The sequence below is a fragment of the Maccoyibacter intestinihominis genome, from assembly GCF_040096355.1.
Taxonomy (GTDB): Bacteria; Bacillota; Clostridia; order Lachnospirales; family Lachnospiraceae; genus Maccoyibacter; species Maccoyibacter intestinihominis.
The window spans coordinates 115,343-173,013 of record NZ_JBBMEX010000005.1; the positions used below are offsets into that span (position 1 = coordinate 115,343).

General features: G+C 40.7%; 56 protein-coding genes and 1 pseudogene (2 of these 57 running past the window's edge). 55 read left to right on the forward strand and 2 right to left on the reverse strand.

All coding sequences use genetic code 11. The features are described from left to right. From WMO43_RS06410 to WMO43_RS06655, 49 genes and pseudogenes are all read left to right on the forward strand, one after another. Positions 1-1,084, forward strand: partial view of an AAA family ATPase gene (locus WMO43_RS06410; protein ID WP_353530652.1) — the 3' portion only. 200 nt of this gene lie to the left of the window's left edge; only the last 1,084 of its 1,284 coding nucleotides appear in the window; the start codon falls outside the window, past its left edge; it ends in the stop codon at positions 1,082-1,084. Positions 1,085-1,105: 21 nt separating this feature from the next. Then, positions 1,106-1,738 (forward strand): hypothetical protein, encoded by a 633-nt coding sequence (locus WMO43_RS06415; RefSeq protein ID WP_353530653.1) that lies wholly within the window; start codon positions 1,106-1,108, stop codon positions 1,736-1,738. 369 nt (positions 1,739-2,107) lie between these two features. Continuing rightward, on the forward strand, positions 2,108-2,614 hold the full coding sequence (locus WMO43_RS06420) for a VanZ family protein (RefSeq protein ID WP_353530654.1): 507 nt from the start codon (positions 2,108-2,110) through the stop codon (positions 2,612-2,614). 112 nt (positions 2,615-2,726) lie between these two features. Further along, positions 2,727-3,419: a LytR/AlgR family response regulator transcription factor gene (locus tag WMO43_RS06425; protein WP_353530655.1), complete on the forward strand. Its 693-nt coding sequence runs from the start codon at positions 2,727-2,729 to the stop codon at positions 3,417-3,419. A 2-nt stretch (positions 3,420-3,421) separates the two neighbouring features. After that, entirely contained in the window at positions 3,422-4,792 is a 1,371-nt protein-coding gene (locus WMO43_RS06430) for an ATP-binding protein (protein WP_353530656.1), read from the forward strand. 188 nt (positions 4,793-4,980) lie between these two features. Further along, positions 4,981-5,823, forward strand: a complete 843-nt coding sequence (locus WMO43_RS06435) for a FlxA-like family protein (RefSeq protein ID WP_353530657.1) — start codon at positions 4,981-4,983, stop codon at positions 5,821-5,823. 79 nt (positions 5,824-5,902) lie between these two features. Continuing rightward, complete coding sequence (locus tag WMO43_RS06440; RefSeq protein WP_177963203.1) at positions 5,903-6,166, forward strand: prevent-host-death protein; 264 nt, start codon at positions 5,903-5,905, stop codon at positions 6,164-6,166. Continuing rightward, the gene (locus tag WMO43_RS06445) at positions 6,159-6,461 is read left to right on the forward strand and encodes a type II toxin-antitoxin system RelE/ParE family toxin (RefSeq protein WP_353530658.1); all 303 of its coding nucleotides are present in this window, start codon (positions 6,159-6,161) and stop codon (positions 6,459-6,461) included. Before WMO43_RS06440 ends, WMO43_RS06445 begins: the two co-directional genes overlap by 8 nt. A gap of 128 nt (positions 6,462-6,589) precedes the next feature. After that, positions 6,590-7,228 (forward strand): response regulator transcription factor, encoded by a 639-nt coding sequence (locus WMO43_RS06450; RefSeq protein ID WP_353530659.1) that lies wholly within the window; start codon positions 6,590-6,592, stop codon positions 7,226-7,228. Beyond that, positions 7,201-7,614 (forward strand): annotated as a pseudogene (locus WMO43_RS06455) (ATP-binding cassette domain-containing protein); the annotation flags it as partial. The gene WMO43_RS06450 and the pseudogene WMO43_RS06455, both read left to right, overlap by 28 nt. Positions 7,615-7,677: 63 nt before the next feature. Next, positions 7,678-7,914, forward strand: coding sequence for a histidine kinase dimerization/phospho-acceptor domain-containing protein (locus tag WMO43_RS14200; RefSeq protein WP_434784173.1), 237 nt, complete (start codon positions 7,678-7,680; stop codon positions 7,912-7,914). Between the two features lie 161 nt (positions 7,915-8,075). Next, the gene (locus WMO43_RS06465; RefSeq protein WP_353530660.1) at positions 8,076-8,261 is read left to right on the forward strand and encodes a hypothetical protein; all 186 of its coding nucleotides are present in this window, start codon (positions 8,076-8,078) and stop codon (positions 8,259-8,261) included. A gap of 17 nt (positions 8,262-8,278) precedes the next feature. After that, entirely contained in the window at positions 8,279-8,497 is a 219-nt protein-coding gene (locus tag WMO43_RS06470; RefSeq protein WP_353530661.1) for a hypothetical protein, read from the forward strand. A gap of 14 nt (positions 8,498-8,511) precedes the next feature. Next, positions 8,512-8,736 (forward strand): hypothetical protein, encoded by a 225-nt coding sequence (locus WMO43_RS06475; RefSeq protein ID WP_353530662.1) that lies wholly within the window; start codon positions 8,512-8,514, stop codon positions 8,734-8,736. A gap of 133 nt (positions 8,737-8,869) precedes the next feature. Then, on the forward strand, positions 8,870-8,989 hold the full coding sequence (locus tag WMO43_RS06480; protein ID WP_353530663.1) for a helix-turn-helix transcriptional regulator: 120 nt from the start codon (positions 8,870-8,872) through the stop codon (positions 8,987-8,989). 527 nt (positions 8,990-9,516) lie between these two features. Next, positions 9,517-10,437 carry a ParM/StbA family protein gene (locus WMO43_RS06485; protein ID WP_349172316.1) on the forward strand — a complete coding sequence of 307 codons (921 nt, stop codon included), beginning with the start codon at positions 9,517-9,519 and terminating at the stop codon, positions 10,435-10,437. 11 nt (positions 10,438-10,448) lie between these two features. Continuing rightward, on the forward strand, positions 10,449-10,895 hold the full coding sequence (locus WMO43_RS06490) for an ATP-binding protein (RefSeq protein ID WP_227733088.1): 447 nt from the start codon (positions 10,449-10,451) through the stop codon (positions 10,893-10,895). A 5-nt stretch (positions 10,896-10,900) separates the two neighbouring features. Continuing rightward, positions 10,901-11,074 (forward strand): hypothetical protein, encoded by a 174-nt coding sequence (locus tag WMO43_RS06495; protein WP_349172317.1) that lies wholly within the window; start codon positions 10,901-10,903, stop codon positions 11,072-11,074. A 237-nt stretch (positions 11,075-11,311) separates the two neighbouring features. Then, positions 11,312-11,815: a hypothetical protein gene (locus WMO43_RS06500; RefSeq protein WP_349172319.1), complete on the forward strand. Its 504-nt coding sequence runs from the start codon at positions 11,312-11,314 to the stop codon at positions 11,813-11,815. 98 nt (positions 11,816-11,913) lie between these two features. Next, entirely contained in the window at positions 11,914-13,356 is a 1,443-nt protein-coding gene (locus WMO43_RS06505; protein WP_349172320.1) for an IS110 family RNA-guided transposase, read from the forward strand. A gap of 547 nt (positions 13,357-13,903) precedes the next feature. After that, positions 13,904-14,203 carry a hypothetical protein gene (locus WMO43_RS06510; RefSeq protein WP_349172321.1) on the forward strand — a complete coding sequence of 100 codons (300 nt, stop codon included), beginning with the start codon at positions 13,904-13,906 and terminating at the stop codon, positions 14,201-14,203. A gap of 233 nt (positions 14,204-14,436) precedes the next feature. Continuing rightward, complete coding sequence (locus tag WMO43_RS06515; protein ID WP_349172323.1) at positions 14,437-19,815, forward strand: SpaA isopeptide-forming pilin-related protein; 5,379 nt, start codon at positions 14,437-14,439, stop codon at positions 19,813-19,815. Positions 19,816-19,888: 73 nt separating this feature from the next. Then, positions 19,889-20,884, forward strand: coding sequence for a DUF5688 family protein (locus WMO43_RS06520; RefSeq protein WP_195523148.1), 996 nt, complete (start codon positions 19,889-19,891; stop codon positions 20,882-20,884). A gap of 109 nt (positions 20,885-20,993) precedes the next feature. Further along, positions 20,994-21,533 (forward strand): JAB domain-containing protein, encoded by a 540-nt coding sequence (locus WMO43_RS06525; RefSeq protein WP_004611525.1) that lies wholly within the window; start codon positions 20,994-20,996, stop codon positions 21,531-21,533. 4 nt (positions 21,534-21,537) lie between these two features. Beyond that, positions 21,538-22,515 (forward strand): DUF3991 and TOPRIM domain-containing protein, encoded by a 978-nt coding sequence (locus tag WMO43_RS06530; RefSeq protein WP_008117417.1) that lies wholly within the window; start codon positions 21,538-21,540, stop codon positions 22,513-22,515. Between the two features lie 391 nt (positions 22,516-22,906). Then, a complete protein-coding gene (locus WMO43_RS06535) occupies positions 22,907-23,431 on the forward strand; it encodes a multidrug transporter (RefSeq protein ID WP_195287322.1) in 525 nt (174 codons plus the stop codon). A gap of 4 nt (positions 23,432-23,435) precedes the next feature. Continuing rightward, the gene (locus WMO43_RS06540) at positions 23,436-23,768 is read left to right on the forward strand and encodes a plasmid mobilization protein (RefSeq protein ID WP_005340557.1); all 333 of its coding nucleotides are present in this window, start codon (positions 23,436-23,438) and stop codon (positions 23,766-23,768) included. A gap of 10 nt (positions 23,769-23,778) precedes the next feature. Beyond that, positions 23,779-25,203, forward strand: a complete 1,425-nt coding sequence (locus WMO43_RS06545; protein ID WP_195287360.1) for a relaxase/mobilization nuclease domain-containing protein — start codon at positions 23,779-23,781, stop codon at positions 25,201-25,203. A 29-nt stretch (positions 25,204-25,232) separates the two neighbouring features. Beyond that, positions 25,233-26,417, forward strand: a complete 1,185-nt coding sequence (locus WMO43_RS06550; protein ID WP_195287321.1) for a hypothetical protein — start codon at positions 25,233-25,235, stop codon at positions 26,415-26,417. A 9-nt stretch (positions 26,418-26,426) separates the two neighbouring features. Beyond that, positions 26,427-26,831 carry a hypothetical protein gene (locus WMO43_RS06555; protein WP_195287320.1) on the forward strand — a complete coding sequence of 135 codons (405 nt, stop codon included), beginning with the start codon at positions 26,427-26,429 and terminating at the stop codon, positions 26,829-26,831. Continuing rightward, a complete protein-coding gene (locus tag WMO43_RS06560; RefSeq protein ID WP_195287319.1) occupies positions 26,831-27,949 on the forward strand; it encodes a PcfB family protein in 1,119 nt (372 codons plus the stop codon). Before WMO43_RS06555 ends, WMO43_RS06560 begins: the two co-directional genes overlap by 1 nt. Before the next feature lie 6 nt (positions 27,950-27,955). Next, positions 27,956-30,148: a VirD4-like conjugal transfer protein, CD1115 family gene (locus tag WMO43_RS06565; protein WP_195287318.1), complete on the forward strand. Its 2,193-nt coding sequence runs from the start codon at positions 27,956-27,958 to the stop codon at positions 30,146-30,148. 69 nt (positions 30,149-30,217) lie between these two features. Beyond that, positions 30,218-30,997 (forward strand): hypothetical protein, encoded by a 780-nt coding sequence (locus WMO43_RS06570; protein WP_006858868.1) that lies wholly within the window; start codon positions 30,218-30,220, stop codon positions 30,995-30,997. 199 nt (positions 30,998-31,196) lie between these two features. Further along, positions 31,197-31,574: a hypothetical protein gene (locus tag WMO43_RS06575; protein ID WP_006858869.1), complete on the forward strand. Its 378-nt coding sequence runs from the start codon at positions 31,197-31,199 to the stop codon at positions 31,572-31,574. 54 nt (positions 31,575-31,628) lie between these two features. Continuing rightward, the gene (locus WMO43_RS06580) at positions 31,629-32,471 is read left to right on the forward strand and encodes a hypothetical protein (RefSeq protein WP_006858870.1); all 843 of its coding nucleotides are present in this window, start codon (positions 31,629-31,631) and stop codon (positions 32,469-32,471) included. A 12-nt stretch (positions 32,472-32,483) separates the two neighbouring features. Beyond that, the gene (locus WMO43_RS06585) at positions 32,484-32,894 is read left to right on the forward strand and encodes a DUF4313 domain-containing protein (protein WP_006858871.1); all 411 of its coding nucleotides are present in this window, start codon (positions 32,484-32,486) and stop codon (positions 32,892-32,894) included. Positions 32,895-32,906: 12 nt separating this feature from the next. Then, a complete protein-coding gene (locus WMO43_RS06590) occupies positions 32,907-33,407 on the forward strand; it encodes a PrgI family protein (protein WP_195287317.1) in 501 nt (166 codons plus the stop codon). A 90-nt stretch (positions 33,408-33,497) separates the two neighbouring features. Further along, the gene (locus tag WMO43_RS06595) at positions 33,498-35,870 is read left to right on the forward strand and encodes a VirB4-like conjugal transfer ATPase, CD1110 family (protein WP_349172325.1); all 2,373 of its coding nucleotides are present in this window, start codon (positions 33,498-33,500) and stop codon (positions 35,868-35,870) included. A 252-nt stretch (positions 35,871-36,122) separates the two neighbouring features. After that, positions 36,123-36,692: a PBECR4 domain-containing protein gene (locus WMO43_RS06600; protein WP_006859616.1), complete on the forward strand. Its 570-nt coding sequence runs from the start codon at positions 36,123-36,125 to the stop codon at positions 36,690-36,692. A gap of 119 nt (positions 36,693-36,811) precedes the next feature. Beyond that, positions 36,812-38,749: an NlpC/P60 family protein gene (locus tag WMO43_RS06605; RefSeq protein ID WP_195287359.1), complete on the forward strand. Its 1,938-nt coding sequence runs from the start codon at positions 36,812-36,814 to the stop codon at positions 38,747-38,749. 50 nt (positions 38,750-38,799) lie between these two features. Further along, positions 38,800-39,696 carry a hypothetical protein gene (locus WMO43_RS06610; protein WP_195287315.1) on the forward strand — a complete coding sequence of 299 codons (897 nt, stop codon included), beginning with the start codon at positions 38,800-38,802 and terminating at the stop codon, positions 39,694-39,696. A 27-nt stretch (positions 39,697-39,723) separates the two neighbouring features. Beyond that, on the forward strand, positions 39,724-39,942 hold the full coding sequence (locus tag WMO43_RS06615; RefSeq protein ID WP_117715684.1) for a DpnD/PcfM family protein: 219 nt from the start codon (positions 39,724-39,726) through the stop codon (positions 39,940-39,942). Then, positions 39,939-40,307: a hypothetical protein gene (locus WMO43_RS06620; RefSeq protein WP_195287314.1), complete on the forward strand. Its 369-nt coding sequence runs from the start codon at positions 39,939-39,941 to the stop codon at positions 40,305-40,307. Before WMO43_RS06615 ends, WMO43_RS06620 begins: the two co-directional genes overlap by 4 nt. A 14-nt stretch (positions 40,308-40,321) precedes the next feature. After that, positions 40,322-47,959, forward strand: a complete 7,638-nt coding sequence (locus WMO43_RS14205) for a helicase-like domain-containing protein (protein ID WP_432711532.1) — start codon at positions 40,322-40,324, stop codon at positions 47,957-47,959. A gap of 13 nt (positions 47,960-47,972) precedes the next feature. Continuing rightward, on the forward strand, positions 47,973-48,590 hold the full coding sequence (locus tag WMO43_RS06635; protein WP_349172326.1) for a class D sortase: 618 nt from the start codon (positions 47,973-47,975) through the stop codon (positions 48,588-48,590). Further along, on the forward strand, positions 48,583-48,981 hold the full coding sequence (locus tag WMO43_RS06640) for a hypothetical protein (protein WP_008395321.1): 399 nt from the start codon (positions 48,583-48,585) through the stop codon (positions 48,979-48,981). The genes WMO43_RS06635 and WMO43_RS06640 overlap by 8 nt, the downstream gene beginning before the upstream one ends. A gap of 3 nt (positions 48,982-48,984) precedes the next feature. Next, positions 48,985-49,674: a SpoVG family protein gene (locus tag WMO43_RS06645; RefSeq protein ID WP_008395320.1), complete on the forward strand. Its 690-nt coding sequence runs from the start codon at positions 48,985-48,987 to the stop codon at positions 49,672-49,674. Positions 49,675-49,734: 60 nt separating this feature from the next. Beyond that, complete coding sequence (locus tag WMO43_RS06650; protein ID WP_117690986.1) at positions 49,735-50,658, forward strand: DUF6674 family protein; 924 nt, start codon at positions 49,735-49,737, stop codon at positions 50,656-50,658. Between the two features lie 155 nt (positions 50,659-50,813). Then, positions 50,814-51,071: a site-specific integrase gene (locus WMO43_RS06655; RefSeq protein ID WP_117690987.1), complete on the forward strand. Its 258-nt coding sequence runs from the start codon at positions 50,814-50,816 to the stop codon at positions 51,069-51,071. Between the two features lie 38 nt (positions 51,072-51,109). On the opposite strand, the gene WMO43_RS06660 is transcribed toward WMO43_RS06655, so the two are convergent. Continuing rightward, a complete protein-coding gene (locus WMO43_RS06660; protein WP_416386090.1) occupies positions 51,110-51,364 on the reverse strand; it encodes a tyrosine-type recombinase/integrase in 255 nt (84 codons plus the stop codon). A gap of 362 nt (positions 51,365-51,726) precedes the next feature. Here WMO43_RS06660 and WMO43_RS06665 point away from each other — a divergent pair, with 362 nt between their 5' ends. From WMO43_RS06665 to WMO43_RS06675, 3 genes are all read left to right on the forward strand, one after another. Then, positions 51,727-52,578 carry a hypothetical protein gene (locus WMO43_RS06665; protein ID WP_022155156.1) on the forward strand — a complete coding sequence of 284 codons (852 nt, stop codon included), beginning with the start codon at positions 51,727-51,729 and terminating at the stop codon, positions 52,576-52,578. 19 nt (positions 52,579-52,597) lie between these two features. Continuing rightward, entirely contained in the window at positions 52,598-53,470 is an 873-nt protein-coding gene (locus tag WMO43_RS06670) for a hypothetical protein (protein WP_118504585.1), read from the forward strand. Between the two features lie 219 nt (positions 53,471-53,689). Continuing rightward, complete coding sequence (locus WMO43_RS06675) at positions 53,690-53,923, forward strand: helix-turn-helix domain-containing protein (RefSeq protein WP_118548248.1); 234 nt, start codon at positions 53,690-53,692, stop codon at positions 53,921-53,923. Between the two features lie 75 nt (positions 53,924-53,998). Here the strand turns inward: WMO43_RS06675 and WMO43_RS06680 are convergent, their stop codons facing one another. Beyond that, on the reverse strand, positions 53,999-54,754 hold the full coding sequence (locus WMO43_RS06680) for a DNA-directed RNA polymerase subunit alpha C-terminal domain-containing protein (RefSeq protein ID WP_022155153.1): 756 nt from the start codon (positions 54,752-54,754) through the stop codon (positions 53,999-54,001). A 162-nt stretch (positions 54,755-54,916) separates the two neighbouring features. Between WMO43_RS06680 and WMO43_RS06685 the strand changes: the two genes are divergently transcribed. From WMO43_RS06685 to WMO43_RS06695, 3 genes are all read left to right on the forward strand, one after another. Next, positions 54,917-55,057, forward strand: a complete 141-nt coding sequence (locus WMO43_RS06685; protein WP_157579697.1) for a hypothetical protein — start codon at positions 54,917-54,919, stop codon at positions 55,055-55,057. Further along, complete coding sequence (locus WMO43_RS06690; protein ID WP_069432380.1) at positions 55,035-56,339, forward strand: IS30 family transposase; 1,305 nt, start codon at positions 55,035-55,037, stop codon at positions 56,337-56,339. Before WMO43_RS06685 ends, WMO43_RS06690 begins: the two co-directional genes overlap by 23 nt. A gap of 444 nt (positions 56,340-56,783) precedes the next feature. Further along, positions 56,784-57,671, forward strand: partial view of a S8 family serine peptidase gene (locus tag WMO43_RS06695; RefSeq protein WP_330616537.1) — the 5' portion only. The gene runs 546 nt beyond the window's last position; only the first 888 of its 1,434 coding nucleotides appear in the window; it begins with the start codon at positions 56,784-56,786; the stop codon falls past the right edge of the window.

Consider the following 57,671-nt stretch of genomic DNA (forward strand, 5'->3'; position numbering starts at 1 on the left):
AACATTACAGGGAAAGATTTCTCATAACGTAATAAATGCATCGTTACGAAGAAGAAATATTAATACAGTTACAAGGGTGTTGTCAGAGACTATTATGGATTATTGGAATAGCGAGACAAAACAAAAATCGGAGGAGCTTATAAGGGAACAAATAGAAAAAAATTCTTTATTTGATAATCAACAGGATATGGAGGAATTTGTCTATGAGTGTGCAGAAAAGTTAGAAGAGTTGTTTACTATTTCTGATAAAAAAGTGATGACAGAAGTGATTACTAGGTGGTTTAATAGAGTCTTTGAAGATCAAATATCTCCGTTGAAGGATGAAAAAATGGAGTCGGAAGTAGAATTGATTATTAAAGATAAAAAGGTTTTATTTACGTTTAGTGAGAATGTATGTACAGATTGGGATTCTGAAATTAATATTTTACATCAGGCATTTTATATAGATAATCCATTTGTGTTGGATTATCTTACAAGTTATTTAGGTACGCCTAGGATTACAGAAGCACATCTTATAAAATACCTTATAAATGAGCAAGAAGACATTTACGATAATATTTTTGATGCTGTTGTAGCGAAGGATAAATTAAATGAAATATATAAAATTCTAGAAGAAGTAATAGAGGGAGATATTGAAACGAATCAGAATGGCGAGTATTATTTTAAGTCAAATAAAGATATAAAACCATTAAACATAGTTAATTTGTCGACGGGATTAAAGTCATTTGCATTAATAAAACGTTTGCTCGAAGTTGGAGCTATAAAGGAAAAAGATGTATTGATATTAGATGAACCAGAAGTGCATTTGCATCCAGAATGGCAATTACTATATGCAAAATTGATAGTATTACTTCAGCGGGAATTTGATTTATCTATGATTATTACAACACATAGTCCATATTTTTTGGATGCTATTGATGTTTTTTCAACAAAATATAACGGGTCTATTAAACCTCATTATTATTTGGCAGAAAATGTGGGGAATACTTCTTTATTACACGATGTATCAGATAATATCGATGCTATTTATAAAAAATTGTCGGATCCGATGCAGATGCTGGAAAATCTAAGATACAATAGTTAATAGGAATATGAGGTGTGGAACGTGCATAAGATTGATGAAGTACAAGGGAGTTTGGAAAAGGCATCGGAGGATAAAGATAATAAGGTATATATGGTTCATAGTCAGCTTCAAGTGTGCTGGTTTGACAAGGTAAAGGAATGGTATGTAAGTGAAAAGATTCCGCTGGCCAATCCTACGCCTAAATCTAATGATGCCTTGTATTTTGATAAAGATGAATGTTTTTTTATAGAATTTAAAAATGGAAGAATTACAAATGAAGTGAATTATGAAGTTAATAAAAAAATATATGATAGTTTGTTCATTCTATTTGATTTGCAATATGTAGATTGTAAAGGGAATGTCGTGAATTCTATTTCTTATACTAGAAAGAATATGATATATATATTAGTTTATAATAAAGAAAACTATAGGAAGTTTGGACAAACAAGGCAGACTAAAGATGGGATAGACCGACAAAAGGCACGATTGCAAGATTCAAATGGAGGAATATCACAATCATATTATAGAGATCAATTATACAAAACTACAAGAAGACTAGCAAAAGAGGAATTTATTTTATTTGGTCTTGATCAATTTAAAAATTATCTTTTCAAAAATGTATATACATTTACAGAAGAAGAATTTCAGCAAAATTTTATTAATGCAAGAGAGTAAGAAGAAGGAATATAGTGGAGGAATGTATTCTTTTTTCTGCTATTATAAGTTTTTTGAAGAAGAATGCTATGATGCTTGGCACTTTATTGGAGAAGGGTGCTAGAATATTAAACATTTTAGTAACAAGACCAATATAGAAAAAATGTATGTTATGAAACAATTGAAAGTGAGAATTGCTGAACAGTAGAATAATCTTTATGTATATATTACGATGTTAAAAATGGAACACACTGTGTTCCATTTTTGAAATGTAGTATTAGTACATTTCAGAAATCTTAATAAAATCTTATAGAAACAGCAAAGAATAAAGAAGCTGCATTTGTTATACTTAATCAAAAATAAGATAACAGAAAAGTGAGGAATTTACATATGAAAAGAAAGTCAAACCACTTCACACAGCTTCTTTTTTTCGTTTATTTGCTGCTTTTGATCTGGATCATACTTTTTAAATTACAGTTTTCCATGGAGGCTTTGGACAGAGGAAGAGCCTTAAATCTCATACCATTTCATTATGGCAAGGGCATTGGAGGAGCATACCATTTCAAAGAGATGCTTGACAATGTCTTAATTTTCATGCCGATGGGAATCTATCTTCAAATGCTTCTTCCTAAGTCAAAATTTTACACAAAAGTACTGGTGATCGCCGGAACAAGTTTGTGCTTAGAAATTGCCCAATATGTTTTGGCGGTTGGACGGACTGACATCACGGATCTGATCACAAATACAGCGGGCGGTTTTTTGGGACTTGCCCTCTATGGTATCGTGAATCGACTATTAAAAGACAGGGCGAAAACGGATAAGTTGTTTTTTGTGATAGCGGTCGTTGTAAGTGTCCTGTTTGTCGGATTGCTGGCGGTGCTTCTTTTGGCAAATTAGTGAGAAGAGAATCTTATTTTAGAATTCACAACATAAAGCAATCCATTCACAACATATGCCTGTCGTAAAAGGAGAATTTTACGATATAATTGTGGGGAAAAGGAGTGGCAAAATGAAGATTGCAATATGTGATGATGAGGCTGCGATCACAGAATGGATGGCGGAAAAAATTAAAACAATATATAAGAATGCAGAGATATGCTGCTATTTATCGGGTGAAGAGTTGCTGGATTCCCAAGAAAAGATAGACATACTGTTTCTGGATATTCAGATGGATGGCAAAGACGGAATGGACACGGCAAGGCAGTTGCGAAAAAACGGTGCAGATACCATGATCATTTTTGTGACAGCATTAGAAGAGTATGTGTTTCAGGCATTTGATGTAGGAGCATTTCATTATCTTGTAAAACCGTTTTCAGAAGAAAAATTTTTTGAAGTGTTACAAAAAGCAGTGGCACAACGAAAGGAACAAAAGAACGAGAAAGAAACGATCATCATATCGTCGAATGGGAAACATATCCAGATGATTCCTGAAGATATTGTGTATGCGGAAGTTTTTAACAGGAAAGTAGTCATACATACCATCCATCAGACCGTTGAGTATTATGGAAAACTGAAAGAGTTAGAAGAAAAATTAGGAGATGATTTTTATCGTCCTCATAGAGCATACCTTGTGAATTTTAAATATGTCAGAAAATATGATGCCTCTAATATCTATTTAGAACAGGGGCAGGTATTGATGGCAAAACGGAATTATCCGAATTTTGTAAAACAATATATGCAATATAACCAAAGGAGAATATGAGGATGGAGTTCTATTGGAAAATTGCAGCAGTGACAGAAATCGTGCTTGAAATGTTTTTGATGGGATATTTTCTGTATCGTTTTACAAAACCGTTTTTAAAGCAGAAAAAATATGCATGGGGAATTGGAGTCATCTATCCGGTTACCATGCTTACTTTATATTTCATGCCGGCACAGATCAGTAATTTCGCAGCATACAGCATTGGCATTTGGCTTGCGTTTGTTGTTATGTGCATGATAGATCGAAGAAATTATAAACAGAAAATCTTTATTACCGTCACATTTTATGCGATACGCTGGCTGTCAGTTTATCTGGCACAGACACTTTGTGACGTGTTATATCAAAACATTGTATACACAACATATATGCGGGGACATGAAAATATGCAGCTCGCGCTATTTGTAGCAGTCAATCTGCTGGGGGTGGTATGCATTGCCGTGATTGTTGGACTAAGCTGTTATTTCATGGTAAATGCCTATGTTTACAAGGATGAAGAGATGACAGTAAAAGAACTGTTCATGCTGAGCACTCCGTCTGTAACGGGGATGACCGGGTATGCCATTATGCAGTATTACCAGACTTATTACGAAAGTCATGCGGGAAACAGGGCAGAAAATATGTATAGCATACTTGCTATTGCACATTATACGATCTTTTTGATCCTGATCGTTGTTGTGATCATTTTATTTCAGAGTATTAAGGCAGGACAGGAAGAAAAATTGCAAAGCGAATTGCTTGAGACACAGATCGAGGATACCAGACGACATATCGAGCAGGTGGAAAATCTGTATCACGATATCCGAAGCCTGAAACACGATATGGCAAACCATGTTATGACGTTAGAGCAGTTGTATGAAAAAAATGAGATCCGGCAGGCGAAAGAATATACCGACAGTTTAAAAAATGCACTATATGATGCAACAAAACAGGTAAAAAGCGGAAATCCGGTAACAGATGTGATCCTTGTGGAATATCAGGAAAAAGCACACAAAAAAGGGATTATTTTTGAGAGCAGTTTCTTTTATCCGGAGAATGAAAAACTGGATGCGCTGGATGTGAGTGTCATTTTAAATAATGCATTGGAAAACGCAGTAGAGGCAGCAGGAGCGTATAAGGAAAATCACGAACAGTCCCATGTCAGGATATGTTCTTATCGAAAAAGTAACGCCTATATGATAGAAGTGGTAAACAGTTTTGAGGGAGTAGTGGAGATGAATTCTGATACGGGGTTACCGGTCACCCAAAAACAGACAAAAGGACATGGATACGGCCTGTCTAATATTAGACAGGCAGCAGAGAAATATTATGGTGGAATCGATATCCGGTATGAAAACGACCGCTTTCGACTGGTGGTCATGCTGATGTTGGCATAAAGACATTTTTTAAGTATTTTTTTGTGTGTTCACAACAGAAAACGGCTGCTTCACAACAATGTGGTTCATTGGGCAAAAAAGTATTCCGACAATATCTGTAAGAGAGCAGATTTACTCTGTAATGGATGTAAAATGACACATTCATTTCATACACGGAAGTGACAGATATTTTGGAAAGGAGACCAATTATGAGAATCAATGTTACAGACAGAACAGGTGCCGCACAGGCAGGCACCACTTTAAGGAACGGAGGAATGCAGTCAGACTCTTATACGAAAAATATCCAGAGACAGATTGCAGACGCACAGCAAAAGTTACAGGACTTATCTTCAAATGAGGAACTTTCCTTAGAAGATAAGATGAAAAAGCGTCAGGAGATACAGCAGGAGATTACGAATCTCAATCAACAGTTAAGACAGCATCAGATGGAGCAAAGAAGAGAGCAGCAAAGTCAAAAATCTTCCTCCATGGATGATATGATCGCCGGTACGAAACATACATCCGCAAAAAAAGGCACGGGATTGTCACAGGCAAGCATGCAGGCGATCATTTCAGCAGATACTTCCATGAAGCAGGCAAATGTGCAGGGAAGTGTAGCTGCCGGATTGAAAGGAAGAGCAGAAGTATTAGAATCTGAGATCAGGCAGGATGCCGGCAAAGGGAATACAGAAAAGAAAGAGCAGGAACTGGCAGATATACAGGGAAAAGTGCAGTCAGCAACTGCACAGCAGATGTCAATGGTTGCCCGTGCAAACCAGGAGGTAGAAGAAGCCGCAAAGGTAGATAGCGCAGAGAATACGGAAAAAACAGAGAGTGCAGATAAAACAAACAATACAAATAAAACAGGAAATGCAGATAGAACAGATAATGTAGATAAAATAGAGAATGCAAATAAAGTAGGCAATACAGATCGTGCAGAAAAAGAAAAGCAAAAAACGGAGAGTTCTGATATGGTGGAATCATCTGCAAAGCCGAATGAACAGAGTGCAACAGAACAGGTTGGTTATAAACCGATTGATGTTAAATTGTAAGTTGGAGAAGTTCGAAGTTGCTCATTGTGTGAAATACATAATTATGCTATAATTATGCCATAGAAAGGAGTGAGCCAATATGCCTCTTATCATGCCTATTAAGGAATTGCGCAATACAACTGAAATTTCTAACATTGCACATAAGCAGCAGGAACCTATCTTTATTACGAAAAACGGGTATAGTGATCTGGTAGTAATGAGCAGTGAATTATATGACAAATTCGCACGAATTAACCGCATTGACCAGGCTATTTATGAATCTGAACAGGAAGTCTTGAATGGGGCAGAAGCAACAGATGCCAATATAGTATTTGAAGAACTGGAGAAAAAGCATTTTGGATAAATACCAGGTAAAGATGAACCCAAGGGCGATACGCGAATTAAACAGTATTTACGAATATATTGCAAATGAAAAGTCTGATATCGAGAATGGAAAAAAGCAGTTAGAAAGAATTAAAAAAGCTATTTTGAAGTTAGCAATTTTTCCATATTCTCATCAGGAACGTACGGAGGGCAGATATGCGAAAGATGGTTATAGGCAGTTGTTGATCGATAATTATATTGTTATTTTTCGTATTGATGAAGTCAATAAAATCGTTTACGTTATAACGGTACAATATCAGGGACAAAACCTATGAACCGGGCACCAAATGATGTAAGATAGATCATTTGGTGCTTTTATATATATTCAAAAAACATTTGACAAGTGACCAAACGGTTACTATAATACAGAGTAATTAACAGACAAACCAAGAAGGAGAGTAACATGGAAACCATTCTGATCATTGACGATGATGTTGCAATCGGTAATCTCGAACAGGAAGTGTTAGAGCGGGAGGGCTATACGGTGCAGCGTGCCTATTCCGGAACGGAAGCACTGTTGCTTTTAAAAGAAAAGAAACCGAGTCTGATATTGTTAGATTTAATGTTACCCGGAATGTCCGGCGAGGATATTTTACCCCAGATACAGGGAATTCCCGTAATCGTTGTCAGTGCCAAAACAGCGGTAGAAGATAAAGTGGAGTTGTTGCTCGGCGGTGCAGTCGATTATCTGACCAAGCCATTTGATACCAAGGAGCTGCTTGCGAGGATTGCAGTCCGTTTAAGAGAAAAATCCTCGCCCCGGTTATCTCCCGTTTACACCTATGAGGAACTGACGATAGACACGGCATCACATTCTGTTTGCGTTGCCGGAAAACAGATTAATTTAACAAGAACAGAATATGCCATTTTAAAACTTCTGATGCAAAATCCCGAACAGGTAATAGCGAAATCCGTTTTATTAGACTGCATCAGCATGGATACCCCGGATTGTACGGAGAATTCCTTAAAGACACATATCAGCCATTTGCGAAGTAAATTGAGAGAGGTATCAGGCAAACACCGTCCATTTATATGGACATGACTGCAGCAGATAATATCAGGCAGCAGTATCGTGTGTTAGGAGTGCCGTCAGACGAAGGAATTTCGGACTTACTATGTCTTGTCGGATTGGAAAATACCGGCAATAAGAAAGTAAAGAATTTTTCTCTGGGGATGCGGCAGAGACTTGGGATTGCAGTGGCATTAGCAGGTAATCCGGATTTTCTGGTATTGGATGAGCCGGTCAATGGACTGGACCCGCAGGGTATTATCGAAATGCGCGAATTGATCTTAAAATTGAACAGGGAGCATGGGATCACGGTTTTGATCTCCAGTCATATTTTAGATAAACTGGCGCGTCTTGCGACTTACTATGGTTTTATTGACAGTGGACATATGATCCGGGAAATGAGTGCCGAGGAATTAGAGGAAAAGCTGGAACTGGACACAAATACATTACTTTCAATCTCATCCGGTGACCGGGCAGTCCGCATGCTGGCTGCCCGCATCAATGCTCAGCTTCGTGGGCTGCGAAAGGAACGTTTGCGCCTGCAAAATGGAGATGCTGAGTTAAAAACTGCCATTACGAATATCTCACATGATCTGCGTACACCGCTGACCGCAATCTGTGGTTACCTTGACCTCTTAGAGCAGGAAAACCATACGGAAAATTCCAGACGTTATCTGGCGGTGATCAGGGAACGTACAGATGCCATGAACATCTTCTAAAAGAATTTTTAAAATATTCCCTTAAAAGTTTAGAGTGTCAAAAGACGGTTCAAAAGACAGCTCACAACTTAGTGGCTGGCAAATTGCACAAAACTGGGATTGCTTTTGTGACTTTGGGAGAAAATTAGTAAATCTTAGTCTGGCTGTTCATATATAGTGTTTTGCTGCCATGGACGGCAGCAAAAGTCTTAACACCCCATGGACTGATGGATTATGGACTGGACAAACAGACCGGAAAATATGAAGCAGCTGACCGGAAAAAAGATCTGATGGACGAGTACCTGAAATGGTTTTGTGAAGAAAACGCAGTGGAAAGAAACCGCGAAGATACAGAGCAGCGGGTTTAACAGAGGAGAAAGGAAGCATGAAAAAAAGTTTATTAAATTATTGTGGATTGTTAGGGATTGTGGCATTTTTGTCTTATACGGCAGCAGTTGTTTTTTCTCCTATGGCATATCCGGGGTATGACTGGATGGCGCAGGCGGTCAGTAATCTGAGTGCGGCAAATGCACCATCACTTTCTCTGTGGAATCAGTTGAGCAGCCTGTATGATGTATGCACATCGTCTCTACAGTGTTGGTAGTAGTTTTGTCTATCGTGTCATTAGTCATAATTATCATTGCGGGGATCAAAGATAAGAGCTGCAGATCCTATGGTATCTGTGCAGGGATTGCATTAGGAATGATGTTGGTAGGAGCATTGGGGATGAACATGGTTCCAAAAGCATATTTTGGAGTCGTAGAACGGTTCAGTGTCTTTGCTGCCACAGGATTTAATGCGGTGCTTGGCATACATCTTTATCTGATGGATTCTAAACGGTAAAGAAGATTTTGGATACCAAGATATAAAGTAACGCAACCAAAGTTAACATGAATCTGAATAAAATGATAAGTTTGTATGGTGTAAAAAGAGATAAAACGGAGCTATAATAGACTCATCAGAAAAGAGATGGTCTATGGTGTTAGCAGAAAATCTGGTTATACTGCGGAACGTAAAAGGCATGACACAGGAACAGGTCGCAGAGGTCATAGGGATTTCCAGACAGTCTTACGCAAAATGGGAACAGGGTGTTTGAGTTATAATAGGACCAAGTTAGATGAAACCCAGTAAAATCAAGGGGTTATGCCTAATTTAGTCCTTGTTTTTATACCATTTTAGCGGTAAAGATAGGGCAGCGCTGCAATATTAAACCGAAAATCCAAGTCAGTATCACAGATGTCCGCAATCAGTCTGAGAGTGAATCTGTGTGCTTAGATTAGGTACAATTTTATATCAAAAACATTTAGTGAGGACTAAATTAGCACTTGAGATGGAATACTCCATCAGCTGGTTTGGTCCTCTTTTTATTTGAGAGGAGTGGTCGAATGGGCAAGGTGTTAATTTGGTTCGTAATCATTATTAGTACAGTGGTTCTCTACTGTCTTATGAAAGTTAAGGCAGAGAGTGATGAACTGTATGAGGAATTAATGAGAAAGCATTTTTATGGCAGGTCAGATGATATTCCTGCATCTGACAAAACTGAGCACTTGAAAGGGTGTGGGTAATTATATGAAATTTTGCAAAACAATAATGCAGACAATACAGAAAAGGAGTGAAAGGAACATGAATAACAAATTAGAAGTAATCGGCATTGATCATGGCTGGTCAATGATGAAAACAATCTTTCAGGTATTTGTCACAGGAGTTAAGGAGATTACAACATCTCCGGCACTTTTCGGTGATGTACTTGAGTATGAAGGAAAGTTTTACAAGGTCGGAACTGTAAGGCAGGAAGTAAAGGATACAAAGGTCGAAGATGACAGCTTTTATCTTCTCACTCTTGCAGCAGTTGCTAAGGAACTTAAAAGAAGAGGTCTTGCAGAGGCAAAGGTATTTCTTGCTGTAGGACTTCCACTTACAAGATTTGGAGCTGAGAAGAATGACTTTATCAAGTACCTGACAAAGAATAAGCGTGTAAACTTCAAATATGAGAATGAGTCATATCATATTGAAATTGATGATGTGGCAGTATTCCCTCAGTGTTATGCAGCAGTAGTGGATAAGATTCCTACAATGGCAAAGAAAACGCTGATAGTAGATATCGGTAGCTGGACAATCGACATTATGCCGGTAATCAACAAGTCACCGGATGAATCAAAGTGTGTGACGATACCAAAAGGTCTTATTACCTGTATGCGTTCTATCAATGAACAATGTGTAAGACAACTTAACGGAGAGGTAGACGAGTCAGAGATACAGAACATCATGCGATATGGCAGGTCAGATATTGATGATGAATACTTTGCCATTATCAAGGCAGAGATAGAGGATTTTGTTGATAAGGTGTATAACTCAATCCGTGAGTTTGGGTATAACTTAAAGACTACACCGATTGTATTTGTCGGTGGCGGGGCAGTTGTGATGAAAAATTTTGGTAGTCACGATGCCAAGAACATTTCCTATAACCTTGATGTAAAGGCAAATGCAAGAGGATATGAGCAGCTTGCCACAATGGGACTTAAAAGCACTAAGCGATTATCATAAGGAGGCAGATGATGGGAAGAAGACTTGAATATGAAGTAAAAACTTCTGTCCGCCTTAACATGAGCAATCCTCAGCATGTGAAAATCAATGATGTGATTCAGAACCTTGATCCGAAGATTTTCAAATCTAAGAACCAGTTCATCATAGATGCGATTCAGTTTTACATTGATAATTATGGAAAAGAAACCTTTGTTATCAAGAAGAAGGAAAAAGAGAGGGCTGAATATATCCGGTCAGAAGATATTGATGACATTAAGGAAGAGGTCATTGAAGCAGCAACCAATGAGGCTAGAAAAGAGGTAATAAAGCTGTTAGGCGGAGTGATATCCGGGATGAATGTTGGTCAGCCGGTAATAATGCAGGCAGCCAATAGTGAAGCACAAGAACCTACAGAAGATGTTATGGACGATGCAGATGTTGCAGGACTTGCAATGGGATGGATGTCGAAAGGAGACTGATTATTATGAGAAGAGTTATGGGAGCCGTAGGAACAGTAATTTTAGAGATACTCAAGTGGATATTAAGGATAATTCTTGGAGCTTTGAAGCTGGTCTTAGGACTTGCCAGAATAATTCTTTTTCTATTCGCTATGGTGGCAAGGGTATTTCTTTCATTCGTAAGAATGGGCACATTCTGAGAGGAGGTGAGCATATATGCAGGCAAAGGGTTTATTCTTGAATTATAAGAAAAACAGACGACTTATGCAGTATTTCTTTAAAATAAGAGAGCTGGTATAATGAAAGGAGTTTAAGATGCACAGAATACGGGACAGTCCTATGTGTCCCGTGCATTACAGATAAATAGTTCACCGCAAGGGTGGATGGCACGGAACACAAAGCCCGTCCCTCTTGCGGAGAAGGGATGGGTGATGACTATGAAGAAGATAAGTATTATCTTATTATCCGCAGTACTGGTCTTTTCAATGGCTGCCTGTAATGGAGGTAAGGAAAAGGCTGATAATCAGACAGAGAAACAGACGGAAAGCGTAAAGCCAACTGAAGAAGTAGAAATGGCAACGAAAGCTGTCACAGAGGTCACAACCGAAGTTGGAAGTGAAGAGACAGAGAAAGATATTGCCGAGGTTAAAGATTCAGAAGAGAAGATTGATAAAGAAGATAACCGGTCCGCTGATAATGAAACTGATTCAAAGCAGGAAGAAAAGCCAAAGCAGAATGACGAGCCGGAACAGAAAGCTCCTGTAAATGATAATGAGGAAGCTGGTGGAAATCAGAGTAATGCAGGTAATGGTGGTCAGACTACAGACAGTCCGAAAGACAATGTGAGCAATCCACAGCCTGCATCCGTGGCGTACAGTCCACAGAATGTTGTGTCACTTGCAACAGCAAAGTGTCAGGCAGGAGCTTCCTGTATACTTTAAAGAGTAAAAGGAATTGACCCAAAAGAATACCTCAAGTAAATTTAGATTATTACTGACCTGCCAGTTGGTAAAATCTAAAAACACAAGAGGTATTCAAGATGAATGTTAAAGCAACAAGAACAAAAAAGCAAGTAAATGTAGAAAATCAGGCAATAAAGCTTCTGTCAAAAGAAGAATTGGGCATAAAAATAGAGGTGATTAAAAAAGAACTGAGATCCTATACCTGGCGAGACTTGGAAACAAATGGTAAGTTTGCTAAGAACGATAAACTCTCCTTCATTACGGATGACATGCTTATAGCAGGATGCGATATAGGCAGTGAGACTCATTATATTAGGGCAATCGATGTCAGAGGAAGAGAGCTAAGCAGCAGGGCATTCGAGTTTAGCAATACTTCAGAAGGCTTTGCGAATGCCAAGGCATGGATGCTGGCACTTGCGGCAAAAAACGATAAGAAACAGATAGCGCTGGGTCTTGAACCGACAGGCCACTACTGGTTTGCATTGGCTGCATGGATGGTTTCTAACGGAATCAGCGTTGTCCAGGTAAATCCATATGCTGTAAAGCAGAGTAAAGAAATAGAAGACAATAGCCAGCTCAAGGATGACAGAAAAGATCCGAAACTGATTGCGAACCTTGTAAAAGATGGAAACTACGGAATGCCTTATCTTCCAGAAAAAGTTTACGCGGACATGAGAAGACTCTCCATGTTCAGGGATCAGCTTACCGAAGACAGGATAAGAAATATCAACCGCCTTCACAGGGAATTAAAAATCTATTTTCCAGAATACATGGACGCATTTGGAAAAATAGATGGGGCATTTACTTTGGAAGTACTGAAAGTATCAGCTATCCCATCGGATATCACAGCACTGGGAGCAGAAGGCATAAAAAATATCTGGCACAATGAAAAACTGAGAGGACGCGGTTACAGCAGAGCCAATGAAATCGTGAGCTATGCAGAGAAAAGTGTGGGATTAACGGATGGAACAGATGCAGGGCGTGAGGCAGTGAAATGGTATGCAGAACAGATCCTGAAGCTGGATGAACAGCTTGCTGTGATTGAAAGTACTTTACATGAAAAATGCAGGGAAATACCTTACGCAGAAAACATACTTGAAATCAGAGGTGTAGGTGAAAACATACTGGCTGGAATACTGGCAGAAATGGGAGATATCAGCAGATTTGATGATGTGAAGGAAATCCAGAAGCTAAGCGGGATGGGGCTGGTGGCATGCAGTTCAGGCAAGCATAAAGGACAGACGAAAATCAGCCACAGAGGACGCAAGAGACTCCGGTATTGGCTGTTCCAAGCGGCAAAATCGGCGGTGTCGCATGCAGATGAATTTAAGCAGCTACATGAGTACTATACAACACGAACCAACAATCCGCTGAAAAAGATGCAGTCACTGGTTGTGATAGCCTGCAAGATACTGAGGGTGAGTTACACGATCCTAAAGACAGGGACAACTTATGACCCGCAGAAACTGTTGAAAGATATTAAACGACCAACGGCTTCACAGGCACCAATGGCAGCATAGCAAATAAAATAAAAGAAGTAACTCCAGAACTCTGTCGAGTGGCTGATGGAAGGCATCGGAGACTGGACAGGGTTCTGGAAAAGAAACCCGTAAATCAGATGGGAGTGTGAAATGCACTACATCAGCACAAAGACCAACGGAAGGCTGTAGTGGTGTAGCGTCCACTGAGTAAATCAGTATCATGACAGTTGAACGCAGGTCAGTAACAATCAAACAGAAAAACAAGAGCTGTAGCCGGCAACGGTATTTTCCATGGGGCATGACCCCGCCTAGGAGCTTGGCTGGCACTCAGTGTATGGTAGGTGGAACGAAGGAAGTTGGGATATGATCCCCTTAGACACGGAAGGTTCATCATCATAGTTGATCAGAGGGAAAATAGCTTTTATAAAGCAAACACAACAGGGATGCTTTAAGAAGTGTACCCATTAATCAGCTATTCGGTACAAGATACTACGATATCCATCACTCCCGGCTCTTGTTTTGAGGTAAATAAATATCGTCAAAGCCAGTAAAATCAATAGATTTAGGCTTGACAGAATAGGAAGGGATGATTACCACACAGCAGAATTTACAGAATCATTTGAATGACGGCAGTATCACGCAGGAAGAGTACAATGAGTATTATCCTTACGATGGTATGGAAGGCTCTTATTATAGTGTGTTTGTAGAGACAGACCTCAACAAAGCAAGTACAATTGATGGACAGCGGTTATCATCTGAGGATGCAATCGCAGAATATATTGCAAGTATGTTACTTTTGGAAACAGATCCGGTATTCTACATCAGTTATGATGGAGTTTACACGACAGGCGGCACAGACTATTACGAGTTTCGATGTCACAGATAAATAAAAACGAATAGAAGCAGAAGGAAGAAAGATGTAAGCCATAAACTTATGTCTTTCTTTTTTTGTACCCGTTCAGAGCCAAGCAAAATTTCATAAATCGGTTGTGAAATGCTTGCATTTCTAAGACTGATTTTGAAATTTTATTTGGCGGATACGCCACATGAGCAAAAATTGCAGTAGGCAATTTTGCGAATAGGCTCTGAACTAATTGAGATTTAAGGAGGAAAGAGCACATGAAACAGAAACTAAAGCGTTTTATGGCAGGATTTATGGCTATGCTCACACTGGTTGGAACACTCTTTACGAATGGAACAACAGCATTTGCAGCCAGTCCGCAGGCAAATATTGCGTTCTGGAATGCGTCAGTCAAAAATTCTGGAGAAGTAAGTGAGCTGAAGCCCGGATATAATCATGGCAAGATTCTGTATTCAATTCTTGACGGAAATTCTGCATATTGTATGAATTTCGGATTAAGAGCAGATGGCGGTCAGCTTATGAACAGCTACGATGATGCGAGCACATCAATGTCAGCACAGCAGAGAAAGCTTTTAAGTTACTGCCTTTATTATGGATTTAACAGTACACAAAAGGCGGCACCAAGCAACAGTCAGTGCGATGAGTATATCGCAACTCAGGCAATGGTATGGGTTATTGTAGCAGATATCTTTGGAACCGGAAGTGGTGATTCGGCAGCAAGAAAGCTCTGTAACACAGCACCAAGTCCTGATTCTTCATACAGCTATTATGAGAGACTCAGGGACAATATCAGCAGCTCCTACAATGCAACGCTTCCAAGTTTTGCATCACGCAGAACCAGTGAGGCACCAACTTATGAGTTGAAGTGGAATGAGGGAAGTCAGAGATTTGAAACAACATTATCTGACAGCAATGGTGTCTTATCAGACTTTGATTTTGGCATCAGTGGATATTCTGTTGATAAGAATGGCAACAGTATTACAATCTCTTCAACGAGCGTGAATACCACAGCTACAACTGGAACATTCACATCCAATGCTGGCAAGGTTGAGACAACATCAAGCTGTGTATTCTGGCTTACAGGAAAGAGCGGATATCAGGAGTTTATTTCTGAAAGACCGACAGCAGATCCTATCAAAGCCTATATCAAGGTCAAGACAGAGAACATCGGATATGGTGAGCTTACAAAGACAGATGAATCAAGCGGAGCGAAGCTTTCCGGTGCAGTCTATGGAATCTATTCTGACAGCGGATGTACAAACAGAGTTCAGACCATGACAACAGATGGAAACGGATATGCAAAGTCAGCTGCACTTGTTGCAGGCACTTATTATGTAAAAGAGATTACCGCACCAAAGGGATATGTCCTTTCCGGTAAGGTTCATACACTTACTGTAAAAGCAGGACAGACAACGGGAATCTCTGCAACAGATAAAGAGCAGCTTGGAGCAATCACAATCTATAAAGAGGGTGAGGTGCTTAGCTCATGGAATGGAAGCAATTTCACTTATGAGAAAAAGAAGCTTTCCGGAGCAACCTTTAAGGTAACTGCCGGAGCAGATATCTATAAGGCAGATGGTACAAAGGTGTATAGTGCTGGCGATGTTGTGGCAGAAAGCCTTACAACAGGAACTGACGGACAGGTGGTATTATCTGACCTTCATCTTGGAACTTATGTGGTAACTGAGATTAAGAGCATTGACGGGTATACAATCAATACCACACCTCAGACAGTAGCAGTTGAGTATAAGGATCAGACTGTGACAGTACAGTATGAATCAACTACGATTGAGAATACAAGACAGAAAGCGGATGTATCTGTCGTAAAGAAGGACTCTGACACAGAGAACCCTCTTGATGGTGGCAAGTACACACTTTATGCCGGAAATGACATCAAAAACTATGCCGGACAGGTTATTGTCACAAAGGGTACAGCTCTTGAGACAGTAACTACAGGTGAGGACGGAAAGGCAAGCTACAGCGTGGATCTGCCAATCTCTAACGGATATTATATCCAAGAGACACAGGCACCATATGCGTATATCAGAAACAGTAAAGATGTTTACAGCTTCAATTTCAATGTATTACCTGAAACACAGGCAAAGGCATCATTCAGTCACACATTTGTAAATGACAGAACCACAGCAAAGATTCATATCTACAAGGTAGACAAGGAATCAGGCAAGGCAGTAGCCCAGGGAGATGCAAGCCTTGAAGGTGCAGTTTATGGTCTTTATGCGAGAAATGATATCGTGCATCCGGACGGAGCAACAGGAGTCGTATTCAAGGCAGGAGACCTTGTAGCAACACTTACAACAGATAAGAATGGCGAGGCAGAGGTCAATAACCTTTACCTTGGAAACTATTATGTGAAAGAAATCACTCCATCAGAGGGGTATCTCTTAGACGAAGAGGAGCACGATGTAGTATGCGACTATGAGGGAGACCTTGTAGCAGAGGTATCAAGAAGCACAACCTCAGCAGAGCAGGTCATCAAGCAGCCATTCCAGCTTATCAAGGTATCTGACAATGGCGATGATACTGAAGCAGGACTGCTTGCAGGTGCAGAGTTTACAGCGTATTTGAAATCATCTTTATCTGTAAAGGCAGATGGAAGTTATGACTTTGACAAGGCAACTCCGGTAGTAATCGGGGAAAACGGAGCAACAACAATCACATCCGATGATAAGGGACATGCAGTTTCCATTGCAATTCCTTATGGAACTTATGTGGTAGTTGAATCAAAGACTCCGCATAACATGAAGACAATCAAGCCATTTGAGGTAAAGATAAAGGAGAATCATCCAACAGAGCCTCAGACATGGAGAGTTTTCTTGGACAGAGAGTTTACAGCAAAGCTTCGTGTAATCAAGAAGGATTTCGATACAAAGCAGACAGTACTTGTACCAAACGCAGAGTTTAAGATCTTTAATATTGATAAGAACGAATATGTAAAGCAGTACACAACCTATCCGTCAAAGGTAGAGCATACTTCATTCTTTACTGATGAGGACGGAGATTTAATCTTACCGGAAGCACTTAAAATCGGTAACTACCGCATTGAGGAAGTGTCTGCACCATTTGGATATGTTGTAAATGATAAGTATGTCAACATTTCTGTTGATACTGATACAGCATTTGAGACAGATGGTGATACAAATGATGCCATCATCACAGTGGAATATTCCGATGCCCCTGCAGTCGGAGAGCTGACTGTAGAAAAGAAGGGAGAGGTACTTGACGGATTCAAGGGTGGACTTCTTGCAAGCTCATATGAGAAAGAGTTTGTTTATAAGGAAGGCTCACTTGCCGGAGCAAAATTCAAAGTTTATGCTGCCGAGGATATTTACACAGCAGACAACCAGAAGGATGCAGACGGAAACCGCATTAAGTATTACAGCAAGGGAGACCTTGTGACAACTCTTACAACAGGTAAGGATGGAAAGGCAACAGCTAAGAATCTTCCTCTTGGACAGTACAGAGTTGTGGAAGTGGAAGCTCCATACGGATATGTATTAAATCCGAATGAGCAGAAAGTGACATTCACATATGTGGATGATAAGACACCTGTTATCAAGGAAAGCCTTACTTTCTCAGATGACAGACAGAAGCTTGATATGTCAGTGACTAAGCTTGATGCAGAAGATAACACACCGATTGCAGGTGCAGTATTTGGTCTTTATGCAGATGAGGATATAAGGAATGTTGATGGCAGAGTTATTATCGAGAAAGGCATACTTCTTGAGAAGGCAACATCTGATGAGAATGGAAAGATTGCTTTTGTTAAGGATTATCCATTTGCAAAATATGTTGCAAGGGAGCTTGTAAAGCCAGCCGGATATGTGACAAATGAGGAAGCAGTAAACTTTGATACAAAATATCAGGGACAGGATGTTAAGACTGCTGTATATAACAGCGAGTATAAAAACACTCCTACAACCTTTGAGTTTACAAAGACAGATATCACAAGTGGTGCAGAGCTTACAGGTGCAACACTTACTGTACTTGATAAGGATGGAAATGTGGTAGACACTTGGACATCTGATGCCAAGGAAGCACATGTGATCAAGAAACTTGTCGTAGGAGAGACTTACACACTTTGTGAGGAGTTTGCTCCATACGGATATCTGAAAGCAACCGATATTCAGTTTACTGTAGAGGATACAGGAGATGTGCAGCATGTAGAAATGAAGGATGAGGTTCCGACTGGTTCTATCGTGATCAACAAGGATGGCGAGTTTGTAACAGATACCACTCTTATGAAGGGACACTGGTATGATTTCATTTTCAATTACTTCAAGGACAGTCTTGCAGGAGTAACCTTTGATGTATATGCAAAAGAGGATATCGTGAGTGCAGACGGACTTGGAAGCATTTACCATAAAGCTGGGGAAAAGGTAGCAACTATCGTAACAAACGATAAGGGCATTGCCAGAATTGATGACCTTCCTCTTGGCAAGTATTATCTTGTAGAGACAAAGACATTAGATGGATTTGTACTTGATGATACACCGATTGATGCAGACCTTTCTTATATCGACCAGAATACAAAGGTTGTATTTGCGGGAATGGATGTAACCAATGAGAGACAGAAGGTGCAGATTACTGTCACAAAGACTGATTCAGAGACGAAGAATGCTCTTGAAGGTGCAGTATTCGGCTTATTTGCGAAAGAGGATATCGTAAATAAAGATGGAAAAGTCATTGTCAAAGCAGATACACAGATTGAGAGAGGTGTTACTGGAAAGGATGGCAAAGTAACATTTACCTCTGACCTTCCGCTTGGACAGTATTATGTCAAAGAGATTGAGGCACCAAAGGGCTATGTGAAGTCTGATAAGATTTTTGATGTGGATGCTTCATATCAGGGAGATAAGGTAAAGGTTATCGAGTTTGAGGCATCATTTGAAAATGCGCCGATCAAGGTAGAAATTTCAAAGACTGATATCACAGGCGAGAAAGAATTACCTGGAGCAAAGCTTTCAGTTATTGATTCTGATGGAAAGCTTGTTGAGAGCTGGACATCAGAGGCAGGAAAGACTCATATGATTGAGAGACTTCCTGTTGGAAAGTACACACTCAGAGAGGAAGCTGCACCATATGGATATAAGGTGGCAAGTGATGTAACCTTTGAAGTAAAGGAGACAGCAGAAATCCAGAAGGTATCCATGAAGGATGAGCAGGCAGTCGGTAAGATTGTCATCGAGAAAACTGACAAAGTAACCGGAAAGCCGATCGAGGGTGTTGTATTTGAAGTAAGGGATAAGGACGGAAAGGTGCTTGATACACTCACTACTGACAAGAATGGTCATGCAGAGAGCAAGGAGCTTCCTATCTGTACTTACAATGAGGATGGTTCATTTAAGGAAGATATCCATTATACAGTAGTTGAGACAAAAGCAGCTGACGGATATATCCTTGATGAAACAGCTCACGATGTAACTCTTCGATATGATGACAATGCACCGGAAGTTGTTGTAACAACACTTAAGCTTGTCAATGTACCGACAGAGCCTAAGCTTCCACAGACAGGCGACAATGCAAATCCGCTTCTTTATCTTGGAATCGGTGCACTTGCACTTATTACTGGTGTCGGAGTAGGACTTCGTGGAAGAAAGAAAAAGAATAAACAGTAACAATTAACCTTGCGGGGAATGTAAGCCAGTGACTTATGTTCCCTGCTTTTTTAGATTAAGGAGGAACCGTAATATGATGAATTACGAGATTTTTAAGGAAGTAGTAAAAGAAAAGTTTATGGATTATATGCCTGAGAAGTTCAAAGGAATGGAGCTTGTGGTAGAACCCGTGGAAAAGGTGAATGTGACTCTTGATGGCATCATCTTAAGAGAAGAAGGCAGGAACATTTCGCCTACGATTTATATCAATGACATGTATAAGAAGTATCAGGACTGTGGTGATCTTGAGGAAACACTTATGGCTGCATGTGACTTTATGGAAAGGGCATATGAGCAGGTTCCGGTTGTTGATGTGGACAGCATTATGAAGGATGCTAACGAGAAGATTGTATTCCAGCTCATCAATACAGAGCAGAATAAGACATTTTTGGAACAGGTGCCGCACAGGGAGTTCCAGGATCTTTCTATTGTGTATAAGGTAATAATCAGTGCAGATAAGGATGCGGTGCAGAGTTCAAAAATTACAAATGAATTTGCAAAAAGACTTGGAATGAGCGAGGAACAGCTCTTTAAGTGTGCAGCGGAAAACACAAGAAGACTCTTCCCACCTGTCGTTCGTAGCATGAATGACATTATGAAAGAAATGTTCGCAAGGGATGGGATGCCACAGGAGATCGCAGAGATGATGATAGCTGAGATTCCACCGGAGCAGACGATGTGGGTGATTTCCAATGAAAAGGGTATCAATGGTGCAGCATCCATGCTTTATGAGAATGAGCTTCATGAGCTGGCAGAGAGTTTAGAGAGTGACCTTTATATTCTCCCTTCGAGCGTGCATGAGGTTATTGCAGTATCTTCAGATATGGGAAGCCCTGAGATGCTTGCACAGATGGTAGTCGAGGTAAATATGCAGGAGGTGTCTTTGGACGAGAGACTTTCCAATCAGGTATATCACTATGATAAGGATTTAAGAAAACTCACCCTTGCAACTGATACACCGAACAAGAGACTTGATGGTATCGTTGCAGAACCTCCCCTTGTATATGATGCGAAGGAAAAGTCCAGATAGGAGGCAGTTATGGAGCAGGAACTTACAATGGAAGAACTCATTGCTCTCATAAACAGCCAGAAAGGTGACTTTGTTATCCGTGTCGAGTCTGGAGAGGAGGCGGTGTCTGATGCCAAAGAAGAATGACTTCAAGCTTGATGTGGTTTCGGTAAGACTTGTAAAGGATGCTCCGATTTATTCGGAGCACACCTTTAACAATCCGGCGGATATAGCTGCTGTCATGGGAGACTGTATGTGCCAGTTTGACAGGGAAGTAGTGTGTGTGGTCAATCTAAGGTCAGATTTAAAACCTATCAATGTGCATTTTGCAAGTGTTGGTTCTTTAAATGAGGCAATGGCACATCCGAGAGAGCTGTTTAAATCAAGTATCCTAAGCAATGCGGCAAGCATGATGTTAATCCATTGTCATCCATCCGGGAATGTATTCCCAAGCAAGGCAGACACGATGATGACAGACCGCATGAACAAGCTGTGTGAACTGATGGGAATACCGCTCATTGACCATATCATAGTCGGTGGAGACAATCGTGAATTTTTCAGTTTCAGGGAAAAAGGCATGATTGATAATCCTAAGATTACACTAAGCACAGATTACCGGACACTTGATATCAAGTCACCGCTTGTAGCAGAGCAGGGAAAGGCAAGGTGAAAGCATGGATGGAAGATTTACGGATGAAGAGCTTGCCATAGCAAAGAGTGTTGACCTGTGTGCAGTAGCTGAAAGCCTTGGGTATACAGTAAAGAGGATTGGCAAATACCACACTTTAAAGGAGATGGATTCCATCCGTATCTATAACAGAAGCCATTGGTACAGATGGTCAAGGCAGTTTGACAAAGGCAACAATGGCGGCTCACAGATAGATTTCTTACGGGTATTTTGTGGAATGAGTGTAAAAGAGGCTGTGTTCTGGCTTTTAGATTTCGCAGGATACAGAAGAATTGAGAAGCCTGTAAAGCAGCCTCTTGTTCATCAGGTATCGCAGAAGCAGGCAGAGGAGAGAAAGCCATTTGTCCTACCGGAACTGGCAGGAGATAATTCCTATCTTATTTCATATCTGAATCAGGAGAGAGGAATCAGCAGGACTGTCATAGATCTGTTTTTAAAAGATGGACTGATTTATGAGAGCAGGCATTACCACAATGTTGTTTTCAAAGGAAATGATAAAAATGGAGTGACAAGATTTGCAAGTATGCGGGGAGTGTTTGATAAGCAGGGCAAGCCATTCAAGTGTGATGTCACAGGAAATGATAAGAACTATGGATTTAATGTGGTAAATGTTAACAGTACAGAGCTTGTAGTATTTGAGGCAGCAATCGACCTTATGAGTTATGTCGATATCTTCGCGGATTATGAATCAAATAAGCTGGCACTTGGTATGCTTGCAGATGCACCACTTGAGACATTTCTTCGGGAACATCCGCAGATTACTTCCATCCGGTTCTGCCTTGATGGAGATGAGCCGGGGAGAAAAGCAGCAGCTGAACTTATGAGAAAGTATTATGAGCTTGGATATGAGGTAGAAGACTGTCCGCCACCTGCCGGATATAAGGATTACAACGAGTGGCTTGTAGCGGCAAAGCTTAATCTGAACAGGATGAATAAGCGAGCAGATGAACCAGTCAGGGCATGAGAAACCGGATTTTGATGTGTGGGGGCAGAAAGCGCCCCCAAAACAGCAAAGTGGGGGCAGAAAGCGCCCCAAAAATGTCAAAGTGGGGGCAAAAAGTGCCCCCGCAATTTGGACACGACAAAATCCGGACTGAAGTAAAAATAAAAGTGGGGGCAGAAAGCGCCCCCAAAATAACAAAATGGGGGCAGAAAGCGCCCCCAAAATAGCAAAGTGGGGGCAAAAAGCGCCCCCACTTTCATAAACAGAGGGTTTTAGGGAGATTTTCTCCCTAACTAGATGGCATTAGGACAGAGATGTCTCTAATGCGTATCTAGCAGTCGCCGGGGACTAACTGGAGACTGGAGCTTTGGTGAATATTTACTAAACACGGATAAGGAGGTGCAAGGAAGCAATGGATGCAGAAGTTACGCTATTTTCAAAACCAGAAGAACTGATTGCCTGGGCAGACACATTTGATATCTTACTTAACCCTTCGATAGAAGATGCTGCAATATTGCTTAACTATATGGAAGGTCATGATTATGCTATTGGCATAGATTCTGATGGGAAGATGTACAGACAGGATGTAGCTGAGGAGAATGGTGAAATTGAACCATACCCGATAGATGATGTTATAGATACTGTTTGTGAATGGAACTATGAACTGATACTTGATGCTGATGCACACAGGAATGATCCAAAGGATTTTAAAGATTACAGTGAGTTTCAGGATAAGTATGACAGTTTGAAAGCAGATGAAAAGAGGCTGGACAGGTTGTTTGAAAAGACCTGTTATGCAAAGAAGATTGATGAAATGGCGGCTGCTTTGGTGGAATCATTCATTAGCCATCTAAGTAGCAGGGATGATTTGGAAAAAGCTGCGGTGACAGTTGCAGAAGGAATTAAGGATTATAGTACGGGTAAGAGAGGAAGGTGAGTCTATGGCAGATAAAGTTCATTGTATTAGGAAAACACTAAGACTAATGCCAGAGGAAGCCAAGATGCTAGCAAAAAAGGCATGTGATAATGGAATGAATGAGGCTGAGTATATCCGTCTTCTTATCAGTCAGAAACCAAATGATTATCCGGAAGTAAGGAAGATTCTGAAGGAACTCATTAATGAAGTCAACAGAATTGGAATAAATATCAACCAGATAGTATTTAACAATAATGCCGGGCTGTATTCCAAGGAAGATAAGACACAGCTGATAGCTTATATGCGAAAACTGAATCAGAAGGTAGATGAGGCGGTGGTAAAGATTGGCAATCAGTAAAATCCTTAATATGAAGGATTGTGGTGGGCATTTTCATGGAAAACATCTGAAGAGATCTCTTGATTATGTGATGAATCCGGAGAAAACACAGGATGGAAGGCTCGTAGGTGCAATCAACTGTCAGGTCGATTCTGCATTTGAACAGATGAAAGCGACCAAACGGAAGTTTGGAAAAGTTGATAAAAGGCAGGGATATCATATCATTCTCTCATTTAAGGAAGATGAAGTGAATCCTGATACGGCATTTGAGATAACCCGCAGATTCGTAGAAGAGTATCTTGGAAAATCATATGAGGCAGTATATGTGGTGCATGATAATACAGCACATGTTCATTCACACATTGTATTTAACAGTGTGAGTTTTATGGATGGGAAAAAGTACCGCTATGAAAAAGGAGACTGGGCAAAGTATATCCAGCCAATCACGAATAAGCTGTGTCAGGAATATGGTCTTTCAATCATTGATGTTGATGATGGAAGTAAGGAAAAAGAGCATGAAAGCTATAAGGACTGGAGCGAATATCGTGAAGGCAGTTTTGTATGGGCAGATATGATCAAGAGAGACCTGGATTCCTGCATACTGCAGGCAGGAAATTATGAGCAGTTTCTGGAGCTGTTATCTGACAAAGGATATGAGGTCAAGCAGGGAAAGTATCTGGCGGTAAAGCCACAAGGAATGACGAGATTTCGCAGATGTAAGACATTAGGTGACATGTATTCTGATGAGGCAATCCGAGAAAGAATAGAAAAAGAGGATATTTCATTTTACAGGGAACAGCAGAAAGAGGTACAACCGGTCCTTTGTAAGTGTAAGGTGAGAAGATACCGAAGGGCAAAGATGTCGGGACTTCAAAAGAGATACTATGCAAAGCTATACCGGATAGGAAAGCTGAAAAAGAAGCCATACAGTCAGGTATGGAAGTATAAGGAAGATATCCGTAAGATGCATAAACTGCAGGAGGAGTATTTGTTCCTTGTCAATCATGACATTCATTCAGCGGAGGAGCTTGTCAGTGTAATCAGCTCATTGACAGATAAAAGAAAAGAAGTCTCAGCAGAGAAAAGCCGCATTTATAAGGCTAGGGAGAGAAGTCGAGAACTTTTTGATATAGCAGATGATATGAAAGAGTTAGAACCTGCTGAGAAGTCTTTCCTCCAGGGAGATGAATTTTTTATGGATGAGCATCTGCAATGGGAAACTTTGAAACAGAAGCTTTTATCACAGGGATATAGCCTTGAAGAGGTGGAAGCACTGCGTAAACATTATAAAGAGGAGTATTCCAAAGCATGTGCAAAAGAAAGGGCAGTATTCAAAGAGTTGAATATTGGTAAATCTATATGGAAGAGTCTTATTCCAGACAGCGTATCAGATGGAAAAGATGCACAGTACAACAAAGAGACAATACGAGACAGGAAAGAGCAGCCAGAACGTTAGGCTGTTTTTTTAGTAGTTAGGAGGCATATATGGAAGAAAACAGAGAACCGCTTAGTGCGATAGCAATCGAGAAAAAATTGCAGCTTCTCCGAAATAAGCATTTTAGTGAAGATACGATTGCTCTTGTAAAAAGTGATTATGAATATGGACTGAAAGAGGAGGAGATCAGCCTTTATCTCAATAAGTCATACGACATTGAACAGATGAAGATTTTATCGGAATGTCTGCACAAGGATGTTCCAAAAGATGTGATTGATATTATCAAGAATACCAAGTATTCGGTTCATCAGATGCAGGTGTCCCTTGAATTTTATGAAAAGGGTGTACCTGTTCAGACAATTAAGGAGGTTATGGACAAAGGGGAAAAACCTATTACCATGCGACGATTATATGAGGAAGTTCTGGAACAGCTGAATAAAGTCAAGAAACAGATTCCGGAAGAGTCTGAGTATGTGAAAGCACTCATTTCTCAGATGGATGAAGTGGTTGCAAAGATCAATCATCAGAATGAAAGGTATGATGCCCTGAATAAGAAGCTTTCTGAAATAGAGACTTCCAAAGATGATGAGGAAGTCAGGGAGCGTCTGGTCAAGGAGAACCAGGATAAGGATGTTCTTATCAACAGTCAGCAGAATGAACTGAATAAGGCAAGCAGTACGATTGCAAGGCTCAGGGATGATATTGAGAAAAAGGATAAGGAGATGAAGCGTATGGGAGACAGAATAGAGTCATTGGAAGATAAGATCATAAGTGTTGCTACAGAGAATAAAAAAGAAGCAGAAAGTAAGGCAGAGCCGCAGGAAAGCCAGTCCGTATCAAAGGCAGATAAAAAGATGGTAGATACAGTTGCAGTTCCACAGAATATGCAGGCTTTGGCAAACGGGATTCCGGTCTATTATCAGATTCCGGTAGTTGATGGTACTGGAAATGTGGTGCAGAGACTTCCGATTGAGAGAAATGTGAGAAAGAGCAGCAACAGCGGAGTGGCAAGCCTTTTTGCAAGACTGTCATTTAAGAAAAAGTCAAGGGCAGATATTGTAAAGCTGGTTGTATCGGGAGACCTTGTTCCGGCGCAGCTTGTGCAGATTAAGAGTGCAATAGAAAAGGGACTTACTGAGTCACAGCTTGTAGAGCTTATAAACAACAACATTTCAGCGGAAAAGATGAAGGAGATCATTGAGATTGCTGTGCTTGAAAACAGCATGGCAGATTAGGAGGAACTTATGAATTTAGCAGTAGTAAATGAAGCAGTAACAGAGATGAATGGTGTGGAGCATCAGTTTACAGAGGAAGAGAAAAACTTTGTTGTCCAGTTCGCATTCAGAAGCGGCAGCAAGGAAGACACGATTTCTCTTATTGAAGCTTTGGCACATTCAGCGGATAAGGCTGAGTCGGACGAGAATATGGTCACATACAGGTCTAAATATGATATGAAGCCTGCATGGGTGGAACAGGTGGAAAACCTGCTTGTGGCACTTGAAATGTACCGTATCGAGGAGGAGAAAGCAATCAATCATCTGGCAGATATTTTGACTGCTTATGGTATTGATGTATCAGCCGAGGAAATCCGTACTACAGAGACAGAAACGCTTAAAACAACAGTCAGAGAGAAAGTGGAGGTGCGATAATGGCAGAAGAGATTCAGGAAGCGGTGCAGATCATCCGTGTAGCTTATGATGGCATTGAGATTGCCATGAAGGTAGGAAGCGGCGGCATTGCTGCCATGCAGAAGGCAATAGATTTCTTAAAAGGGATGCTTGATTATGAGAAGTCACTTGGCAAGACATGCATGAGAAAGCTGCTCCTAAAGGGTGGCGATTTACAGGTGTTGCAGTTTAATACCGAAGATATGAAAAAGGTCGAAAAGATGGCAAAGAAGTATGGAATACTGTATTCGGTACTTCCGGACTGCAACAGGAAAGACGGACTGAGTGAGGTAATCTTTCATACAGAGGCAGTTCCCCGTGTGAATATGATGATACAGAAGCTCAAGTTTGGTAAGATTGCCACATTTGACGATTATCTGAAGAATGGAGATGAAAAGTCCCTCGGAAAGCTGATGGATTTTTTGAAGAAACAGCAGGGAAACGAGAAAAGCCACACGATAGAAGGGGATAAGGTTAATTCAGCCATTGACGGACTGATTGAGAAGGTCGGAATGTTCGCAATGGAAAAGAAAGCTATCAGTGTGGATCAGGTCAAGGAGAATTTCAGCATCAATGGGGAGCAGGCAGAAAATGTAATAAAACAGCTTGAGACAATCGGGGTGCTTGGCGGCAGGAGTGAGGATGGTACACACAAGGTAATGATGGATAAGGAGGCTTTCACTAACAGGATCAGAGGGTATCAGAGCCTTGCGGACAGAATGAGGGCAATATCTGCCTCAAAAAATACGAACCTGTCAGATGTTACGATCAGTAAGAAACTTATTGCAGAAGAAAACGACCATGCAGTAAAGACCAGAGTTCCGGGAACATGGGGAAAAGATGTCAGATATGTGTGGCTGCATAAGGATAACGTTATGGATATCCATAATGGAAAGACAATGCTCACATTCCTTGATACCAGAAAAGATTACAAACTCTATGATGAGCAGAACCGTGTGGTAACTACGAAAAAGGGAGACGAACTTTATACGCATTATGATAAGGTAGAATCATCTGTCAGGGAGCGATATGAAAAGGTTCAGAAAGAGCAGAAAAAGACAACAAAGAAGAAAACGGTTACTACCAGAAAAGAGAGGTAGGAGCCTATGCAGACAACGAAGAAAAAACCGTCACTGATATTTATTTTAGTGGGTGCAGTGTTATCCGGGTATCTTGGTTATCTGATAAATGGTGCATGGACAGAAGGGATTGCCTTTAATGACTTTATGAACAGGTTCAATGAAGTGTGTGCAGTTCCTTTTGCCAATTATTACAATTCAAATACAGTAAACGCAGTAGCCATTGCATTAGGTATCTATGCGATGGCTATTGTCATGTATTACACCAGTCAGAGAAACTATATGCCCGGTAAGGAATTTGGTACGGCAAGATTTGAAAATCCCAAGCAGGTCAACAAGATACTTGCAGATAAGGATGAGAATTTCAACCGGATACTCAGCCAGAATGTGAAGATGTCGCTGGATTTCAGAAGGCTCAAGCTCAATGGAAATATCCTTATCTGTGGTGGTTCCGGAGCAGGAAAGACATTTTATGAAGTAAAGCCGAATCTTATGCAGATGCCGCATAACTGTTCCTTTATCTGTACCGATCCAAAGGGAGAAATCCTTAGAAGCTGTGGGCAGATGCTAAAGAATAACGGATACAATGTGAAAGTCATAAATCTGTTAGAGATGGATAAATCAGACTGTTACAATCCGTTTTCCTATATCAGAGAGGAAACAGATGTGGTCAAGCTGATTACAAACCTTATCAGCAATACGACACCAAAGGGAGCAACACCAAGTGATCCGTTCTGGGAAAAGGCGGAAGGATTGTTCTTACAGGCTATCTTTTATTATGTGTGGCTGGAGGTACAGCCGGCAAAGAGAAACTTCGAGACAGTACTGAAGCTTCTTGGAGAGGCAGAGGTTACAGAGAAGGGAAAAGCATCGAAGCTGGATGTGCGTATGAAGTTTTTAGAGGAGAGTTCTCCGCTTGGAGCCAATCATCCGGCGGTAAAGCAGTACAACAAATGTATGAGAGGTGCAGGAGACACAGTCCGTTCCATTATCATCAGTGCCAACTCAAGACTTGCATTTCTTGAGAATAAGCAGGTCTTGCGATTACTCTCAAAAGATGAGCTGAATCTTTCCGATATAGGTATTGGAGTCAATGGTGATGGCGAGACAAAGACAGCACTGTTTTGTGTAATCCCGGATAGTGACAAATCCTATAACTTTATTATCGGTATGCTTTATACGCAGATATTTCAGGAACTGTACTATCAGGCAGATTTTAACTGCGGAGGCAGACTACCAATCCATGTGACATTCATGTTAGATGAATTTGCGAATGTCGCATTGCCGGATGACTTCTGTTCGCTGTTAAGTACTATGCGAAGCCGTGAGATTTCAAGTATTATCATTATTCAGAACTTTGCCCAGTTAAAGGCACTTTTCAAAGATACCTGGGAGACAATTCCCGGCAACTGCGATACGTTCATCTATCTTGGTGGCAACGAGCAGAGCACGCACAAGTATGTGTCGGAGCTGCTTGGAAAAGGTACGATTGATAAGAAATCAAGCGGAGAGACAAAGGGCAGACAGGGAAGCTCTTCAAGGAACTATGATGTATTAGGAAGAGAACTGTTTACACCCGATGAGGTCAGAAAGCTGGATAACAAAAAGTGCATTATCTTTATCCGTGGTTTTGATCCTATCATGGATAATAAGTTCATACCATTCAATCATCCGATGTTTAACCAGACAGCAGATGGCAAGGGAGAGCCTTATGTCCATCAGATAAGGGGAGCAGATAATCTTATCGGTCCGCCATTTGAGATTCTGACAGATAAGGCAGTTAAGTATTATGAAAAGCTGAAGGACAAGGGCGAGAATGTGTATATAGATTCTCTTACCTATGAGCAGTTTATGATGCTTGGTGATGCGGAATTAAGCAGAAGATTCTCCATGCAGGATGAAGCAGAGCAGAAGGCAAAGATTGACAGGGAGCAGGCAAATGAGCTTGAGTATGTTGATGAATCACAGAAGTCTGATGCTGCAGAAAGTGCTAACGCTTCTAGTGGAAGTGCTGGTGCTAAGCCAGTAAGGAATCCAGAGAGGGAAAAGCCTAAGTGGGAGGATACCATCACAAATCGAATGCTGCACTGGTCGTATACACCGGAGCAGAAGGAAGAGCTTAGGAAAGCACTTGCTGTAGGAGTTCCGAAAGCAACGATTCTTACTTACTTCTATCCGGATGTTACAGTGGAGAAGATGAGTTCATACAGAAAGAAGTAGTAAGTGTTATTGTATAGGTACAGGAATATGGTATAATGTGCCTATACGATAAAAAGGAGATTTAAATCAATGGATGTTGGAAATGCAACAATAATTGCGGCAGCAATTGCAGCAGCCGTATCATTAGGATCGTCAGTATTTGCATGGTGTGCTGCAAACAAGTCAAATAAAGCAGCAGCACAAAGCAATGAAGTGACTAATAGAACAAATAGAGAAATAGCTGTGTTTGAGCAGGATGAAGAAAATAAAAGAAATGAAAGTCAAATAGATGCAAATATTGTATGGTCAGCAAGAGTTGAGTGGATACAAAATGTAAGAAGGGCGACTGCTGATTTACTCACAGCAATAAATAATTATATTTATTCTGACGAAAATGATGTTGATTTGGTAAAAATGAATTTAATGTCTGTAAGGGAAAAGAGTAATTTATTAATTCTTTATTTTGGACCAGATAAAGTGGAAAATGATAAAGTTGATTTATTAAATAAGGGTGATAATATTTCTAAAAATCAGCATATAGTCAAGTTGATAGAAGATATATATATAGGATGTTGTAGTTATTTTATCAATATCAAGACAATGAAAACATGTAATGATTTGGATTCACTATGTAAGTCATGCCGTAAATCGGGAAGTGAATATGAGAATTGCAATATATATAATGAGCATTATTCAAATCAACAACAAGAAAATGAGTGTAGCTCTTTTATAAATGGCAATCTTGCAAAATGTCAGTGTGTTGCTGAACAGAATAATAAATTATTTAGTGATGTGGATATGTTAACTAATGCAATGAGGATATATCTTAAAATTGAATGGAATAGAACAAAAGAGAGAAAAGATAATTAATATACAAGCACTTTAGCCAATATGGTTAAGGTGCTTTTTTTGCACCTTGAAAGGAGGTGGTTACAGCTAAACACATCGGGGAAAGCCCGATTTAATCATTACAACAGGCATTGCCTGATCATATAGAGTAACTTTTAACAGCCAGTTAGGGATTATATCCCTGCTGGCTTATTTTTTTATCGAAAAGGAGATAAACGACATGAGAAAAGAACAGATTATTACGACAAATAACAAACAGATGGAGGAGAAAGGCATGAAGAACAGATTCATTCACTTTAAAAAGAGATTCGTTCCGGCATTATCCGGGGCACTTATGGGAGTAATGCTTATGAGCACTACTTGTTTTGCAGCAGGTACAGGTACTTCCGCAGTAACACAGCCGCTTGAGAACTTAAAGACACTTATCATTGCAGTCATTGGTGCTGTTGGTGTCATTATTCTTGCAAAGAATGTTATGGAGTTCGCACAAGCCTACCAGCAGCAGGATTCATCTACCATGAACTCCGCTCTGAAAGGAATTGTAGCAGGTGTCATGATGGCTGGTATTTCAACAGTTCTGACATTCTTAGGCTTCTAAGATTGGGGAAATGCAATTTCCCTTTTAGTAAAAGGAAAGAGGTGAACAACAAGTATGGATATTTTTAAGCTTGGAGACAAGATCCTTGCACTTCTTGAGGCAGTGTTTGGGTTTTGGAACAATCAGATATCCCTGGTCTTTGCAATGCTTGGACAGTCACCGGTCAGTTTCAAGGGCGGAGGTCCCTGGGCAGTCATTGAGGGTATTGAGCCGGTCTTTGTAGCGGTCGGTTCATCCCTCGTTGTGCTGTTCTTTGTTATCGGTTTCTGCTCGGAAAGCATAGATGTAAAAGATGAGATGAGGTTTGAATCAATCCTGCGTATGCTTATCCGACTGGGACTTGCAGAATGGTTTGTTGCAAATAATGTCACGATTATGAAAGCGTTTTTTACTTCCATAGGAAATCTGGTGGGACTTATATCTGCCGGGACAACGACGCAGCTTGCCATTGACAGGACACAGGCAGACATCATTAAGGGACTCGGATTTGGTGAGAGTCTGGTAATGCTGATACTCACAGCTTTGCTTGCAATCATCATTATTATCTGTGGATTCTTTATCATCTACACAGTGTATTTCAGGTTCTTAAAAATCCTGATTATTGTGCCGCTCGGTGCGATTGCATGCTCCACAATGGCAGGAAACAGAATGGTCAGTCATACAATGGCTACCTACTGCAAATATTTTCTTTCGTGTGTATTTGAGGCAGTAACGATGGCACTTGCGATTGTGGTATGTAATGCATTTATCAATGCAGGACTTCCGGCATTTACAGGAAGTTATGCTGACTGGGCACAGACGCTTATATGTCTGTGTGAAATGACATTTACGATTGCAATGACTGTCGGAAGCGTGAAGGGTGCACAGACACTTACAAGCAAGGCATTTGGATTATAGAAGGAGGCAGAAATGGATAATGAAAAGAAACAGGTTACTTATAATTCAAGTATAACCGGAGAAACGCAGGTGACATTTGATATCCAGCAGTATATGAATAACAGGGCAATGTTTATTGGTCTTATGTGTAATGAAGATGGATATGAGGAGCCTTTTGGGGATGTGACTGTGAATTTGTCGGTTGCAGCACCAAATTACTGCGGATATCTGAATGTGAATGACATGCCGGATATTGAAAAGTTTATTACAGATAACGACCTTGGAGAGTTTACAGGATTCACGCAAAGGAGCGGTTTCTGCGAATATCCGCTTTATCTGTTCAATGTAGATAAGCTTAGAGAACTGTGTCCGGATGGAATGGATAAGTATGAGGCAAATATCGGAATGACAAGAAAGCCGGAGACAAAGGATTTATCAAGATAGGAGGCAGGGACAATGGTAATCGAAGTAAACAAGGATATTGACCGCTATCAGGAATCGGTTGCAATGGGACTTACTGCAAGGCAGCTTATATTTTCCATTGCAAGCGTAGTGGTTGGTGGCGGTATCGTCCTTCTTCTTTACAAGTATATCGGTCTTACGGGTTCTGCTTATGTGGCAATTCCCTGTGTGGCACCGATTGCACTTGGTGGTTTCTATTCCTTTAACGGGATGAATTTCTACGAGTATATGGGAAAGAAACTGCATTTTATGTTTGGAAACAGGGCACTTACTTATGTGTCAACTGAGGGAGAGCCTGCAATAAAGCAGTTAGAAGCAGAACAGAATGAACAGGTAAAGAAGAAAGGCAGAAAGGCTGAACCGGAGACGGTAACAGCTGATTCGGCTGTAAAGAAGCAGGAGGAGTTTGAAGCGATGAAGAAAAAGACAAGAAATATGCTGCTTGGTCTTGTTGCAGTCATTGTGGCGGCAGCAGCATATAAGGCGATGCATTAGATAAAAAGTATCTGACCGAAAGGTCGGGAACACAGCCCGCAGGGTGAAGTTCCCGGCGGGCTTTCATTATAAGAAAGCGAGGTTAGAGACATGGGTTTATTTACAGACGGATTTAAGTTATTAAAGAAGGCGAGTGAGCCTTTGTATAAGACACCTAAATCCATTCAGGAAACCATAGAGATTATGGCGGTAGCTGAAAACGGCATTTTTGAAGTAAGCAAAAATAAGTATTCCAAATGCTACCGCTTTCAGGACATCAATTACACGACAGCAACGGAGGATGAGCAGATTGGCATATTTGAAAGATACTGCAAGTTCTTAAATTCGCTGGACTGTAATTATAAGATTACGATCAACAATAAGAACAAAAATATGGATGACCTCCGTGATAAGGTTCTGATTGCTGAGAAAAATGATGGCTTCAATAATTACAGAAGAATCTATAATGACATCATTGAGGAGAAGATTATTGAGGGCAGACAGGGGATTGAGCAGGAGAGATACCTGACGATCACGATTGAGAGAAAGAACTTTGAGGAGGCAAAGGCACAGTTTGCAACCCTTGAGGCAACGATACACAAGGCTTTCATTGAGCTTGGTGCAGACATTGTACCACTTAATGGAAATGAGAGACTGAAAGTGCTCTATGACTATTATCATCTTGGAGATGAGGGCAGTTTTGATTTTGATATCAAAAAGGCTAAGAAGGTCGGGCCAGATTTTAGAAATGATCTATGTAATGGAATGGTGAAATATTTCCCGGACCATTTTGAGGATGAGAGTAAATTCTGCAAGGCACTTTTTATCAAAAAGTATCCGAGCAGTTTGTCAGACAGATTCATCAATGAGATTACTTCCCTTCCGGTTCATTCCATCACGAGCATTGATGTGGTGCCCGTACCAAAGGATCTGACCACAAAGGTGCTTCAGAAGAAATACCTTGGTATTGAGTCGGATATCATTAAGCAGCAGAGAGTCCGTAATAAGAATAACGATTTTTCTACGGAAATCTCATATGCCAAGAGAACGGAGAAAAAGGAGATTGAGGAAATCATGGATGATGTCCGTGAGAATGACCAGTGCCTTTTCTTTGTGGGAGTAACCATTATTCTTATGGCAGAAAGCAAGAAGGAGCTTGAGAGTGTATGTGAGACTGTGGAGACTATCGGAAAGCGTAACAGTTGCACGATTGATACACACTACTTAAAGCAGAGGGAAGCACTCAACACAGCACTTCCGATTGGTGTAAGACAGGTGGAGACAATGCGTACACTTCTTACCCAGTCACTTGCGGTGCTTATGCCATTTAATGTGCAGGAATTAAATGACAGCACAGGAAACTATTATGGCATCAACCAGATCAGCAAGAATGTGAATATCGGCAACAGAAAGAAGCTCATTAATGGAAATGGCTTTGTATTTGGTGTGCCGGGTTCCGGTAAATCCTTCTTCTGCAAGATGGAGATGGGCAGCGTATTCTTGTCGGGTGATGATGAGATAATCGTCATAGATCCAATGAACGAATACTTTGATATTGCTGAGACTTATGGCGGAACTGTAGTAAATATGTCTACTTACACGGATAACTATGTGAATCCGCTGGAGATGGATGTGTGGAGCCTTGACCCGAATGATTCAAAGGGAATGGTAAGAGAAAAAGGCGAGTTTATGCTTGGACTTTGTGAGCAGTGTATCGGAGACAGTTTAAATTCAAGACAGAAGTCAATCATTGACCGCTGTGTGAGAAAGCTGTATATCGACATTGCAAGGAGCAAAGAGAAGTATATCCCTGTAATGAGTGACTTTTACGATATCCTTATGGCACAGCCGGAGGACGAGGCAAAGGACATTGCATTGTCATTGGAGCTTTTTGTAAATGGTTCACTTAACATCTTCAACCATCAGACAAATGTGGATGTGGATAACAGATTCACAGTATATGGCATCAGGGACTTAGGTACAGAGCTTAGTCCTATCACAATGCTTGTCATGATGGAGTCCATTCAGAACAGGATTGTTGAGAATGGTAAGAGAGGCAAGGCAACATGGCTCTATATTGATGAGTTCCATGTCTTACTTAATTCCGAGTATTCTGCAAAATATCTGCAGCAGCTCTGGAAGAAAGTGAGAAAACAGGGAGGTCTTTGTACCGGTATCACACAAAATGTAGTCGATCTGTTGCAGAATTACACAGCAACCACAATGCTTGCAAACTCTGAGTTTGTGGCGCTCTTGAAACAGGCGAATACAGACAGTTCCAAGATGGCGGAAGTTATCGGGGTATCAGAGGCACAGCTACGATTCGTAACCAATACTGCATCGGGAATGGGACTTATCAAGTGTGGCTCTGTGGTGATTCCATTTGATAATCAGATTAGTAAGGATACAGATTTGTACAGGCTGTACAATACCAACATTCACGAGATAATTGAGATGAAAAAGCATGCAAATGAAAAATGTTAATTCTTTATGAAGTCATGAATTTTGGATTGACATATTTTCATATGACAGGTAATATAATATTAAAGACAGGCAACTTGAGTGTCTGCCAAGCGGCAAAGTAAGGTGTTGTGCCAGAGAGCAGTGCCTTATGAGCTTTATAAGGGTTTGACATTTACCACAATCTGGCTAGAGGTTAATCCTCGAAAGAAAATGTTAGAAGGGCTCTGCTTATGCAGAGCCTTTCTTAATCTAAGGATGTAGTGGAGAACTGTAATGAGGAATGTTTTAGATTGCATAAATGCATTTATTCCGCTATTATCAACCGAATATGAGCTTGTACTAGGGAGAAAAGGTGTTTCAGTTACATTAAGAATTTCATTTGATAAAAAAGATTGTTTTCATCTTATGGGATTACAATATCTGGTAGACAGACCTGAATTGAGCCGAGACAGAGGGAGAGTATTTGATGAGATAGCAGATGGAACAATTACAATTGAAAAAATAGAGTCATCAGATTTTTATAATAAGATAGAGCAAAGAGTTCATTTCCTGCCATTGCTTGAACAAATGATTGATAGTAATGATACTGTGTTTAAGTATAATAAGAAAGCAAATATGTATTCAATGATTGAGGCTGATTATCTTATGGAAAACAACGTGGAGAGCAGGAATCTATTTTTGTTTTTATCTAATGATGAAGGAGATAATTATTTCTGTCGTTCATTTTTTCCAGAGGAAAAGATGGATTATTCAAAAAATCAAGCATCGTGGACACTTCTTTATAAGAAAAAGATTGATTTATCAACCAGAATAGAGACAGTTCTTTACAATAGAATCAAATAGATTTTTACATAAGCCATTTGGACTAATCATCCAGATGGCTATTTTTTTACTCATTTTTGGGTAATGGATGTAGAAAGAAGGTGAGAACAATGAAGATAAAGAAAGTGGATGACAAACCAATGGTCATTCACACCAAGGAGAAAGCCAAGATTCATGCCCACGAGCCAAAGGGTGCCAAGATTAAAGGCAGCAACATCTATACAGTAGAGAGAGGTCCGAAAGTGCATGATGCTAAAGCCAATGAAATGGATAAAAAAGCATCTGCAAAATTAATGCTTCAGAAAAGTGCTGGTGGAAAGCGTACTTATAGAAAGAGTACCATTCATCAATCGGAGGCTAAGGATAAAGGTCTTTCTAGGTTTAAGCGTAACATCAGAGAGTCAGGAACTTCCATCAAGACCAAGAACACCAATCTTCACATTGCAGGAAGAACAGGAGCACTTGCAGCTGGGGCAGTAACAGAACAGGTGGAAGGCGGGCATGAGGTATCGCAGGCAGCATATCTTGCATATGAATCAAGCCGACCTGTTACCGGAACTGCTTCCAAGGGTGCAGCACTTTTCAGGAAAAAGGCGGCAGCCGAGGCAAGAAAGCGTATCAAGAAGGTAGAGGCAGGAAAGAAGCTGGCAAAAAGGACAGCAAAGAAAGCTGCCAAAGATACTGCCAAGACGGTAGCTAAAGAGACGGCAAAAGAAACAGCAAAGACTACTGCCAAGGTTGCAACAAAAACTGCTACAAAGGCAGCTGCTACAGCGGCAGGAACAGCGGTTGCACCGGGAGTTGGTACTGCAATCGGCATGGCAGCCGGATATGCTGCAGGTGTGTCCATAGAGGTCAAGGATGAAAAGATGACCAACCGGAGCAGGAAGATAAAATTCTTTCTGGATAAGATGAAAGCACAGGAGAATCAGACAGACAGCGTGGCAAAACTGGTAAAGGATCTGATTGTGCGAAAAGCGATTACCTGGGTAAAGGCAGCTGCACCGATTATCGGATTGGTGCTTTTATTACTTGTTCTTGTAGTTGCCATGATTGCGGTTCCGGTTATAGCGGTGATAGCAATCCTTTACAATTCTCCATTTGCTTTATTCCTACCACCACTTGAATCAGGAGATACCGTGCAGACAGTAACGAGTGCTTATGTGCAGGAGTTTAACCGGGATGTGAACACGAAAGTGAATGAGCATACCGGATATGACCTTGGAGAGCTTGTATATGTGGATTATGAAGGTATGGAAGAAAACCCAAGCAATTACTATGACATCATGGCAGTCTATATGGTCAAGCATGGTGTCGGAGATACTGCAACAGTCATGAATGAGACTTCAAAAGGCTGGCTGCAGGCAGTTGTAAATGATATGTGTTCATACACCACAAGCACAGGAACAAAGGATGTGGAAGAAACAGATGCAGACGGCAATGTAACTACTGTCACGAAGTCTGTTCTGTATGTGAATGTAACGCTGAAATCGTACAGGGATATGATTTCAGTCTATGGGTTTAACTCTGATCATGTGGAAATGCTTGAGCAGATCATGAGTCCGGAGTTTATGGGACAGCTTGGATATGCCGGAAGCGGAAGTGGCGGCGGAGGCGGAAGTCCGGGAGTAAGCTCCATGACTGAGGATGAAATCAATGCCATCCTAAACGAAATTACAGACAGCAGGCAGAAAACAGTCTGCTCCTATGCACTTCACAGAGTTGGCTTTCCTTATAGTCAGGATTTAAGAGACAGCGGTAACTATTATGACTGCAGCTCCTTAGCCTATTATTCATGGAAAGATGCAGGTGTGGATATTAGTTACGGCGGTGCAACCACAGCGGCAGCGGAGGCACAGGGACTGGATGAAGCCGGAAAGACAGTCTCCTTTGATGAGTTACAGCCGGGAGACCTTATCTTCTACAGTTTTACAAGCAATGGAAGATATAAGAACATCAGCCATGTGGCAGTATATGTCGGAAATGGCAAAGTGGTAGAGGCACTTAATGAAAGTCTTGGTGTGGTTTACCGGGATGTGGCAAGCACAGGAAAGATTGTTGTGATAGGAAGACCATAACAGGAAATTTGCAGAGAGGTCATAGTCCCTCTCTGAGACTGGAGGTAAGAATGGATTTAAAAGATATGATACTGGTAACAGAAAACGACAGGGGAACAGAGACAAATATGCTGATGACTCTGGATGATTATAAGAGTTTTATAGCAGTTGATGACATGTCAGAGCTTGCAGACAATTTGTTGCAGCTTGGAAGAACACTTGGTGAAGCAGATAACTTCGCAGAGTATTACAGGGCAGCAAATGTAACTGTATCTGCGAGATTCTGTCTGGATGATATTCAGCTGGGGCACTTTCTTCAGGGACTTTATAACGATTCCAAAGAATTTCGGTTTGATAAAGAAGCCAGTTCTTCTGAATGTGTTGCAAAGCTTAAGGAGATTGGAATGACTGATAAGGGCTGGGTGGATGATTTTAACCTGCATTATGAAAGTGTGGACAGATCATTTGAAAGGGGACAGACATTTCATAACTTCAATGACCATGATTACATGGTGCTTGAAGCATTATCACCAAGGAATCTTGTGGTGATGGATATGAAGTCAGGTTCCCTTACAATCGCCCTTGGTGCGACAGAGTATAAGCGTTATCCGAAGGATGAGAAGCCTACAAAGGACAATACCACAATCGGGGTATCGTGGGAGCATGGCATTTATCTTGGTTCCACACTCTCAACCACGAATTTCAAGGCATACAAGAGGGAGTATGGCACACCGGAAAAGATAGAGGATATTTATGATTACAGGGCAAAGCTAAAGCAGAAGTTCTATTTTTATCAGGATATGTCAAAGGATGATGATGTACCGAAGAAGCTGCAGAATGACTTCCTTCACCAGATGTATGAGGATTTTGGAACGATTGAAGAGGACTGTTTTTACGACAGGCTGGAAGATGGAAAGTTCGATGGAGGCTTTAAGGAAAGACAGGTAAAGGAAGAAAAGAGCCGGTGATGAGATTTTTACAGGAGGCGATATCATATGGAACAGGAATTTGATGTTGAGATAAAAGAAGTGCTTTCACGAGTACAGAAAGTAAAGGCAGAGTCGCTTGACGATGCCATCAATAAGGCAATGGATATGTATTATGCAGAGCAGATAGTCCTTGGAGCAGAGGACATGAAGGGAGTTGATTTTGCACCTATCAGCGAAGGTCAGCTCCCTTCTTCATTAAAAGAAAACGGAGGAAGAGCAAGATGAAAAGTGATTCAACAACAGTAATTAAGAACATGGAGTTTTTAGTAAAGGAACTTCATAAGGAGTGGGACAGATCGGGTGCTTCTAAGGCATCCGTTATTATTTCCCTTGAGGAAGTAGATGGTATCAATGATAAGTTAAAAGAGATTATCTATCAGACACAGAAGTCAGTCGATGAGGATGAGCTGACCTTTAAACAGTGCATTGCAAAGTCCAAGGAGTGCTATGTACTTCTTCGTGTGGTGCGTAAGATTGCAAAGAAAAAGGATAAATGCGAAAAACAGGCAATCGACAATGAATTTGCAATCGAGCTGGATAAGGATGAGTTAAAGCTATTTAAGGGATTGTTTGCAGAGATGTTTAAGTAGAGGAGGACAAAGGTATGGGCGTTGATATGAAGGTCAAAGCGATATACGATTCTGAGATTGGTAACATCACCAGATCAGAAAAGAACTGGAAGGATGTGTTAAAGGTCGCAGGTCAGTTATACCGCTATGAATTTGACAATATCGTTATGGTAACAGCTCAGAGACCTCCTGAAAAAAGCACACTCATGGCAGATTATGATACCTGGAAAAAGGTGGGAAGATATGTAAAGCGTGGTGCGAAAGGTTGCGCCATCTTCCCGTCAAGGGCACTGAATCCACACATGAGGTATATCTTTGATATCAGTGATACCGGAGGGAAGAATGTCAAACTGACATGGGACCTTGAGGGAGAAAATCTTAAGGATTATGTGGATTTTCTTGTGTCAGAAGGTCAGATTGAGCAGTACGATAACAGCGACAGGGAGTCTCTAAAAAATATATTAAAACAGTTTACAGGAACAGATGTTTGGCTTATAATAAAAGAAGAGTTCGGAGACCGAATGACCGAGCTTATGCAGCTATCAGGTAGTGTGATAAAGGAAGAAAGTAAGAAACGCAATGGCTTACAGCAGGAAATGGACATGGAGCAGCTTGTATATGCAAGTGTCATGTATGCTGTAGGGACGAGATGCGGATTTGACTTATCTGTGCAAGAACAGGATTTTAGTCAGATCGTAAATATCAAAGACGAAGAGATCATTTACCGTCTTGGTTCCATTGTATGCGATGTCTCCTGTAGTGTTCTTAGAGAATTTAGTCGTAACTTAAAGGCAATCGAGAGCGAAAGGAGAATTGGATATGTTAGAAGAAATGACTTACAAGGAAGTGGACGGACTGCTTTATCCGCAGATAGAGATGCCGGACGAGACGGAGGATCTCACGAAGCTGGGCAAATACGGAAGGATGGCGATGAACTATCTAAAGGAGAACGAGCCGGCAAGATACAAGACGCTGATGAGATTCGGGAAGATGTACGAGAAGATGTCAGCGGTAGAGGCGGAAGCGAATCAGCTCTACGACAGACTGGAGATGCAGTATCTGGAGAAGCACAAGCCACAGAATCCGTCATCGACAATGGAGATGTGGAAGATAAGAGAGCAGGCGAAGATGCAGGCAGAGGAAGTGGTACTGAATCAGATAGTGATGCGATTCCACTAGAATCTGATGATACAGAACTGAATAGGGAACTTGATGAAATCAATTCATTGGGTGTCAGTAAGGAAGCCGAATATACACAGGCTTCCTTTTTTTTCGACCAGAACGGGCAGGCAAGCATTGGCACCATTCATACTGAGGACGAAAACAATAATCAGTTTATGCGTCAGTTCGAGCAGGACAGAAAAGCTGCATTAGCAGGTGAATACAATTACCTGAATCCCAAAAAGTCTGCAACAGTACCAAGTGAGTATATCAAACAGGTGCTTATGAGAGGTACAGGTTTTATCGGTGGCAAGGGCAGGGTATGCAAGATTTTTGAAACAGAGATTGATGCAGGAACCAGAGCAAAGCGTATCAAAGCAGAATATGGTCAGGGAGGTGCAGGCTGGCCGGTTGACGGACTGGGACTGCACGGATATGACACATTTCATGGGAATGGACTGCGTTTTCAGTGGCGAGATGAGGATGGAGAGGTTGAAGGATATGTTTCATGGAAAGATATCGAAAAAGAGCTTGGTGTCCTTATTCTTACAGGGGAATACCAGCCTGAGACACCTCGTATTGATGAGCTTGCGATGGACGGACTCCGTGAGGATGATGAGGTCATTGATGCCGAATATCGGGAAGTGGAACCGGAAGAGGCAGAATCAGAGATTGATGATTATGCAATACCGGATGAGCCGGAGAGCTATGCTTCTAACAGAGATTATGTAAGTGCAAAAGGCATGACACCACAGGAAGCTGCCGATGAAGACCGCATGGTAACACAGGCAGAATATGGTGCCGAGATAGAAGCTGAAACATCTGAAAAAGATCCATCAGAGCTTAAGTATATTACACCGATTGATTATGCCAAGCGTATTGAGGAGCTTGATGAAGACCTGCGTGATGCGGCGGAGATTCTTGTAACAGATTGCAGCTGCTACACTCCGTTTAGGGCATTCCTTATGGATGTGGTGCAGTCTGATTTTGCATTTATGCCAAATAAACTTGACCTTATCAGGAATATTGCATTAGGGACAGATAATGCAGAAAGAAAGGCATATGCCAACAATAAGTATGGTCTTGTGGAGTACTCAATCAGAAGCGGATATGTGAAGATCAGCTATAAGAACAGGAATGGTGTGCGTAAAGAAGGTGCTCTCGATTGGCGTGAGTTATACGAGATTTTATCCTATATGGTAAAACAGCCATTTTACTGCGGAGAAGACCAGAAGAAGTATTATCAGGAGACAAAGCAGAAGGCTGACAGGGATAAGATGAATCCGGTCTATAAGAGATTCTTTGATATCGAGGATAGTGTAAAAGCCAATCGTCTTGAAACCAGGGAAAGAGCAATAGCGAATGGCTGGGAAACCAAGATTGATGAGAATGGACATGTGGTATCAGTATCTGTGGATGATATTCAGGCTGATACAGAATTACAGGAAAATGTAGATTTTACACCAAAGCAGGAGCCAGTACAGCAAGTAGGAAGTCTTGAAAATGAGAAGAATGTTGACGGGCAGACGAAGCACAATTTCCACTATAACCTCTGGGAAATGGAAAAAGGCGGTGCTAAGACCAGATACCAGTGGAATATGGATGCAATCCGCACTTTAAAGCAGATTGAATCAGAAAACAGGCTTGCCACACCGGAGGAGCAGAAAGTTCTGTCGAAGTTTGTCGGATGGGGCGGACTGTCACAGGCATTTGATGAGAATAATGAAAGCTGGAGCAAAGAGTACAAAGAACTCAAAGAGATGTTATCGGATGAAGAGTATGCTGCAGCTAGGGCAACAGTAAACAATGCCTTTTACACTTCACCGGAGATTGCCATGTGCATGAACTCGGCACTTGTCCAGTTTGGTTTCAGAGGCGGCAATGTATTAGAGCCATCTATGGGTATCGGTAACTTCTTTGGAAGTATGCCGGCACCAATGCAGAGAAGCAAGCTGTATGGGGTGGAGCTTGACAGCATTTCAGGAAGAATTGCAAAGCAGCTTTATCAGAATGCCAATATCAGTATCACAGGATTTGAGAATACCACATATCCGGATAACTTCTTTGATGTGGTTGTCGGAAATGTGCCATTTGGTGATTACAAGGTATTTGATCCAAAGTACAACAAATATAACTTCCGTATCCACGATTATTTTCTGGCAAAAGCACTTGACCAGGTAAGACCAGGAGGCATGGTTGCTGTAATTACCACAAAGGGAACACTTGATAAGGCAAATCCTACTATCCGAAAGTATCTGGCTGAAAGAGCAGAGCTTGTGGGAGCAGTAAGACTTCCGAATACAGCATTTAAAGATAATGCAGGAACTGAAGTGACAGCAGATATCCTGTTTTTGCAGAAGAGGGAGAGAAAGATTGATATTGAGCCTGACTGGGTCCACCTTGGTGTAACTGAGAATGGCATTGCAGTCAACTCTTATTTTGCAGAGCATCCGGAGATGATGCTTGGATCTATGGAATATGACACAAGGATTTACGGACAGGACAGCAGATATACAGTCTGTGTGAATAATGATGAGAACTTCAATATGTACGAGGCTCTCAATAAGGCAATCGGAAATATCAAAGCACAGATGACAGATTTTGAGAGAGTGGCAGATGAGGCGGAGCAGACAGAGGAAGTTATCCCGGCTGATCCGGATGTGAGAAACTACACTTACACATTTTTTGAAGGAAAACTCTATTACAGGGAAAATTCCGAGATGGTAAGAAAAGAAGTATCACAGACTGCCGAGGAGCGAATCCGAAGCCTTGATGAAATCAGACAGATAACAAGAGAGCTGATTGATATCCAGATGGATGGCTGCAGCGAGGAGGAGCTTTCTGATAAGCAGAGACTTCTTAATGTAAAATATGATGTCTTCGTAAAGCAGTATGGAGCCATTACTTCAAAAGCAAACAGAATAGCATTCAGGGATGACAGCGATTATCCACTTCTTTGCAGTCTTGAGGAAGTAAACGAAGATGGGGAGGTGAAAAAAGCGGATATGTTTTATAAGCAGACGATTAAGGCAAAGACAGTCATAGACAGGGTTGAGACTGCTGTGGAAGCATTAAATGTATCCGTCAATGAATTTGGATATGTAAATCTTGCCTATATGCTCTCTATCTATGAGCCGGATATTACAAATGCAAAGGAAGAGCTTGCTGAAAAGTCCGGGCAGACAGCTGATGAGATAACATTTAGTGATGATGCTTTGGCACAGCTTAGAAGGGCAGTTCTTGTGGAAGAGCTGGACGGACTGATTTTCCTTAATCCCGACCGCTACAACGAGAATAATCCGGACATCGGCTGGGAGACAGCAGACGAGTATCTTTCCGGAAATGTGAGAGACAAGCTTCGTGTAGCAAAAGCTATGGCGGCTGATACAGACAATCCGCAGGCAGAAAGATTTGTAGGAAATGTGGCGGCACTTGAAAAGGTGCAGCCGGAATGGATTGAAGCTTCAGATATTGATGTAAAGATTGGCACAACATGGATTGAACCGCTTGATTATGAGCAGTTTATCTATGAACTTCTCAATACACCAAGACGTGCAAGAGCAGTCAGAAGCCAGTTTTACAATACAGGCATTCAGGTACACTTAAATAAGATGAGCATGGAATGGTTCATCGAGAATAAGAGCATGGATAAGCATTCAGTGGCAGCTACTAAGACCTATGGTACAAGCCGCATGGATGCTTATTCTATTTTTGAGGATACGCTGAATCTTAAAACTGTAACAGTCAGGGACAGGATTGATGACGGAGATGGCAAATATCATTATGAAGTCAATAAGAATGAGACAATGCTTGCAAGGGAAAAGCAGAACATGATCAAGGAGAAGTTCAAGGAATGGCTGTTTGCAGAGCCGGAGCGAAGACAGAAGTATGTGGAATATTACAACGAGACATTCAATAACATCCGTCTGCGTGAGTATGACGGAAGCCATCTGCAGTTTCCGGGAATGAATCCGGCGATTGAGCTAAAGCCACACCAGAAGAATGCGGTAGCAAGAATCCTTCTCGGAGGAAATACCCTGCTGGCACACTGCGTCGGAGCAGGAAAGTCCTTTGAGATGATGGCTGCCTGCATGGAGCAGAAGAGACTCGGACTTGCCAATAAGACGATAATGGTTGTTCCAAAGCCGCTTATCGGTCAGACTGCATCAGAGTTTTTAAGGCTTTATCCGTCAGCAAATATCTTAGTTGCCACAGAGCGTGATTTTGAAAAAAGCCGCAGAAAGCAGTTCGTATCAAGGATTGCGACAGGTGACTATGACTGCATTATCATGTCACACTCGCAGTTTGAGAAAATCCCGATCTCAGCAGAGAGAAAGGAAAGAATGCTCAATGAGCAGATAGATGAAATCAGCTATGCGATTGATGAAATGAAAGAGCGTAATGGAGAGCGTTGGACTGTAAAACAGATGGAAAGCCAGAAGAAAAAGCTGGAGGAGCAGCTTAAATCACTATCTGATGAAAGCAGAAAGGATGACCTTATTACCTTTGAGGAGCTGGGGGTAGATTCTATCATGGTAGACGAAGCACATAATTTTAAGAACCTTGCGATTTTTTCAAAGATGAATAATGTGTCAGGTATCAGCAGCAGTGGAGCAAAGAAGTCAACAGATATGCAGCTTAAATGCCAGTATTTGTCTGAGATAAATGATGGCAGAGGCATTGTATTTGCAACAGGTACACCAATATCCAATACCATGTGTGAGATGTATGTCATGCAGCTTTACTTGCAGAAAGCGGCACTTGAAGAGATGGGGATTTATCACTTTGATTCCTGGGCAGCGAACTTTGGTGAAGTGACAACCGCACTGGAGCTTACTGTAGAGGGAAGCGGTTTCCGTTTTAAAAGCAGATTCAATAAGTTTACGAATCTGCCGGAGCTTATGAATATCTTCCGTGAGGTAGCAGATGTGCAGACCGCAGACATGCTTGACCTTGATGTGCCGGCTCTTCGTGGCGGCAAGCCTATCATAGTGGAGTCGGAGCCTGACTGGTATGTGAAGCAGGTCATGGAAGACTTTGTTGTGAGGGCAGAGCGTATCAGAGGCGGTGGAGTTGATCCAAGTGCAGACAACTTCCTAAAGATTACCCATGAGGCAAGATTACTCGGAACAGATGCAAGGCTGATTGATAAGGATGCGCCGAACAATCCGGATGGAAAACTCAATAAGGTAGCAGAAAATGTCTGGAAAGAATATGAGAAAGGAAATGCCAACGGTCATATAGGCTGCCAGCTTATTTTTTCAGATATCGGCACACCGGGACCGGATAAGGACTTTACCATCTACGATTATCTGAAGGAAACACTTATCCAGTATGGTATTCCGGCAGATGAGATAGCATTTATCCATGATGCCAAAACGGATGCACAGAGGGATGCACTTTTTAAGGAAATGAGGACAGGTAAAAAGAAAGTTCTTATCGGTTCAACGGACAAGTGTGGAACAGGTGTCAATGTGCAGACACACCTTGTAGCAATGCATCATGTGGACTGCCCATGGAAGCCAAGCTCCATTGAACAGAGGGAAGGACGAGGCATCAGGCAGGGCAATGAAAATGAAGAGGTGGCAATCTACAGATATGTCACCAAAGGAACCTTTGATGCATACAACTGGTCACTTGTTGAAAATAAGCAGCGATTCATCAGTCAGGTCATGACAAGCAAGGCTGTAAGCCGAAGCTGTGAGGATATCGATGAGGCAACACTTTCCTATGCAGAGATTAAAGCGGTTGCCACAGGCAATCCTTTAATCAAGGAAAAGATGGAGATTGACAATGATGTCCAGAGATTAAAGCTATTGAAGGCATCTTATGACAATCAGAGATATGGCTTGCAGGATAACTTTATGATTAAGTACCCGAAGCTCATTAAGACAGCAACCGAAAAGCTTGCCAATGTAAGAGAGGATGTAAAGGCAAGGGATAAAGAACTGATTGATAATCCGGAATTTGCCATTACCATAGGCAAAGCAACCTACACAGAGCGTGTGGATGGAGGAACGATGATGCTTGAAGCAATCAGCAAATGTAAGACCGGAGAGACAACTGCAATCGGTAAATTCCATGGATTTGAACTGCTTGTGGAAAAGAACTTCCTTGGTATCAATTATATGGTGCTTCGTGGAAAGACTGAGTACAAGGCAGAGCTTTCCACAAGTCCGGTCGGCAGTATGGTAAAGCTGGAAAACCTGTTCAACGGACTTCATGAGAACATTGATTTTCTGGAAAAGAAGATTGAGCAGTATCAGAATGACCTTGAAGCATCAAAGACTGAGTATGACAAGCCATTTGCGTACAGCAAGGAACTGGAAGAAAAGCTGGCAAGGCAGTGTGAACTGAATGCCCAGCTTGATCTTGAGAACGCAAAGGCTGTGGATGCAGACCTGAGCGGACCGGAGGAAGAAAGAGAAGCAGATGACAGGATGGAATCTGCAGCAATTGTAGCAGAGGATAAAGGTGCTTATACAGCCGACAGAGAGGGCAGAACACGATAGGAGAGTGAATAATATGAGCATAAGAAAAGTGGTCGCAGGACTACTGATTACAGCAGGGATTGCCATTATGGCAGTCCCTTTTTTCTGGCGGGCAAGCGGAGAAAAACAGACAGAACAGCTCATAAGTGAATTTGAGCAGACATTGGAGGATGATTACGATGAAGAAACAGATGTGGAGGAAGAGCAAACCTCCATTAGTGAAGAGGATGAAGCCATTCTTAAAGAAGGCGGTGTTATCGGCATCATTGAGATACCGGGGTTAGATATCAGGTATCCGGTAATGGAAGGAACCACAAGTAAAGTGCTTAATGCAGGGATTGGTCATATAGAAGAGACTGCAGGAATCGGTGAGAGTGGCAACTGTGTATTGTGCGGTCACAATGGCAGCAGATATGGCACATTTTTTACACCACTAAGTCAGATATCCATAGGTGATGAAGTGATGATAACCGACAAAAAGGGACAGGAGCATATCTATGAGGTAACAGAGACAGAGGTAGTAAATCCGTATGATAACAGCATCAAGACACAGGGCGATGAAAAAGAATTAACTCTTTTTACCTGTTCCCAGAAAGGAACCATGCGTTTTGTGGTCAGGTGCATTTATAAGGAGGCGGTTATGGATGAATAAGAGATACCGGTTAGCTGAGATAGAAGAGGCAGTATCGGAAATGGAAGAGTTAATTGACATCGAGGATGATATTGCAGAGATTGATGATGACTTTCAGATAGTTGTAAGCGGCTGGTCTGTGTATGTCGAAAGTCTGAATCTGACACTCAGACAGGGAATAGCCTGTGTATGGGATGCAGAGGAAGGATTATTTATGCCTGATTTTGATGTGACTATCGTGTATGAGGGGAACATTGAAACACAGGAGTGGCTCTACTACGAGCAGGACGGAATGGTCGTTACACTTGGCAACTGGCTTAATGGCAGATTGTCTTGTGAACAGATAGAACAGCTTTGGTGTGAGCTTATCATACCGGAGCAAAACAAAGAACAAAAAGAAAGCGAGGAATAGCATATGAAGTATTCAATTAAAGTAAACGAAGTAAGGGCAAAAGAGGGCAGCAACATCAAGGGATTTGCAACAGTAGTATTTGGTGATTCATTTAAGATCACCAATATTGCAATCCTTGAGAATAAGGACAAGGGAGAGCTTTTTGTTTCAATGCCTAGATACCGCTCCAATGAGCGTGATGAAAGCAATGGTGTGATCTATAAGGATGTGTGCAATCCTATCACAGCAGAGTTTCGTGAGGAACTCTATACCAATATCCTTGATGCCTATGCAAGAATCAGGGAACCGGAGAAAGAGGAGACACAGAAGCAGGACAGAACACGTGAAATGCCTGAGTTTTCCGTAACTGTGACACCTTATGAGAGGGAAGGCAGTAACATCAAAGGACTTGCCCGTATTTACTTTGAAAACAGTTTCATCGTAAATAACATCAATATCGTGCAGGGCAAAGAGAAAATCTTTGTATCAATGCCTTCTTATAAGACAAAGCAGGTGGACGAGCAGGGCAAGCCTATCTACCAGGATGTCTGCTATCCGGTCACAAAGGATTTCAGGGAAAAACTCTATAATGAGATTATCTCTGAATATGAGAAAGCAAAGGATAAGAGCAACGAAAAGGCGAGGGAGAGTGCCGAGAAACATCATGGCAATCCCGATAAAGAGAAGGACAAAGAGGCAACGCCCTTTCGATAATTAGTAATCATGTTACAGGGGCGGCCAAGGCTGCCCCATTTACAGAATGGAGGAAACAGAATGGATATAGAAGCAGGAAAAACACTTACCAACGAGGAGGTCATAAGAGAACTTCTCGAATTATTAAAGAAGAATGCCATGAAAGAGCAGGCAAATGATGTATTTGAGATATGCAGCTATGTGGATGGACTGGAGAAAAAGATTGATTCCATGACGGAAGAACTCACCAATATGCAGAACCAGATCAAAGAAATGCAGGAGGATACACTTGTCAATAATGCTAAAAAGGCATTGTCGGAAGCAAAGGAGCGACTTAATGCCAGATGTGAGCAGATAAAGTCGCAGGTATTGGAAGTGAAAGCACAGGTCAAATCTACAGCAAAGAGCATAGTTGATGAGGCAAAGGTAAAGGGAAGAGCTGCATTATACAGAGTGTCGGAGTTCTTAGGAATTAAGAAAAGGCTTCTTGATATCCGAGAGAATGTAAGAGGTGCAATAAAGACCACGGATACGGATATAGCAAAGACAGCACTTCTTGCAAAAGGATTTCGTGAAGCTGGTCAGACAGCAGCTAATGCATTCCGTACTTTTGCAGATAAGCCGGAGGTGGATTATTCGCAGAAGGAACAGAAACACCCTCTCACAAAGGCGGTACTTACCCCTATGAAAGCAGTGAGAAAACTGCTTGTATCAATGGAGCTGCATCTGGACGCTTCGATTGATAAGCTGGATAATCTGGCGATGAATGTGCAGATAGATAAGGAAAAGCGTGTGGAGAATACGAAGAGTGAGAAGCAGAATGTACCTGACAGGGCAGAAGCAGAGCCGGAGAGAGTCAATGCTGAGATTGTGTATACTCCAATGGTGGCTGAAGCACATGAGTATCAGTATAATGCCGATGCATTTGAGGCTAGAGGTGGTGCCGATGTGAAAGTGGGGACAGCAGAGAAAGTATCGAAGGTAAGAGAAGATAAAGCCAGATAGTAATTGGGGCGTGGGAGAATATCCTGCGTCCCTATTTTATTGATTCTACACTATTGTCATCGCTACGGCAGATTGGTTATATACATGTGGCATTTTATAATAAATGACACACGTAATTGCGTAATAATATAATTGTGCGAGGGGAGTAGATAAAAATGAATGAGCACCTAGCAGCATTTGTGGGATACCTGACAGATAAAGAAAAATCGAAATCAACGATTGAAAGCTATACCAGATATGTCAAAAAATTTTTGAAATATGTGGATGGAAATGAGATAACAAAGGAGCTGGTTATACAGTACAGGGAGCTATTGGAGCGTGAAGGCTCTGCGTATTCCACGATTAACCTGATACTTATTTCCATCAATTGTTATTTTTTGATATTAGAATTTGATTTAAAGACAACTGACTGATAATCAGGTATTATCAGTCAGCTAAGGTAGACCAGAGGTTAAAAATTAAACTTATTTCGTGAATGTTTTGTTGTTAATATGTTTTTTTGCTTTGCCATAGTGACATGAGTGTAAATCTGAGTTGTATTGATAGAACTATGACCAAGCATTTCCTGAATATATCGAATGTCAACATCTGCATCTAACAGTGAGCTTGCAAATGTACGACGGAACATATGAGGTGTAATATGCTGTTCAATAGCAGCAAGAGAAGTGTATTTGTTAATCATTCTCCGTACTGTTTGATCTGACAAAGGAGTGCCTGACGGGTTTACAAAAAAATGATTAGATTGATTTCTGATGAATATATGTTTTTATATTCAAGCAATATTTTTTTGACATTTGTATTTTCAGCAAGCAGAGAAAACAATGATTAAGGATAATGCAACAAAGAATGAGCCTGCAAAGAGCGGAAAAAGCCGATAGAGAAAAGTCCTCTTGAATTGAACTTAGGTTTGATTCAAGGGGATTTTTATATTTTGAGTGTCATTTTCTGCAATAAAAGGTCACTTTCTGCACAGGTAGTTGTAAAAATGTTTGAATCGGGTTTATGTTAGAAGTGTAGTTTAGGTACTCAATTATTGAGAAAAACAAAAATCTTAGGAGGTATGGTTTTATGATCAAAAAAAAATTAGCAAAAATGTTGACAACCTGTTTAATGTCTGTATTTATTATTGGTACTGCAAGCATGACTGTACATGCAGAAAGTGTGAGAGAAACAGAGCCTAATAATACTATGGAAACCGCTGAAACGATTATGGCAAATCATGAAACCGCTGCACAGGCAGTCAGTGGTAGTCGTCCTAGCCAGCATGTAGTTACAGGAAGTACAAGTAATACTGACGAGGATTGGTTTAAGGTATATTTGTCAGCCGGAACGCAGTATGTTACTTGTAACGATGATCCTTTTGAATTTGAGGTTTATGATCCAAACGGCAGTCTTGTTTTAGATGAAATATATACAAAGATAGGATTTGGTTCAACAGCATATCCGTTTGTGGCATCAACAGATGGATTTTATTATGTAAAAATTAAAGGAATTACATCATCATCTTCAGACTATATATTGCTAGTAGGTGGTCCAACCTATTCTGTTGCAAGTTGTAAAGTGGAAATGCCTACTGTAAACATGGCAAATGGCAGCGATAGTTCATCATCTATAGATTTACGATTTGAGGATGCTCTGCCAGAAGATGCTGTAGTATATATGCTTTCAATGAGTGGAATAAGAACTACTGCGGTAGATAGTATTTCAGTTAGAAATCTTAGTAGCAATAATACAGTTAACTTATCTACATATACGTGGGATAAATCGGGGTTAGTATCTTTAAACATGCCATTAAAAGGCAGATGGTCAATAACGTATGGCTATAGTAAGGATATATCTTTCACTCCTACTATTTCTTTGTATTATGCATATCCGGTTACATCAACATATGTTGAGGATGATGTTGTGATTATACAATAATTTTAGAAAGAGTGATGCTATGAATGTTAATTTTTTTCCTTTTAGTAATTCACTTCAAATTCTAGGTCGTAGACAGAGTTTGGCAAATATTATGTGCAATCAGCAAAGTGTTACTCAAAGTAGGAAAAAAGATTTATTTGTTAGAAATACAATGTATGATACAGGAATTTATACAGCTTCAGCAGGAAAAAGAAATAAAATGATTTCAAACAGTATATTATCTGCTATGAATAATGATATTTCTAAGGTACGAAAACAAGGCGATATATACGAATGCGAAGGAACATTTTTTACAGCGGAGCAGATACCTAAAATCAGTGGAACTTCTTTGAATGAAATTAAAGCGGAAGATAATATCATTGACTTTGGGAAGAATAAGTATTTTAAATATGTCTCCCGTGACGGACAGGAGCATTGTTTATACACAGATAATAAGGGGATAGGCGCTATTGTTTCCGAGATTATGCGTGGCGAGCCTTATGATCCGGTGTTGGAAAGGTATGCGAGCTTTTGGAATTATATGATGACAAAAGACCCTGTATATGTTCAGTTGTCTTATTCAGATGAAGAAATAAGAGGATATATGGAAAATGCAGGGATAAAAAATGGCTTTTTCACAGTAAAAATGGGAGATAGGGAAGCAACACAATTTTATTCTGCCACTAAAACAACAAGTCCAATTCAGTCTAAGGAACGATATGATGCAAGATATAAGAATTTGACTTCGGGTGGTATTTTGCTTGACGAATATGAAGCTGGAGATATTTTTAAGATTGGTAATAAGGAATATGTTTTAAGTGAATCTCATACATTGGACATACCATACGGAGAGGATATTTATAATATAGAGTATCCGAGTAATTATAAGTTTGGTAAAAAAGTTGAAGAATAATAAGGGATTCCCTTGAGGTGGACTAGAAAGTGTGGTTCAGCTCAAGGGAATTTTATATATTCTTATATAAGTAAGAGTATTATACATTAATAGAGTTTTTATTGCGGAAGTTTTCACTTATTTCGTGACATGGACTAAAACAAGTCCCTTTTCACCATGCGTATTGCATAAAATAATGCAAAAAGAACCAAAATGGGTTCATGGGCATGGTGAAAATGGATGGAACAGAAAATAAAGCAAGATGAGATATTTATTGGTAAGAATATCCGGCGTATAAGGAAAGAAAAAGGAATCAGGCAGACGGAAATGGTTGCATTGTTGCAGTTGGAGAATGTAATGATTACAAGAGAAGCTCTGGTAAAGATAGAACGTGGAATCCAGCATATTCAGGCAACGCAGCTCCGGGCAATAAAAAATGTATTAGAGACTACTTATGATGAGTTATTAAAATAGAGAATGAAAAAGACAGTCAAGTTTCATATAATGTGGAATTGACTGTCTTTTTATGTAGAAATTAGGATAATCAAATTAGCTCTTGTGCTGATAATTTAAAATATCTTTGAGCAAGGCAGGAGTTATTCTTTTTTTATCCGCTTCAGTTAAATTTGAAAACTGAGACAAGGTAGTAAGTTTATTCTTTTTAAAAAGAGTAATAGATTTTGGCTCAGACGTAATTTCAAATAGAAATTTGTCATGCCAGCTTTTAGGTGTGTTCCCATGCTTTCTTAATATACGGTATGTTTTCATGGTAAGGAGGTAGTCCTTATTACATATACAATAGAGGTCATATACGGTTTTGTCGTTAAAGTCATTGATGTGGTGGATATTGTTCCTAAAGAGATAAATATATAATTTAGAAGGAAAATTAAATTGTTGGAGACTTTCCTTTACAATGGAAAGAGAATTTATTTTTACGTGATATTTTTGGCACAGAGCGTCAAGTTCAATTAATGTAGTACTTCCGAGATTGCGGAACTGCATGATTTCCTCCCGTGCATAATGTGTTAGCTGGGAGATATATAGTATGTTATTACGATCAAGAATATTATAAAGGCGTTTAGACATAGGAATGCTGCTAATAGGAATTTCATTTTCAGGAGGAAATATGTAACCGTATGTGTTTAGCTCTTTCATAATGGGATTGAGAGAACAATTACGAGGAAGAACATTTGCTAAAGAGATATAATTATATTCCTTAAGTTCGGAAACAGTAGTAATTCCGGCATATGCTAATGCAAATTTGGTAATAGAAGAAAGATTAAGCTGCTCAATTTGGGTATCCATTGTTTTGACTCCTTTATCTGTATAAATAAAACTATTAGCATTATATCATTGATTTTGGATAAAAGGAAGAATGTGGACTAAAATTAGTCCTTGTATTATTGTATCTATATAGAAAAATGTTGCCCTCAATAGTTTTTTGAAATTCCCGTGTGAGGGGGAAAGTTGATTACAAACAGAATAAATTACAGCAGTGAAAGTGACGATACAAATGCAGGAAGAGCAGAAATGTTCTTCCTGTTTTTTAACAGAACTTCAGCAGCTGGCGGGGAAAGGAGACAGTATGGCAAAGTTCTTAAATTATGAGGACCGGCTGGAGATAGAAAGCGGACTAAAGGAGCATATGACTTTCACAGAGCTTGGAGAGAAACTGGGAAGGGACAGGACTACCATCACAAAGGAGATCAGGAACTATTCCATCGAACAGGACACCGGTTATGGAAGTTACCCGCATAATACCTGCAAGTACAGAAAAGCATGTAAGAGGAAAAAAGTATGTGGGACAAATGACTGCAGGCATCCACTGGTAGCTGTCTGTAAACAGTGTGAACTCATATGCAACCGTTACTGCGAGCATTATGAAGAAGAAATATGTACCCATCGCTTTAAACCGCCATATGTATGCAACGGATGCAGTGAAGTAAAGAAGTGTACGCTGACAAAAACTGTTTACGATGCTCTGGGAGCCCAGAGGCGGGCAACGGATAAGATATCGGAATCCCGAAGCGGGATCCTTGCTACGGAAGGGGAAATCGCCAGACTCAATGAAATCCTGGTGCCGTTGGTAAAACAGGGGCAGTCTATCCATCAGATCTACCTGACACATAAGGATGAACTGATGTGCAGTGAAAAGACCCTCTACAACTACGTGGATGGATGCCTGTTTGATATCAGGAACATAGACCTGCCAAGAAAGGTAAAGTACCGTCCGAGATATAAAAAACCGGAGCTGAAAGTAGACCGTGGATGCCGTGTGGGAAGGAATTATCATGATTACGAAGTATATATGGAACAGCATCCGGACACAGCAGTGGTGCAGATGGATTCCGTGATCGGCAGCAAGGGAGGGAAAGTCCTGCTGACGATATATTTTGTAAATGTGTCACTGATGCTGGGGTTCCTGCGGGAAGCGAACACCTCAAAGTCAGTGATAGATATTTATGATGAACTGTACCACCGGCTGGGAGGGCAGGATTTTAGGAAGCTGTTTCCGGTCATCCTGACGGATAACGGAAGTGAGTTTTCCAATCCCAAGTGTATAGAGAACGGACCGGATGGAAAAGGATTTCAAAGGACGAGGATCTATTACTGCAATCCAAGTGCGCCGTACCAGAAAGCAGAGATCGAGGTGGGACATGAATTTATACGCAGGATCCTGCCGAAAGGAAGAAGCTTTGATGAACTGACGCAGGCAGACGTAGAGCTGATGATGAACCATATCAATTCCTACCGGAGAAAGAAACTGAACGGAAAAAGTCCGTATGAAGCGTTCAGCTTTTATTATGGAGAAGACCTGGCGGAGAGGCTTAGATGCCACGAGGTTGCAGCCAAAGACATCAACCTCACCGCAAGACTTCTCAAAAAGTAACCAGAAGACAGAATAAAGCACAGACCGCCGGCTGAAATAGGAACAGCAGAAGACGTGAATTATGGCTTGCAAAATTTGTAAGCCAAAACTGACGTCCGGTTTTTGTGCAAAAAAATACTCTGCCATAAGGTGATTATATCATAAAAGCAAGGGAAAAAACGGGAAAGTCATTACAAAAGTGGAAAGTCGGGTACAAAATTTGCAGGTCGCTTTCAAAATGTGAAACTCGTTTACAAAACGGGAATCTCGGATGACTATTGAACTGTGTGGGGGTGGGACGAATATGGTTTTTGGTCATTTTCTGCAATAAGTAGCTATTTTCTGCAAGACTAATTGTATTTTATAAAATTTAATATAAAATAATCATTGGGTAATTTTTATCTGAAAGATATTAGAAGCGTTTTGTGAAGAATGTCAAATAATGTGCAGATTGGAATGAGATATTTGAGAGAAGATAGAGTAGCAATTATTGATAATGGAATAAATAGTAATTTAATGTGTAAAGAAAAAATACAATCACAAATGGTTATATATGATAATAATAGGTGTATAGAAGATAAAGAGGAAATTCAGATTACAGATTTTCAGCATGGAACATTTTGTGCATTGATTTTTGAAAAATATAATTCTGATTGCATATTAAATAGTGTGCGAATTTTAGATAAAAATGGAAAGGGTGGGGTCGAAAAGATAGAACCTGCCCTTGAATGGTGTTATCAGAATAACATAAAGATTGTTAATTTGAGTTTTGGAACTACGAATTTTAATGAGTGTGAAAAGCTAAAAAAATTGATTAATAAGTATGTATATAATGGTATGATTATTGTGGCGGCAACGGCAAATTCAGGTTTCGTATCATATCCAGCTAGTTTTACGAATGTAATCGGTGTGGCAACAACAGGAAGTCCTTTAAGTTATTCCGAAGATTATATGCAAATGGGGATTGATACTGTTGTGCCATCTGAACATATAATTAAAATGTTTGATGAAGAGATTAGAACATCATTGAGTAATAGTTATGCAGCTCCATATGCATGTGCTTTAATTGCAAATAGGTTAAATATAGATAAAACACTTAGCATAAAAAAATTAAAGGAATATGCAAAAGAGCAAAGCCATATTGAAATGGTTGAAGGAGTATATGAACCGGATTGGGTTTATAAGGCTTATGTAATAGGCGGAAAGAAAACGAGCAGGGCAAGTTATTACTTTGAAACGATTTCGGGAGATTTGAACGAAATACGGGAGAAAGTAGATACTATAATAGCTTTTTCTATGGCTGATTTGGAAAAGCTGGAGATAAAAAATAAGAGTGCAATTTATCTTGGGAAA

Bases quoted from the DNA above. Each gene is read 5' to 3' on its own strand.
- WMO43_RS06450 (WP_353530659.1), top strand. From the start codon at position 6,590: ATGGAAACCATTCTGATCATTGACGATGATGTTGCAATCGGTAATCTC.
- WMO43_RS06585 (WP_006858871.1), top strand. From the start codon at position 32,484: ATGGATAATGAAAAGAAACAGGTTACTTATAATTCAAGTATAACCGGA.
- WMO43_RS06520 (WP_195523148.1), top strand. From the start codon at position 19,889: ATGATGAATTACGAGATTTTTAAGGAAGTAGTAAAAGAAAAGTTTATG.
- WMO43_RS06540 (WP_005340557.1), top strand. From the start codon at position 23,436: ATGGCAGATAAAGTTCATTGTATTAGGAAAACACTAAGACTAATGCCA.
- WMO43_RS14200 (WP_434784173.1), top strand. From the start codon at position 7,678: ATGCTGGCTGCCCGCATCAATGCTCAGCTTCGTGGGCTGCGAAAGGAA.
- WMO43_RS06675 (WP_118548248.1), top strand. From the start codon at position 53,690: ATGGAACAGAAAATAAAGCAAGATGAGATATTTATTGGTAAGAATATC.
- WMO43_RS06580 (WP_006858870.1), top strand. From the start codon at position 31,629: ATGGATATTTTTAAGCTTGGAGACAAGATCCTTGCACTTCTTGAGGCA.
- WMO43_RS06550 (WP_195287321.1), top strand. From the start codon at position 25,233: ATGGAAGAAAACAGAGAACCGCTTAGTGCGATAGCAATCGAGAAAAAA.
- WMO43_RS06665 (WP_022155156.1), top strand. From the start codon at position 51,727: ATGATCAAAAAAAAATTAGCAAAAATGTTGACAACCTGTTTAATGTCT.
- WMO43_RS06565 (WP_195287318.1), top strand. From the start codon at position 27,956: ATGCAGACAACGAAGAAAAAACCGTCACTGATATTTATTTTAGTGGGT.
- WMO43_RS06690 (WP_069432380.1), top strand. From the start codon at position 55,035: ATGGCAAAGTTCTTAAATTATGAGGACCGGCTGGAGATAGAAAGCGGA.
- WMO43_RS06435 (WP_353530657.1), top strand. From the start codon at position 4,981: ATGAGAATCAATGTTACAGACAGAACAGGTGCCGCACAGGCAGGCACC.
- WMO43_RS06640 (WP_008395321.1), top strand. From the start codon at position 48,583: ATGAATAAGAGATACCGGTTAGCTGAGATAGAAGAGGCAGTATCGGAA.
- WMO43_RS06600 (WP_006859616.1), top strand. From the start codon at position 36,123: ATGAGGAATGTTTTAGATTGCATAAATGCATTTATTCCGCTATTATCA.
- WMO43_RS06440 (WP_177963203.1), top strand. From the start codon at position 5,903: ATGCCTCTTATCATGCCTATTAAGGAATTGCGCAATACAACTGAAATT.
- WMO43_RS06650 (WP_117690986.1), top strand. From the start codon at position 49,735: ATGGATATAGAAGCAGGAAAAACACTTACCAACGAGGAGGTCATAAGA.
- WMO43_RS06570 (WP_006858868.1), top strand. From the start codon at position 30,218: ATGGATGTTGGAAATGCAACAATAATTGCGGCAGCAATTGCAGCAGCC.
- WMO43_RS06485 (WP_349172316.1), top strand. From the start codon at position 9,517: ATGAATAACAAATTAGAAGTAATCGGCATTGATCATGGCTGGTCAATG.
- WMO43_RS06505 (WP_349172320.1), top strand. From the start codon at position 11,914: ATGAATGTTAAAGCAACAAGAACAAAAAAGCAAGTAAATGTAGAAAAT.
- WMO43_RS14205 (WP_432711532.1), top strand. From the start codon at position 40,322: ATGGGCGTTGATATGAAGGTCAAAGCGATATACGATTCTGAGATTGGT.
- WMO43_RS06655 (WP_117690987.1), top strand. From the start codon at position 50,814: ATGAATGAGCACCTAGCAGCATTTGTGGGATACCTGACAGATAAAGAA.
- WMO43_RS06545 (WP_195287360.1), top strand. From the start codon at position 23,779: ATGAAGGATTGTGGTGGGCATTTTCATGGAAAACATCTGAAGAGATCT.
- WMO43_RS06610 (WP_195287315.1), top strand. From the start codon at position 38,800: ATGGATTTAAAAGATATGATACTGGTAACAGAAAACGACAGGGGAACA.
- WMO43_RS06645 (WP_008395320.1), top strand. From the start codon at position 48,985: ATGAAGTATTCAATTAAAGTAAACGAAGTAAGGGCAAAAGAGGGCAGC.
- WMO43_RS06430 (WP_353530656.1), top strand. From the start codon at position 3,422: ATGGAGTTCTATTGGAAAATTGCAGCAGTGACAGAAATCGTGCTTGAA.
- WMO43_RS06620 (WP_195287314.1), top strand. From the start codon at position 39,939: ATGAAAAGTGATTCAACAACAGTAATTAAGAACATGGAGTTTTTAGTA.
- WMO43_RS06535 (WP_195287322.1), top strand. From the start codon at position 22,907: ATGGATGCAGAAGTTACGCTATTTTCAAAACCAGAAGAACTGATTGCC.
- WMO43_RS06555 (WP_195287320.1), top strand. From the start codon at position 26,427: ATGAATTTAGCAGTAGTAAATGAAGCAGTAACAGAGATGAATGGTGTG.
- WMO43_RS06575 (WP_006858869.1), top strand. From the start codon at position 31,197: ATGAGAAAAGAACAGATTATTACGACAAATAACAAACAGATGGAGGAG.
- WMO43_RS06425 (WP_353530655.1), top strand. From the start codon at position 2,727: ATGAAGATTGCAATATGTGATGATGAGGCTGCGATCACAGAATGGATG.
- WMO43_RS06605 (WP_195287359.1), top strand. From the start codon at position 36,812: ATGGTCATTCACACCAAGGAGAAAGCCAAGATTCATGCCCACGAGCCA.
- WMO43_RS06595 (WP_349172325.1), top strand. From the start codon at position 33,498: ATGGGTTTATTTACAGACGGATTTAAGTTATTAAAGAAGGCGAGTGAG.
- WMO43_RS06490 (WP_227733088.1), top strand. From the start codon at position 10,449: ATGGGAAGAAGACTTGAATATGAAGTAAAAACTTCTGTCCGCCTTAAC.
- WMO43_RS06515 (WP_349172323.1), top strand. From the start codon at position 14,437: ATGAAACAGAAACTAAAGCGTTTTATGGCAGGATTTATGGCTATGCTC.
- WMO43_RS06680 (WP_022155153.1), bottom strand. From the start codon at position 54,754: ATGGATACCCAAATTGAGCAGCTTAATCTTTCTTCTATTACCAAATTT.
- WMO43_RS06590 (WP_195287317.1), top strand. From the start codon at position 32,907: ATGGTAATCGAAGTAAACAAGGATATTGACCGCTATCAGGAATCGGTT.
- WMO43_RS06670 (WP_118504585.1), top strand. From the start codon at position 52,598: ATGAATGTTAATTTTTTTCCTTTTAGTAATTCACTTCAAATTCTAGGT.
- WMO43_RS06560 (WP_195287319.1), top strand. From the start codon at position 26,831: ATGGCAGAAGAGATTCAGGAAGCGGTGCAGATCATCCGTGTAGCTTAT.
- WMO43_RS06510 (WP_349172321.1), top strand. From the start codon at position 13,904: ATGATTACCACACAGCAGAATTTACAGAATCATTTGAATGACGGCAGT.
- WMO43_RS06525 (WP_004611525.1), top strand. From the start codon at position 20,994: ATGCCAAAGAAGAATGACTTCAAGCTTGATGTGGTTTCGGTAAGACTT.
- WMO43_RS06420 (WP_353530654.1), top strand. From the start codon at position 2,108: ATGAAAAGAAAGTCAAACCACTTCACACAGCTTCTTTTTTTCGTTTAT.
- WMO43_RS06500 (WP_349172319.1), top strand. From the start codon at position 11,312: ATGAAGAAGATAAGTATTATCTTATTATCCGCAGTACTGGTCTTTTCA.
- WMO43_RS06530 (WP_008117417.1), top strand. From the start codon at position 21,538: ATGGATGGAAGATTTACGGATGAAGAGCTTGCCATAGCAAAGAGTGTT.
- WMO43_RS06470 (WP_353530661.1), top strand. From the start codon at position 8,279: ATGAAAAAAAGTTTATTAAATTATTGTGGATTGTTAGGGATTGTGGCA.
- WMO43_RS06495 (WP_349172317.1), top strand. From the start codon at position 10,901: ATGAGAAGAGTTATGGGAGCCGTAGGAACAGTAATTTTAGAGATACTC.
- WMO43_RS06480 (WP_353530663.1), top strand. From the start codon at position 8,870: ATGGTGTTAGCAGAAAATCTGGTTATACTGCGGAACGTAAAAGGCATG.
- WMO43_RS06635 (WP_349172326.1), top strand. From the start codon at position 47,973: ATGAGCATAAGAAAAGTGGTCGCAGGACTACTGATTACAGCAGGGATT.
- WMO43_RS06615 (WP_117715684.1), top strand. From the start codon at position 39,724: ATGGAACAGGAATTTGATGTTGAGATAAAAGAAGTGCTTTCACGAGTA.